42 protein-coding genes and 2 tRNA genes (2 of these 44 running past the window's edge) are annotated in these 57,671 nt (G+C 61.9%); 24 read left to right on the forward strand and 20 right to left on the reverse strand.

Annotated elements, in window-relative coordinates; all coding sequences use genetic code 11:
• Positions 1-2,656, forward strand: the 3' portion of a protein-coding gene (locus ABGT79_RS00580) for an AsmA family protein (protein ID WP_346664527.1). The gene continues 605 nt to the left of window position 1, outside the view; only the last 2,656 of its 3,261 coding nucleotides appear in the window; its start codon lies off the left edge, out of view; its stop codon occupies positions 2,654-2,656.
• Positions 2,657-2,977: 321 nt separating this feature from the next.
• Here ABGT79_RS00580 and ABGT79_RS00585 read toward each other — a convergent pair whose 3' ends face one another.
• The gene (locus tag ABGT79_RS00585) at positions 2,978-3,238 is read right to left on the reverse strand and encodes a HypC/HybG/HupF family hydrogenase formation chaperone (protein WP_346664528.1); all 261 of its coding nucleotides are present in this window, start codon (positions 3,236-3,238) and stop codon (positions 2,978-2,980) included.
• A 164-nt stretch (positions 3,239-3,402) separates the two neighbouring features.
• On the opposite strand from ABGT79_RS00585, the gene ABGT79_RS00590 reads away from it, so the two are divergent.
• From ABGT79_RS00590 to ABGT79_RS00650, 13 genes are all read left to right on the forward strand, one after another.
• Positions 3,403-4,176, forward strand: coding sequence for an ABC transporter permease (locus ABGT79_RS00590; protein WP_346664529.1), 774 nt, complete (start codon positions 3,403-3,405; stop codon positions 4,174-4,176).
• A gap of 7 nt (positions 4,177-4,183) precedes the next feature.
• On the forward strand, positions 4,184-5,005 hold the full coding sequence (locus ABGT79_RS00595; RefSeq protein ID WP_294486377.1) for an ABC transporter ATP-binding protein: 822 nt from the start codon (positions 4,184-4,186) through the stop codon (positions 5,003-5,005).
• A 10-nt stretch (positions 5,006-5,015) separates the two neighbouring features.
• Positions 5,016-5,459, forward strand: a complete 444-nt coding sequence (mlaD, locus tag ABGT79_RS00600) for an outer membrane lipid asymmetry maintenance protein MlaD (RefSeq protein ID WP_346664530.1) — start codon at positions 5,016-5,018, stop codon at positions 5,457-5,459.
• Positions 5,459-6,088 (forward strand): ABC transporter substrate-binding protein, encoded by a 630-nt coding sequence (locus tag ABGT79_RS00605; RefSeq protein WP_346664531.1) that lies wholly within the window; start codon positions 5,459-5,461, stop codon positions 6,086-6,088. Before mlaD ends, ABGT79_RS00605 begins: the two co-directional genes overlap by 1 nt.
• The gene (locus ABGT79_RS00610; protein WP_346664532.1) at positions 6,088-6,915 is read left to right on the forward strand and encodes a VacJ family lipoprotein; all 828 of its coding nucleotides are present in this window, start codon (positions 6,088-6,090) and stop codon (positions 6,913-6,915) included. Before ABGT79_RS00605 ends, ABGT79_RS00610 begins: the two co-directional genes overlap by 1 nt.
• Positions 6,916-6,928: 13 nt before the next feature.
• On the forward strand, positions 6,929-7,426 hold the full coding sequence (gene gpt, locus ABGT79_RS00615; RefSeq protein WP_346664533.1) for a xanthine phosphoribosyltransferase: 498 nt from the start codon (positions 6,929-6,931) through the stop codon (positions 7,424-7,426).
• 187 nt (positions 7,427-7,613) lie between these two features.
• Positions 7,614-11,132, forward strand: coding sequence for a pyruvate:ferredoxin (flavodoxin) oxidoreductase (gene nifJ, locus ABGT79_RS00620; RefSeq protein ID WP_346664534.1), 3,519 nt, complete (start codon positions 7,614-7,616; stop codon positions 11,130-11,132).
• 69 nt (positions 11,133-11,201) lie between these two features.
• Positions 11,202-11,288: transfer RNA gene (locus ABGT79_RS00625), tRNA-Leu, on the forward strand.
• Between the two features lie 393 nt (positions 11,289-11,681).
• Positions 11,682-12,452 (forward strand): alpha/beta hydrolase-fold protein, encoded by a 771-nt coding sequence (locus ABGT79_RS00630; RefSeq protein WP_346664535.1) that lies wholly within the window; start codon positions 11,682-11,684, stop codon positions 12,450-12,452.
• Positions 12,453-12,470: 18 nt separating this feature from the next.
• On the forward strand, positions 12,471-13,235 hold the full coding sequence (locus ABGT79_RS00635) for an alpha/beta hydrolase-fold protein (RefSeq protein WP_346664536.1): 765 nt from the start codon (positions 12,471-12,473) through the stop codon (positions 13,233-13,235).
• Between the two features lie 83 nt (positions 13,236-13,318).
• Positions 13,319-14,515 (forward strand): hypothetical protein, encoded by a 1,197-nt coding sequence (locus tag ABGT79_RS00640; protein WP_346664537.1) that lies wholly within the window; start codon positions 13,319-13,321, stop codon positions 14,513-14,515.
• A 302-nt stretch (positions 14,516-14,817) separates the two neighbouring features.
• Complete coding sequence (locus tag ABGT79_RS00645; protein WP_346664538.1) at positions 14,818-15,351, forward strand: flavodoxin family protein; 534 nt, start codon at positions 14,818-14,820, stop codon at positions 15,349-15,351.
• Positions 15,352-16,174: 823 nt separating this feature from the next.
• Positions 16,175-17,305, forward strand: a complete 1,131-nt coding sequence (locus ABGT79_RS00650) for a metallophosphoesterase (RefSeq protein WP_346664539.1) — start codon at positions 16,175-16,177, stop codon at positions 17,303-17,305.
• Between the two features lie 771 nt (positions 17,306-18,076).
• Here the strand turns inward: ABGT79_RS00650 and ABGT79_RS00655 are convergent.
• Together ABGT79_RS00655 and ABGT79_RS00660 are read right to left on the reverse strand one after the other, a co-directional pair.
• The gene (locus ABGT79_RS00655) at positions 18,077-20,365 is read right to left on the reverse strand and encodes a bifunctional (p)ppGpp synthetase/guanosine-3',5'-bis(diphosphate) 3'-pyrophosphohydrolase (protein WP_346664540.1); all 2,289 of its coding nucleotides are present in this window, start codon (positions 20,363-20,365) and stop codon (positions 18,077-18,079) included.
• A gap of 9 nt (positions 20,366-20,374) precedes the next feature.
• On the reverse strand, positions 20,375-21,943 hold the full coding sequence (locus tag ABGT79_RS00660) for a peptide-binding protein (RefSeq protein ID WP_346664541.1): 1,569 nt from the start codon (positions 21,941-21,943) through the stop codon (positions 20,375-20,377).
• Between the two features lie 307 nt (positions 21,944-22,250).
• On the opposite strand from ABGT79_RS00660, the gene ABGT79_RS00665 reads away from it, so the two are divergent.
• Together ABGT79_RS00665 and ABGT79_RS00670 are read left to right on the forward strand one after the other, a co-directional pair.
• A complete protein-coding gene (locus ABGT79_RS00665) occupies positions 22,251-25,505 on the forward strand; it encodes an SNF2-related protein (RefSeq protein WP_346664542.1) in 3,255 nt (1,084 codons plus the stop codon).
• 424 nt (positions 25,506-25,929) lie between these two features.
• Positions 25,930-26,652: an NAD-dependent protein deacylase gene (locus ABGT79_RS00670; RefSeq protein WP_346664543.1), complete on the forward strand. Its 723-nt coding sequence runs from the start codon at positions 25,930-25,932 to the stop codon at positions 26,650-26,652.
• 461 nt (positions 26,653-27,113) lie between these two features.
• Here ABGT79_RS00670 and ABGT79_RS00675 read toward each other — a convergent pair whose 3' ends face one another.
• Positions 27,114-27,467, reverse strand: a complete 354-nt coding sequence (locus ABGT79_RS00675) for a metalloregulator ArsR/SmtB family transcription factor (RefSeq protein ID WP_294486420.1) — start codon at positions 27,465-27,467, stop codon at positions 27,114-27,116.
• A gap of 256 nt (positions 27,468-27,723) precedes the next feature.
• Here ABGT79_RS00675 and ABGT79_RS00680 point away from each other — a divergent pair, with 256 nt between their 5' ends.
• The 3 genes from ABGT79_RS00680 to ABGT79_RS00690 all read left to right on the forward strand — a co-directional run bounded on the left by ABGT79_RS00680 (position 27,724) and on the right by ABGT79_RS00690 (position 31,396).
• Positions 27,724-28,701, forward strand: a complete 978-nt coding sequence (locus tag ABGT79_RS00680) for a TAXI family TRAP transporter solute-binding subunit (protein WP_346664544.1) — start codon at positions 27,724-27,726, stop codon at positions 28,699-28,701.
• 113 nt (positions 28,702-28,814) lie between these two features.
• Positions 28,815-30,908, forward strand: coding sequence for a TRAP transporter permease (locus tag ABGT79_RS00685; RefSeq protein WP_346664545.1), 2,094 nt, complete (start codon positions 28,815-28,817; stop codon positions 30,906-30,908).
• Positions 30,905-31,396, forward strand: coding sequence for a translation initiation factor IF-2 (locus ABGT79_RS00690; RefSeq protein ID WP_294486428.1), 492 nt, complete (start codon positions 30,905-30,907; stop codon positions 31,394-31,396). The genes ABGT79_RS00685 and ABGT79_RS00690 overlap by 4 nt, the downstream gene beginning before the upstream one ends.
• A 689-nt stretch (positions 31,397-32,085) precedes the next feature.
• Here the strand turns inward: ABGT79_RS00690 and ABGT79_RS00695 are convergent.
• The 6 genes from ABGT79_RS00695 to ABGT79_RS00720 form a co-directional block, all read right to left on the reverse strand.
• A complete protein-coding gene (locus ABGT79_RS00695; protein ID WP_346664546.1) occupies positions 32,086-33,768 on the reverse strand; it encodes a hypothetical protein in 1,683 nt (560 codons plus the stop codon).
• Positions 33,761-35,398, reverse strand: a complete 1,638-nt coding sequence (locus ABGT79_RS00700) for a hypothetical protein (RefSeq protein WP_346664547.1) — start codon at positions 35,396-35,398, stop codon at positions 33,761-33,763. Before ABGT79_RS00700 ends, ABGT79_RS00695 begins: the two co-directional genes overlap by 8 nt.
• A gap of 51 nt (positions 35,399-35,449) precedes the next feature.
• Entirely contained in the window at positions 35,450-35,893 is a 444-nt protein-coding gene (locus ABGT79_RS00705) for a glutaredoxin family protein (protein WP_346664548.1), read from the reverse strand.
• A 107-nt stretch (positions 35,894-36,000) separates the two neighbouring features.
• Positions 36,001-36,507 (reverse strand): peptidylprolyl isomerase, encoded by a 507-nt coding sequence (locus tag ABGT79_RS00710; protein ID WP_346664549.1) that lies wholly within the window; start codon positions 36,505-36,507, stop codon positions 36,001-36,003.
• 67 nt (positions 36,508-36,574) lie between these two features.
• Positions 36,575-37,543 carry an asparaginase gene (locus ABGT79_RS00715; RefSeq protein ID WP_346664550.1) on the reverse strand — a complete coding sequence of 323 codons (969 nt, stop codon included), beginning with the start codon at positions 37,541-37,543 and terminating at the stop codon, positions 36,575-36,577.
• Positions 37,540-38,217, reverse strand: a complete 678-nt coding sequence (locus ABGT79_RS00720) for a YigZ family protein (RefSeq protein WP_346664551.1) — start codon at positions 38,215-38,217, stop codon at positions 37,540-37,542. Before ABGT79_RS00720 ends, ABGT79_RS00715 begins: the two co-directional genes overlap by 4 nt.
• Positions 38,218-38,391: 174 nt before the next feature.
• Between ABGT79_RS00720 and ABGT79_RS00725 the strand changes: the two genes are divergently transcribed.
• The 3 genes from ABGT79_RS00725 to ABGT79_RS00735 all read left to right on the forward strand — a co-directional run bounded on the left by ABGT79_RS00725 (position 38,392) and on the right by ABGT79_RS00735 (position 41,177).
• Entirely contained in the window at positions 38,392-38,883 is a 492-nt protein-coding gene (locus ABGT79_RS00725) for a rubrerythrin family protein (protein ID WP_346664552.1), read from the forward strand.
• Positions 38,884-39,593: 710 nt separating this feature from the next.
• Entirely contained in the window at positions 39,594-40,337 is a 744-nt protein-coding gene (locus ABGT79_RS00730; protein ID WP_346664553.1) for a sulfite exporter TauE/SafE family protein, read from the forward strand.
• A gap of 96 nt (positions 40,338-40,433) precedes the next feature.
• Positions 40,434-41,177, forward strand: a complete 744-nt coding sequence (locus ABGT79_RS00735) for a sulfite exporter TauE/SafE family protein (protein ID WP_346664554.1) — start codon at positions 40,434-40,436, stop codon at positions 41,175-41,177.
• A 497-nt stretch (positions 41,178-41,674) separates the two neighbouring features.
• On the opposite strand, the gene nadB is transcribed toward ABGT79_RS00735, so the two are convergent.
• The 3 genes from nadB to nadC form a co-directional block, all read right to left on the reverse strand.
• Entirely contained in the window at positions 41,675-43,252 is a 1,578-nt protein-coding gene (gene nadB, locus ABGT79_RS00740) for an L-aspartate oxidase (protein WP_346664555.1), read from the reverse strand.
• A 192-nt stretch (positions 43,253-43,444) separates the two neighbouring features.
• Complete coding sequence (nadA, locus tag ABGT79_RS00745) at positions 43,445-44,503, reverse strand: quinolinate synthase NadA (RefSeq protein WP_346664556.1); 1,059 nt, start codon at positions 44,501-44,503, stop codon at positions 43,445-43,447.
• Between the two features lie 47 nt (positions 44,504-44,550).
• Positions 44,551-45,537 carry a carboxylating nicotinate-nucleotide diphosphorylase gene (nadC, locus tag ABGT79_RS00750; RefSeq protein ID WP_346664557.1) on the reverse strand — a complete coding sequence of 329 codons (987 nt, stop codon included), beginning with the start codon at positions 45,535-45,537 and terminating at the stop codon, positions 44,551-44,553.
• 593 nt (positions 45,538-46,130) lie between these two features.
• Here nadC and mgtE point away from each other — a divergent pair.
• On the forward strand, positions 46,131-47,561 hold the full coding sequence (mgtE, locus tag ABGT79_RS00755; RefSeq protein WP_346666639.1) for a magnesium transporter: 1,431 nt from the start codon (positions 46,131-46,133) through the stop codon (positions 47,559-47,561).
• Between the two features lie 648 nt (positions 47,562-48,209).
• Here the strand turns inward: mgtE and ABGT79_RS00760 are convergent.
• The 7 genes from ABGT79_RS00760 to ABGT79_RS00790 all read right to left on the reverse strand — a co-directional run bounded on the left by ABGT79_RS00760 (position 48,210) and on the right by ABGT79_RS00790 (position 56,604).
• The gene (locus ABGT79_RS00760; RefSeq protein WP_346664558.1) at positions 48,210-48,668 is read right to left on the reverse strand and encodes a hydrogenase maturation protease; all 459 of its coding nucleotides are present in this window, start codon (positions 48,666-48,668) and stop codon (positions 48,210-48,212) included.
• Between the two features lie 567 nt (positions 48,669-49,235).
• Positions 49,236-49,493 carry a hypothetical protein gene (locus tag ABGT79_RS00765; protein WP_346664559.1) on the reverse strand — a complete coding sequence of 86 codons (258 nt, stop codon included), beginning with the start codon at positions 49,491-49,493 and terminating at the stop codon, positions 49,236-49,238.
• A gap of 2 nt (positions 49,494-49,495) precedes the next feature.
• A complete protein-coding gene (gene argH, locus ABGT79_RS00770; protein ID WP_346664560.1) occupies positions 49,496-50,884 on the reverse strand; it encodes an argininosuccinate lyase in 1,389 nt (462 codons plus the stop codon).
• 556 nt (positions 50,885-51,440) lie between these two features.
• Positions 51,441-52,649, reverse strand: coding sequence for an argininosuccinate synthase (locus ABGT79_RS00775; protein WP_294486471.1), 1,209 nt, complete (start codon positions 52,647-52,649; stop codon positions 51,441-51,443).
• A 606-nt stretch (positions 52,650-53,255) separates the two neighbouring features.
• The gene (locus ABGT79_RS00780; RefSeq protein ID WP_346664561.1) at positions 53,256-54,227 is read right to left on the reverse strand and encodes a TAXI family TRAP transporter solute-binding subunit; all 972 of its coding nucleotides are present in this window, start codon (positions 54,225-54,227) and stop codon (positions 53,256-53,258) included.
• A gap of 62 nt (positions 54,228-54,289) precedes the next feature.
• The gene (locus ABGT79_RS00785; RefSeq protein ID WP_346664562.1) at positions 54,290-56,305 is read right to left on the reverse strand and encodes a TRAP transporter fused permease subunit; all 2,016 of its coding nucleotides are present in this window, start codon (positions 56,303-56,305) and stop codon (positions 54,290-54,292) included.
• A 223-nt stretch (positions 56,306-56,528) separates the two neighbouring features.
• A tRNA-Lys gene (locus ABGT79_RS00790) sits at positions 56,529-56,604 on the reverse strand.
• A 94-nt stretch (positions 56,605-56,698) separates the two neighbouring features.
• Between ABGT79_RS00790 and ABGT79_RS00795 the strand changes: the two genes are divergently transcribed.
• Positions 56,699-57,671, forward strand: partial view of a cytochrome c biogenesis protein CcdA gene (locus tag ABGT79_RS00795; protein ID WP_346664563.1) — the beginning only. Its footprint extends 1,076 nt past the window's final position; the window shows 973 of its 2,049 coding nt (coding positions 1-973); it begins with the start codon at positions 56,699-56,701; its stop codon lies beyond the right edge, outside the window.

The raw sequence follows: 57,671 nt of genomic DNA on the forward strand, positions 1-57,671 counted from the left end.
CGGGCTCGACGCCTCGGCGTCCGACACCCGCCTTTCCCTGTCGTCGCTTAGGCGCAATCATCGGGACATGTGGCGCGGCGACGTCGCGTTTTCCTTCAGCTTTCAGCTTGCCTCCCTCGACAGGCTCATGGGGCACGAAATCGCCGAACCCTACCGCTACTTTCCCATGCCGGAGCCGCTCAAACTCTCGCTGACGGGCGAATTTTCCGCCTCCCCGGAACAGTCGCTCTACAAGGCAAGAGGCACGGCGCAATCCTCCGCAACGCTCGTCATGAACGGCCATCCGGTGCCCATTTCCCTGTCCGTGCCCTTCGATACCCAGAATATCGCCGAGGGCATGGACGTAGCCGATGCCGACGTGCGCATGGGCGACGACAACGTCGTCATTTCCGGCCGTGTGACCGGCCTTGCCGACGGCAATCCCGTGCTGAACGGCCGGGCCGACATCCGCCACTTCAGCCTTGCCCGCTGGTTCGGCTTCGGGCAGGCCATGACCGCGGGCCTTCAGCGTGCGCTCGACGGCATCACCGGCTCCTTCGACGGCATGGAACTCAGCCTGCGCGGCGTGACGGTGTCCAAACTCAAAGCGCAGGTGCTGGGCATAGCGCTGGAAGGCTCGGGAAGCTGCCGCGACTATCTCAAGCCGGAAATTCTCATCAGCGGTCATGCCAGACAGGCCGATCTCAACAGCATTTTTCCCGAACTGCGCGGGGAATTTCCCGACATGTCGCATCTGCCGCCGCCCGTGCTTCCCCTGCACGACGATGACGACACGCCCCAGGGGCCTCCCCACGTAGGCTACGACATCCATATTTCCGCAGACAGCGCGGACATTATGAACTTCCGCGTGAGCGGAGCCGACGTGCACGTAGTGCCCGCGCCTTCCGGGCATCCCATGCTGAACATTGCGGTGGCCGGCCTCTACGGCGGCAAGGCGACCTCCAAGGTGTACCTTGACGACAAGGTGCGGGTGACGGCCGACTTCGACCGCGTCTCCATGGACGGACTCACCCGCGCGCTCGCCGGATATCCGGCCCTGACCGGTCTCATGAAAAAAGGCTCAGCGGACATTTCCTTTGTCGGCGGATCGGGCCTGACCATACTGAGCACCCTCGGCGGCACCGTGAAGGCCAGTCTGGAAAAGGGCTCGCTCAATCTGGATAAAAACGCCTCCGCCCTGCCCTTCGCCTCGCTTGCCGTGAGCGCCCAGGCCGTTGCCTCTCCCGGCAAGGATCTGAAAACGCTCCCGCCCGTCATGGACTTTCGCGGCAACTGGAACGTCGATCTTGCGTCGAAAGGCTGGTCCGTGGCCGCCGAAGCCAAACAGGCCGCGCTCTCGTTCAGCACCAGGAACGGCCTTCCCACGGCCATGCGCAGGCAGCCCGTTTCGATTCAGGCCACGCTCGACAAAAGCCTGAGCAGCCTGCTTGCCGACGATCTGAAATTCACCCTCGCAGGCAAGGGCAGCTACAGCGCAGACAGCAGAACCGTTTCCCTATCAGACGCCACGCTCCGCCATCAGGACTTCACCCTCGCGGGCAGCCTTTCTGCCTCGGACGTGCCCAGCAGGCTCTCGCTTTCGGGCAAGCTCGCCCTGTCCACGCCTTCGCTTCGCCGATGTGCGGCGCTCTTCGGCGTTTCTCTGCCCTCGCCCGCCGGGAAAAGCGTCTTCCGCAAAGCCGAGGCCGAAGCCTCCGTCACCGTCAGCTCGCAGATGCTCAGCCTCGACAAGCTGCACGGCTCCATCGACGGCACTTCCTTCAGCGGAAGCCTGCATCAGTCGCTTTCGGGAAGGCCGACCCTCACGGGCGCGCTGAACTTTCCTGTCCTCAATATCGACGACTACCGCTCCATGGAGAGCCGCGCCTCTTCCTCGTCAACGCCGCTGCCGCTCTCCTTCCTGAAAAATACCGACCTGTCTCTCTCGCTCTCGGCCGACAGGCTGCGGGCCTTTTCCACCACGCTCGCCGACGTCTCCCTGCCCGTTTCCCAGAAAAACGGCACGCTGAGCGCGCCGCTCAAGGCCGTCTTCCCCGGCGGAGGACAGGCCGAAGCCCATTTTCAGGCCGCGCTTGCCGCCGATCAGAGCGCCGCGGACCTTTCTCTCGTCACCCGCTGCCGGAACATGAACATGATGAACTTCAGCCGCGACAGAGGCCAGAAAACGCTCATCGGCGGCACCGGCACCTTCGACGCCTCCCTGCGCTCGCGGCAGAAGCACTGGGAGGACTGGAAACGCGCGCTCGGCGGCAAGCTCTCGCTTTTCGTCTCGAACGGGGCCATCGTGACGCCCGAATCCGGACACGGCGACAGAACCCGAAAAGAATCCCGCACGGACTTCAAAACCATGTCCATGACGATTTCCCTTTCCGGCGGCGTGGCCTCCTGCCGCGACTTTCTCATCAAGGGCTCTCCCATCACCATCACCGGCGGCGGCACCGCCAGCCTCGCCACAGAAACCATCGACGCCGAGGCCACGGTCACGCTGGCGGGCATCCCGGAAATGCCCCTTTCCATCACCGGCAATCTCTTCTCGCCGAAAATCACCTACAAGCTGCTCGGCGCGGTAACCGGCACGGTGGGCAATCTGGGCTCCGGCGTCATCGATCTGGTGGGCGGCGTGCTGAGCGCGCCCTTCAAGCTGTTCATGAAGTAAATCCCGGAAAAGCGCGGACTCCGACGACGCGCCTTTTTTCCAGCATGAAGACGGCACGGCGGCGGCTCTTCTCCCTTCCCTCACGCGAGCCCCCAAAAACTGCCGAGTTCAAGCGGCATGCCCTTTTCCGTAGCCCTCGGGCGGCAGCAGCGAAACGCAAAAAAAATACGCCGCCCCGCTTTTCCATCATCGGAAAAAACGGAAGCGGCGCATGCCGACGCCCGGAATCAGCCCCCGAAGCGCGGCGGCCCGCCCGGCAAAAGCTGCTGCCTGAGCTTCAAAACTGCCGCAGCGCGCCGGACACGCCACCGGCGTCAAAACTCAGAGTTGCTCAAGCTCGCGCCCCTCGTTCACACCGAGCGCCGCAATCTGACGAAAGATGTTGAGCGATTCCTCTGCTTCGGCGGCGTCGAGCGAACGCAGGGCAAAGCCCGCATGCACAATAACGTAGTCGCCGGGCCGGGGAGCCTCCGGCAGAAGAAGGGTGGAAATTTCCATATAATTTTCTCCCTGACCCACCTGAACGCGGGCCTTTCCCTCTTCCGGCACTTCCACGACTCGAACGGGAACGGCAAGACACATAGGTATTCTCCTGAAAAAACTCATATCATGAAATGACAATCCTCTCTCATACCCCCGCAGGAAAAATCATGCAAGCGTCCGGCTCCGCAACAGGCGCATGCGTTGCTAAAATTCGGGAAATCGGCTAACGTCCCTCTACTTATCCACCGGAGTAAGACAACATTATGAATGAAATCTTTGCACCCGTCCTGAATCTTCTGAACCGCCTCGGAGAGATGGCGCTGTTCCTCTTTGAAGGCTTCAGGCAGGCATACGGCTCCCGACGGCTGTTCGGCAAGATTCTCCAGCAGATATACGTCATCGGGGCGAAATCCATGTTCGTCATCCTGCTCATCGGCCTGTTCACCGGTCTGGTGCTCGGCCTGCAGGCCTTCTACGCCATGTCCATGTTCGGCGCTCAGGGCATGCTCGGCTCCCTGCTCGCCCTCACGCTCATCCGCGAAATGGCCCCCGTGCTCACCGCCGTCATGATCACCGCGAGAGCCGGTTCCGCCATGACCGCGGAAATCGGCGTCATGCGCATTTCCGATCAGATCGACGCCCTCGAAGTCATGGACATCAATCCCACGGGCTATCTCGTCACCCCGCGTCTTCTGGCCTCCCTGTTCACGTTTCCGCTGCTCACCTCCATCTTCACGGTGGTGGGCATCTTCGGCGGCTACCTGTCCGCCTGCGTGCTGCTCGGACTCAACGAAGGCCGCTACTTTTCCGGCATCGAATCCAGCGTCACCATGGACGACGTGCAGGGCTGCTTTCTCAAGGCCGTGGTCTTTGCCGTCATCGTCATCACCGTGTGCTGCTTCCAGGGCTACAACGCCCACAGAAGAAGCGACGGCAAGGGCGCGGAAGCCGTGGGCAACGCCACCACGTCCGCCGTGGTCATGAGCTGCGTGCTCATTCTCATGGCCGACTACGTTCTCACCTCCTTCCTTCTCTGAGGCGCGCATGAATCAGCAAGCCTGGGACATCACCCTTGAACATCTCGACGGCGGCTACGACGGCCGCATCGTGCTGAAGGACTTTTCCGCCGTCATTCCCGCCGGAACCATCACCACCATTCTCGGCGAATCCGGCTGCGGCAAGACCACCCTTCTGCGCCTGCTGCTGGGCCTGAACCGCCCCTATGCAGGCTCCATACGCATCGGCGGACGCGACGTGTGCAACATGTCGGAAACGCAGTTCCGCAAGATGCGCCGCCGTTTCGGCGTGCTCTTTCAGGACGGCGCACTCATCAGCTCCCTCACCCTCGCCGAAAACGTGGCCCTGCCCCTTGTGGAGCACACGAAACTGCCCAGAAAAACCCTGCGCGAAGCCGCCCTGCGCACCTTGGCTCTTGTGGGTCTGGAAAAGTTCGGCTCCTACTATCCGGGCGAGCTTTCCGGCGGCATGCGCAAGCGCGCAGGCCTCGCCCGGGCCATCGTCACGGAGCCGCCCGTGCTCTTCTGCGACGAACCCACCTCCGGCCTTGACCCCATCACGGCCGCGCAGATGGATCAGCTTCTGCTCGACATGAAGGCATGCTATCCTTCCATGACCACCGTGGTGGTCACGCACGACCTCGGCAGCGTGGAACACATTGCCGAACACGTGCTCGTGCTGCAAAACGGACGTGCGGCCTTCTCCGGCTCAAAGGAAGAACTTCACGCGTCGCAGGACCCCTATCTGCGCCGTTTTCTCGACCGCAAATTTGAAGAATCCCGCCGCATGGCGGCTCCGCCCCTGGACAGCTCCGTGCGCAAGGCGCTGGCCGAATGGCTGGACGATTAACGAGGAACCTATGTCAGCTGCAAAGAACACCGTCATTGGAATATTCGTGGTCATCGGCCTTGTCTGCGTGGCCTATCTCACCATCAAGCTCGGCCGCATGGAAGTGCTCGGCGAGAGCGGCTACACCGTAACCGCGCGTTTCTCCTCCGTGGCAGGTCTGCGCGTCGGAGCCAGCGTGGAAATCGCCGGCGTGTCCATCGGCCGGGTGTCCGCCATCCGGCTCGACACCAAGGACTACACCGCCCACGTCGATCTGCACATCAACGAAGGCGTGCCGCTCTCCGAAGACGTCATGGCCTCGGTGAAGACCAGCGGCCTCATCGGCGACAAATACATCGCCATCACGCCCGGAGGCTCGGAAACCCCGCTCGAACCCGGCAGCCTCATTACCGACACGGAACCAGCCCTTGACCTCGAAGCCCTGATCGGCAAAGTCGTTTTCGGAGGTGTATAATGCGCATCAAAATTTTCCTTCTCTCCCTGGTTCTCTGCGTGCTTGCCGCGGCGCTGCCCGCCAGCGCCGCAGACATGACCGCCCGTCAGACCGCCGAGGCCGGCGCCGACCGCATACTCGCCCTGCTCAACGATCCGGCCTTCAAGACGCCGGAAGGCAAGCCCGTCATCCGCAAGAAGGTCGAAGACGCCGTGCTTGATCTCTTCGACTTCGAGGAATTCTCCACCCGCACCGTGGGCCCCACCTGGCGGCAGTTCACGCCCGAACAAAAACAGCAGTTCAAGGACGCCTTTACCGAACTTCTGCGCAACACCTACATCGACACGCTCGATGAATACAACGGCCAGAAGATCCGCTTCACCGGCGAAATCAGCGCCGGCAACGGCAAGCGCGTGGAAGTGCAGATGGAATTTCTCGCCGATCAGAAGACCTACCCCGTGGCCTTCCGCATGCTGGAAAAGAACAACCGCTGGGTCGTGTACGACGTGCTCATCGAGGGCATCAGCATGATCAAGAACTACCGTGATCAGTTCCGCGACATCCTGACCAAGAACTCGCCGCAGGAACTCATCGAACGCGTGAAGGCCAAGGCCGAAGAACAGAAAAACAAACCCAAGGAAGCCAAGTGATGCGCACCGCAATTTTCGCCGCCCTTCTGGCCCTGGTTCTCGCCTGCGGCACAGGCTGCGCCTCCCGTCAGGAAAACGCTCCCGCCGCGTCGCAGCAAGTCGCAGTTGAAAGCGTCGCGCAGAGTGCCGACGCCGGGGAAGACTTCGGCGGCCTCGACGACTACGACGACTACAGCACCGAAGACCTCGCCGCGCAGGACGATCCGCTGGAAGGCTGGAACCGCTTCTGGTTCCATGTGAACGACTGGTTCCTCGAATACATCGTGAAGCCTCTGCACAAGGGCTACGCCTTCATCGTGCCCGAACCCATCCGCAACGGCGTCAGCAATTTTGCGCACAACGTGGCCTTCCCCGTGCGCATGCTCAACAGCCTGCTGCAGGGCGAGTTTGCCCAGGCCGGCGTGGAATTCGACCGTTCCGTGGTGAACTTCATGGTCAGCCTCGGCTTTGCCGACGTGGCCAGTCAGAGCAAGCCGCTCTACCCCTATCATCCCGAAACCGAAAATTTCGACTACACGCTCGGCGTGTGGGGCGTGCCCGACGGGCCGTACTTCATCATTCCCTTCCTCGGGCCCTCCACCGTTCGCGGAGCCGTGGGCGAAACCGGCGACGCCTTCATGAAGCCGCAGTACTACGCGCTCGACTGGGAAGTCAGCACCGCAAGCAGCGTGTATCTTGCCTTCAACGGCGCCGACGCCCTCTACAAGCCCTACGATCAGATTACCGAATCCGCTCTGGAACCCTATGTGGCCCTGCGCAACGCCTACCTCAACATGCGGAAAAACCGCCTGCAGCGCATGACCTTCTCTTCCAACACTCAGGACTAGCCAGGAGACAACCGTGGCAAAAGCAGACCGTTATCACAAAACCTTCCCCGTAACCTGGGAACAGCTCCACCGCGACGCCAAGGCTCTCTCCTGGCGCCTTCTGGAACGCGGCAAGTTCACCAAAATCGTGGCCGTCACCCGCGGCGGACTCATTCCCGCCGGCATCATCGCCCGCGAGCTCAACATCCGCCACATCGACACCGCCTGCATCATGCTCTACAACTACCGCGAGGAAGGCGATCAGGAAACCGTACTCAAGAGCGCCGATCCTTCCTTCAACTCGGAAGAGACCCTCGTCATCGACGATCTCGTGGACACCGGCCACACTGCCAAAATTCTGCGCGACATGCTGCCCAAGGCGCATTTCGCCACGCTGTACGCCAAGCCTGCGGGCATTCCCCTCGTGGACAGCTTCGTCACCGAGCTCAGTCAGGACACCTGGGTGCTGTTCCCCTGGGATTCCGAAGTGCAGTACACCAAGCCCATCATTGATCTCAAGGAAGGCGACTGAGGAGTTGTCTCCCATCGAAAAAAGGCCGGTTTTACCGGCCTTTTTTTATTTCCGCACGCCGACTTTTCCGGGAAAAGGAATTGACAGCGCGCGTCGTCTGTGCTCCCATTCCCCCGTTCGGGGGCAATAACCGTTTTTTCTTCCGACGGGCAGCCGCCCCCCGCCGCCCATAACGAAAAGAGTCATCATGTCCGCTAAACGCATGGTCACCATGGACGGCAACACGGCAGCCGCCCACGTCGCCTATATATTCACCGAAATAGCCGCCATCTATCCCATCACCCCATCCTCCCCCATGGCGGAAAAAACCGATCTCTGGTCCGCCCGCGGACGCCTCAACATGTTCGGTCAGCCCGTGCGTCTCGTGGAAATGCAGTCCGAGGCAGGGGCCGTCGCCGCCGTGCACGGCGCGCTTCAAACCGGCGCGCTCGCCACGTCCTTCACCTCGTCGCAGGGGCTTTTGCTCATGATTCCGGTGCTGCACCGCATCGCCGGCGAACACCTTCCCTGCGTGCTGCACGTGGCCACGCGCACCGTGGGCACGCACGCCATGTCCATTTTCGGCGATCATTCCGACGTCATGAACTGCCGCCAGACCGGCTTTGCCATGCTCTCCACGGCCAGCGTGCAGGAAGTCATGGACCTCGCCGCCGTGGCCCATCTTTGCGCCGTGCATTCGAGAGTGCCGTTTCTGCATTTCTTCGACGGATTCCGCACCTCTCACGAACTGTGCAAGGTGGAGGAAATCGACGACAAGGAACTCTCCGCCCTGCTCGACCGCGACGCGCTGAATGCCTTCCGCGCTCAGGCCCTGAATCCGGAACATCCGCGCATCCGCGGCACGGTGCAGAACGGCGACGTGTTCTTCCAGGTGCGGGAAGCCTCCCGCCGCTTCTACGACGCCCTGCCGGACGACGTGGAATCCTGCATGGCAAAGATCAGCGCGCTCACCGGGCGCGAGTATCATATCTTCCAGTATTACGGCGATCCTGAGGCCGAAGACGTCATCGTGGCCATGGGTTCCGTGTGCGGTACCATCGAGGAAACCGTGGACGCCCTGCGCGCCTCGGGCCGCAAGGTCGGCCTTGTGCAGGTGCGTCTGTACCGTCCCTTCTCCGCCCGTCATCTTCTCGCCGCACTCCCTGCAAATGTGCAACGCATCGCAGTGCTCGACCGCTGCGCCGAAATGGGCTCGGCGGGCGAACCGCTCTACGAAGACGTGTGCTCCGCGCTCATGGGGGCGGGGCGAGCCGCCCTCGTCGTCGGCGGCCGCTACGGCCTCTCCTCCAAGGATACCGACCCCACCCAGATCCGCGACGTCTTCGACAATCTGCGCCGCCCCGAGCCGCTGAATCATTTTTCCATCGGCATCGTGGACGACGTGACCCATCTTTCCCTGCCGCGCGGCGAAGCGCTCGACACGGACCGGGGCAACATTCTCATGAGCTGCAAGTTCTGGGGCCTCGGTTCCGACGGCACGGTGGGCGCGAACAAGAACACCGTGGACATCATCAACCGCGTCACGCCGCTCTTTGCGCAGGCCTATTTTGAATACGACGCCAAGAAATCCTACGGCCTCACGCGCTCGCACCTGCGCATCGGCAGGGGGCCGGTGCGCGCCTCCCGCGCCGTGCGTCATCCGAACATCGTGGCCTGCCACGCGCAAAGCTACGTCGGCCTCTACGACATGGCCGAAGAACTCAAGGAAGGCGGCCTCTTCCTGCTCAACTGCACCTGGAAGGAAAGCGAACTCGACGAGCGCCTGCCCGCGCGCTTCCGCAAGACGCTCGCCGAAAAAAAGGCCCGTCTCTTCATCATCGACGCCACGAAGATTGCGCACGAGCTCGGCCTCGGCCAGCACGTGAACGTCATTCTTCAGGCGGCGTTCTTCCATCTTTCCGGCATCATTCCCGAATCACAGGCCGAAGCCTGCATAGAAGAGGCCGTGCGCAAGACCTACTTCGCCAAGGGCGAAGAGGTGGTGGCGCGCAACATTGCCGCCATCCGCGCGGGATTTGAGAACGTGCGTGAAGCGCCCGTGCCCGAACGCTGGAAGACGCTCGACAACGACGAACCCGCCCCGCGCGCCGACGCGCCCGCCGTGGTGACCCGTCTGCTTGATCCGCTGAACGCCCAGAAGGGCGACGATCTGCCCGTGAGCGCCTTCCTCGGCTACGAAGACGGACAGATGGACATGGGCCTCACCGCATGGGAAAAACGCGACATCGCCGTGCATGTTCCCCGCTGGAATGCCGAAGCGTGCGTGCAGTGCAACCGCTGCTCCTTCGTGTGCCCGCATGCGGTGATTCGTCCGTACCTTCTTACCGAAGACGAAGCCGCCCGCGCGCCCGAAGGTCTGGTCAGCGCTCCGGCCCGGGGCAAGAGAGCCGAAGGCCTCCGCTACACTCTTCAGATCAGCGTGTCCGACTGCACGGGCTGCGGAAGCTGCGTTTCCTGCTGCCCCGCCGCAGGCAAGGCGCTTGCCATGACGCCGCGGGCCGAGGTGCAGGAAAACCGCAGGCTCTGGAACTACGCCCTCGGCATTGAAGACAAGCGCGTGTTTGCGCCGTTTACCGTGCGCGGCAGCCAGTTCCGGCGGCCGCTGCTGGAATTTTCGGCCGCCTGCGCAGGCTGCGGCGAAACGCCCTACGCCAAGCTCCTTACCCAGCTTTTCGGCACCCGCGTGTACTGGGCCAACGCCACCGGCTGCTCCCAGGCCTGGGGCGCAGCCATGCCCGGCATTCCCTACGCCGTCAACGCGCGCGGTCAGGGCCCGGCCTGGTCCAACTGCCTGTTCGAGAACAACGCGGAATTCAGCCTCGGCATGCTGCTCTCCGTGCGTCAGCAGCGCGAGGCCGAACGCGAACGCGTCCGCCGTCTGCTGGAACATCTCCCCGAAGGCCCCGCTGCCGATGCCGCCCGCCGCTGGATCGAACTCTTCGACAGCTACGAAGGCTCGGAGGAAGCCTCGCAAAACCTTAAAGCAGCGCTTGAACAACTGCCGCAGACCGACGAAGTGCGCGACATTCTCGCCCACGCCGATCAGCTGGTCAAAAAATACTTCTGGATGTTCGGCGGCGACGGCTGGGCCTACGACATCGGCTTCGGCGGTCTCGACCACGTGCTCGCCACGGGAGAAGACATCAACGTGCTCGTGGTGGACACGGAAGTGTATTCCAACACCGGCGGCCAGTCGTCCAAGGCTACGCCGCTCGGCGCGGTGGCGCAGTTCGCCTCCGCGGGCAAGAAGAGCGGCAAGAAGGATCTCGGCACCATGTTCATGGCCTACGGCAACATCTATGTGGCGCAGGTCTCCATGGGCGCTTCGCCCGAGCAGCTCATGAAGGCGCTCAAAGAAGCCTCGGAATATCCCGGGCCTTCCCTGGTCATCGCCTACGCGCCCTGCACGGCCCACGGCATCCGCGCGGGCATGGCTCACGCGCAGCAGGAAATGAAGCGCGCCGCCGAAAGCGGCTACTGGCCGCTCTACCGCTATCATCCCGACAGGCCCGATCCCCTCGTGCTGGACAGTCCCAGACCCGGCATGCCCTACGAAGAATTTCTGAACGGCGAAAACCGCTACGCCTCGCTCAAACGCACCTTCCCCGAGCGCGCCGACGCCCTGGCCGAAAAGGCCGCCAAAGAAGCCGCGCACCGCTACCTTCGCTACGAACGGCTCGCCGAGGCGCTCCGCCGCGGAAACTGAAAAAAATTTTTCGTTTCCGCAAAAAAAAGACTTGCCAAGCCGCGGCAAATTGTCTATCTACATTCCTGCGCCGAAGTGGTGAAATTGGTAGACACGCTAGGTTCAGGGTCTAGTTCCCGTTCGGGAGTAAGAGTTCGAGTCTCTTCTTCGGCACCAGAAGCACGCAAAGCCCGTGAGGTTATCCTCACGGGCTTTTTTGTTTTTCTCCTCCGCAGCCAAAAACAAGAATCGTGCGTCGGGCTCTTCCATCGTCTGATGGCCGGGCGCTCTTGTGCGCGCCCTTTCCCGGGAGTCTCTGTTCCGGCTTTTTCGCGCCCCGCAACGCTTCCGGCAGACGCAATTGAAATCCGCGGCCCGCTGTGCTAGAGCTTTTTTCAGGGAAATGCGGAAAAATGCGACGCCGATGCGCCGCTTCGTCCGCGCGCGGCAGCACAGCATCATGCCGCCGCCCTCTCCGCCGCATCCGCAGGCGCGGACTTCGCATTTCATGAACACGCGCCGGTCGCGCCGGCATCCGCGCTCGCTCCGCGTCCGCGGAAAGGACGCCTTATGGTCAAAACCTGGAACATCGCCATCCCCGAACTCACCGGCAGGGAAAAACGCCGGGCCTATCTCTACCTTCCCACCATGTACCGGGATCAGCCCCGCCGCCGCTTTCCCGTGCTCTACATGTTCGACGGCCACAACGTCTTCTTCGATTCCCACGCCACCCACGGCAAAAGCTGGGGCCTTTCCGAATACCTCGACTTCTTCGACGTGCCCCTCATCGTGGCCGCCGTGGAATGCAATCATCATCCCGACAACGGCCGCCTCTCCGAATATTCGCCCTACGACTTCTGCGATCCCGAATTCGGCTGCGTCACCGGCCGGGGCGACATCACCATGGAATGGCTCGTGAACACGTTCAAGCCCTCCATCGACCGGCGCTGGCGCACCATTCCCTGGCGCGAGCAGACCTTCATTGCAGGCAGCTCCATGGGCGGTCTCATGAGCCTCTACGCCGTGACCAAGTACAACGAAATCTTCTCCCGCGCAGCGGCGCTCTCCCCCCACATCTGGGCGGACAGAAAAAAACTGACCGACCTCATCCGCACGGCCCCGCTCTCGCCCGACACCGTGGTGTACATGGACTGGGGCTCGGAAGAATTCGGAGGCAACCGCCGCATGGCGCACGATCTGCGCCTCGTGGCCGACGCCATCTTCGACCGCGGCATCCATCTGACCGCGCGCGTGGTTCCCGGCGGCGAACACAGCGAGGCCAGCTGGGAAAAACAGACGCCCTTCTTCATCGACACCCTCATGTACGGCCTGGACGGCTGACGCCAACTCGGAGGACACATGCAGACAAGATACTTCAAGGAATACAGTCCCGCCCTCGGCCGCGACATGGAATGCAAGGTGTACGGTCACGCCGGCCGTCCCCTGCTCTTCGTTCCCTGTCAGGACGGCCGCTTCTTCTCGTTTGAAGACTTCCACATGTCCGACACCATGGCTCCGTGGATAGAAGACGGCAGACTCATGGTCATTGCCGTGGACACCATCGATCAGGAAACGTGGTCCAACAAGAGCGGAGATCCGTGGTGGCGCATCCGCCGTCACGAAGCGTGGATGAATCATCTCTTCAACGAAATCGTGCCCTTTGCTCAGCATCTGGCGCGCGTGGCCAACGGCTGGGACGGGCATCCCGGCCTCATTGCCTTCGGATGCAGTCTCGGCGCGCTCCACGCGGCGAACCTGTACCTGCGCCGTCCGGATCTCTTCAACGGTCTGCTGGCGCTTTCGGGCATCTACACGGCAAGTTACGGCTTCGGCTCCTACATGGACGACGTGGTGTACCGCAATTCTCCCGTGGACTACATGGCGAATTTTCCGTCCGACCACCCCTACATTCCTCTGTACAACAGCCAGCGCGCCGCCATCTGCGTTGGTCAGGGAGCATGGGAACTGCCCGAATCCACGAGGCAGCTCAAGGACATTTTTGAAAGAAAGGGTATCCATCTCTGGGTGGATATCTGGGGACACGACGTCAATCACGACTGGCCGTGGTGGTACCGGCAGGTGGAATACTTTCTGCCGTGGCTGCTCGGCGAACGCGCAGCCTGACATCTGAATTGCAGGGGGATGCCGGATCGGCGCGTCGCCGATCCGTTTCAGAAGGAAGGCGCCGAAAGGAGGATCAAGGCACCATGAAAAACTTTGTGTTCATTTCACCGAATTTTCCCACAAACTACTGGAAGTTCTGCCATCACCTCAAGGCCGACGGCCTGAACGTGCTCGGCATAGGCGATCAGCCCTATGACGAGCTTCTGCCGGAGCTCAAGGCCAGCCTCAGCGAATACTACAAGGTGAGCAGTCTGGAAAACTACGATGAAGTGTACCGGGCCATGGGCTTTTTCATCCACAAGTACGGCCGCATCGACTGGCTGGAATCGAACAACGAGTACTGGCTGGAGCGCGACGCCGCCCTCCGCACCGACTTCAACATCACGAGCGGCTTCCAGAACAAGGACATTCCCAGCATCCGCTTCAAGTCGGGCATGAAGGAATTCTACCGCCGCGCCGGCATCGCCACGGCTCCCTATCACCTCGTGGACGACAGACAGGGCTGCCTCGACTTCATCGGCCGCGTGGGGTGGCCCGTGGTGGTCAAGCCCGACAACGGCGTGGGAGCGTCCGACACGCGCAAGCTTGCCTCCGAGGCCGATCTCGACGCCTTTCTTGCGCAAAAAAAGTCCGGCGTGCCGTACATCATGGAAGAATTCATCCACGCGGAAATCAATTCCTACGACGCCATCTACAATTCCAAGGGCGAACCGATCTTCGAGACCGGCAACATCACGCCCAAGTCGCTGATGGACGTGGTGAACAACGCCGAAAACGTCATGTACTACATTCTCAAGGATCTGCCCGACGACACCCGCGCCGCCGGACGCGCCACGGCCAAAAGCTTCGGCGTGAAGAGCCGCTTCGTGCATTTTGAATTCTTCCGGCTCACGCAGGATCAGGCAGGCATGGGCAAAAAGGGCGACGTAGTGGCACTGGAAGTGAACATGCGCCCGAGCGGCGGCTACAGTCCCGACATGATGAACTTCGCGAACAGCACCGACGTGTACAAGATCTGGGCGGACATGATCGCCTTCGACCGCTCCACCCTGCCCGTGGGCGAACACTTCTACTGCGCCTTTGCCGGACGCCGCGACGGATGCGAGTTCCGCCTCTCCCGCGAGGAGCTGGAGAAGAAGTACGCCGCAAACATGAAAATGATCGGGCGCATTCCTCCGGCGCTGGCAGACGCCATGGCGGATCAGATGTTCATCGCCACCTTCTCCACCAAAGAAGACATGAACGCCTTCTACGCCGACGCCCTGGCCCCGAAAAACTAGCCGGATCTCCGGCAGGGGAGGTTGCGCAGGCGACGCCTTCGCCCTCCCTTGTCCGGAGCCGGAATCTTTTCTCCGGCCCGCCGCTTCAGCGCGGGCGCTTCAATCGTCGGCGAGCGTTTCGGGCAAGAAATAGAAAGAATCGGCTATGGACAGGGGCGGGGAAAAGGCCCACCCTGAGCGTGCCGACTCTCCGATGGTCGGAAAGCGGCATCCGTTCCGCCGCACGGCAGCGCCTGCGTACTCCACTTCGGAAACGCCGCGCGTCAAAGCGGCATTCGGCCTTCAACCGCACAGGAAACACCATGAAAGACATCGTCATCATTTCGTCGAGCCCTCGCAAGGGCGGCAACTCCGATCTGCTTTGCGACCAGTTCATGAAAGGCGCGCTCGAAGCAGGGCACAAAGTGGAAAAAATTGCGCTTCGGGAAAAGAATCTGCATCCGTGCATGGGCTGCGGAGCCTGCGAAAGCAGCCGCCGCTGCGTGCAGAAGGACGACATGGCGGCCATTCTCGACAGACTTGTCGAGGCCGACGTCATCGTCATGGCCACGCCCGTGTATTTCTACACCATGAGCGCGCAGATGAAGACGCTCATCGACAGAACCGTGCCCCGCTACACCGAAATTTCGGGCAAGGAATTCTACTTCATCGCCACCGCCGCCGACGGCAACAAAAAGGCGCTGGAACGCACCATCGACGGCTTCCGCGGCTTCACCGACTGCCTGGACGGCGTGCAGGAAAAGGGCGTGATTCTCGCGTCCGGCGTATGGAAGAAAGGCGAAGTGACCGGCAACGCCGCCATGGAAGAGGCGTTCAACATGGGACGCAACGCCTGAGAGCTTTTCCCAGCATTCCGCCGGCGCGGCGGAAGAGGATGAACCGTCCTTTTTTCCGCCGCACGGGCCGCGTACGGCCTGCTTTTTCCTGCGGCAGGCCGCCGCACGCTCTTCCCCGCACATCCGCGCTCATCGGAAACCGACCGGAGGGAGACAACAAAAGCTTCGTTCTTCCCCGCGCGGGGGCCGCGCCTGCACTCACGAAACGACATGCCATGGGAATGGAATCTTCCCGTACGCGTGAAGACACGTTCATGGGTTTTCTTGCGTGGTCCGATGGCTTTCCACCTTCCCGCGCCCGTGGGGATGCCCTCAGCGACAACAATTCGGAAAACTCCGGGGAGAAGGGATCTCCGCATGGGGTGCGCTGCCACGCTCAACGTTTGCCGCCGCTGAATAAAAGGTATTTTCCGCACACGGAGAGCGCGAAGGAACAGTGCAACGCCTGACAGAAAGAGACTGCTTGTTTCCCCTGCGCGCAGGACTGCGCCGACCGATGCGCGGAAATTGTGCCTGTGACGACCGTTCTTCCCCACGCGGGGGCCGAGCTCTGCCTGGGCTGTCCTCCCATAACGGGAAAACACAGCATTCCCGGCCGCGCTTCCGAAAGAAAGCCGTGAGCCTTCCGAAAACATGACGGAGAGCTTCTTCCGCCCGATCCCGCAGCGCGCCCATCCGTGAGCCTTCCGGAGCGGCGGACAGCTCGCCCCTCTTGACTCTTTGCGACTATCCAGCCAGAATTTATCAATAAGTCCGGCAAGTCGCCGCGATTTCCACAACAACGTCTTCCGGCCCAGGGGCCGCCCCTCATACCGTCACAACCATGCGCCTGCTTCTTCCTTCCATCACCATGGCGGTCTATGTTTTTCTGAGTCTTGTCCTTCCTCTGAAGGCGGGACTGCCCGCCAAGGCCCTGCTTGGCGTCGCGCTCATGGCCGCCGCCCTCAAATACGTCTTCTATCAGGTAGTGGGCGGAGGCTTTTTCCGGCCCGACCTGCCCGCGCCCGTCATGCTGACGGCGGAAGCGCTGTACGCCGCGCTGCTGATGCTCTTTGTGCTGGCGCTCGCCAAGGACGCGGCAGGACTTGTGCTGCGCGTCTGTCGCCTCTTCGGTGTCTCGTGGCGTCTGCCCCTCACGCCGGGATGGCGCTGCGGCCTTCTCATGCTCGTGTCTCTCTCCTGCGGCGCATGGGGCACCTGGCAGGCCGTGCGCGTGCCCGACGTGCGCACCGTGAACGTGGCCATCCCCAAACTTCCAGCAGAGCTTGAAGGTTTTACGCTGGCGCAGCTCAGCGACCTGCACATCGGCCCGGTGCAGAAAAAGGCATGGCTTGCCGAAGTGGTGCGGAGAACCAACGCGCTCTCGCCGGACGCCGTGGCCATCACCGGCGACATGATCGACGGTCTGCCGAACGCCCTGCGGGGCGAACTGACGCCCCTTGCCGACCTGCGGCCCAAATACGGCGTCTTCGGGGTTACGGGAAACCATGAATACTACTACGACGCCCGCGGCTGGATACAGGAATTTCAGAAGCTCGGCGTCGTCATGCTGAACAACGAGCATCGCGTGCTTCCCGGCGGACTGGTGCTCGGCGGCGTGCCCGACTCCACGGCCGAACGCTTCGGCGGACAAGGCCCGGACGTCGAGGCCGCATTTGTCGGCGCTCCCGACGGCGTGCGCGTACTGCTCTGTCACAAGCCGAACGGCAACGGCATTCCCGCGCCGGGCGTGGCGCTTCAGCTCTCCGGGCACACGCACGGCGGTCTCATATTCTTTCTGGCGCCGCTCATCGGAGCGTACAACGCAGGCTACGTCAACGGCCTTTATTCCACGCCGCAGGGCGGACAGATCTACGTCAACCCGGGCACGGGCCTGTGGAACGGCTTTTCCTGCCGCCTCGGCGTGCCCTCGGAAATCACCCGCTTCGTCTTTCACCGCAGGGCCGACTCCTGAGCCGGACAGCTCTCCCGCCGGCCCTGTCGGATGAAAACGCCGCAAAAGCATGCCGACCGCGATCGTGATGCGGTCCGCAGACCTCCGGCGCAGCCCTTTCGGCAAGAGCCCGTGCTCTCGTTTTGCAGAAAAGAAAACGCCCTGTGATTCCGCTTTTGCAGACAATTCATCGGCCATCCTGCCTGCGTTCAGTGCGTACGCAAGAAAACTTCAAGGAACAGTTCAATCTTTTCGCCCGCTCTGACTATCCGCGGAAAAGCTCCGGGTGAAAAGCCTGCGGACATCGGCCCTGACGCGTCACACGCGGGGATCCCCCAATAACGAAACGGCATGCCGCGCTCGGGCTTCTGACAGCACACGAGCCGCCACCTGACAAGGCCCGACGACGCACCAGGCCTCTATTCTGCCCGCACAGACAAAAAACTGGTCCGTTTGCATGTCGAGAACTGACCTTTCGGCTCTTGACCGCAGACCGCACACGAGCGGAGGGAAAAGCATGCGCGGCCTGCGGGAAACAACGGCTGCTCCTGAGGCTCTCTGAGGCGACACTGCCCACGCCCCTTTTCTCTTCTCTCCTCCAGCTCTCCGAGTTCCCCGCCCCGACGCTCTCGATGAACGACGCCGAAGCGCGGGCCCTCCGACTCCGCATTTTCAGAGCTCCCCGCTTCCTCCGCCTCTTCTTCTGCGCCCCTCAGCCCCGTCGTCCCGACCTCAGGGCACAAAAAAGGCCGGGGGACGGCCCCGGCCCGTCGTTTGCCTCAAAGCGCAGTCTCACACGTCCATGACCGACGTACCGCGACGCACTTCGAGCACATGATCGATGGCGCGCAGCTTGTCGATGGTCTGGTAGAGATGCACGGCATCGCGCACTTCCACCGTGAAGTCCATCTGGGAGCGGCCGTCCACCGTGGATTTGATCTGGAGCGCGTTGATGTTGACGTCCTGCTGCACGAACACAAGACTGATCTTGGCCAGAAGCCCCTTCTCGTTGAGACCGAGAATGCTGATTTCCGCCGGGAAAGGCTTGCTCTCCTCGTTGTTCCATGTCACGGAAATGAGGCGTTCCGATTCCAGATTCTGAAGATGCGGGCAGTTCGCCGTATGCACGATGACGCCGCGGCCGCGGCTGATGAAGCCCACCACCTGATCGCCGGGCACGGGCTTGCAGCACTTGGCAAAGTGAATGAGCGTGTCCTCGATGCCCTTGATGGTGATGCCGTCGGAAGGCTTCTTGGCTGCGCCTTCCGGCTTGGCGGCCGCGCTCTCCTGCACGAGCTCGTGCTTGGGCGTAAGCAGGGTAATCAGACGCTGCAGCACCTTGCGCGGGGTAAGACGTCCCGTGCCCACGGCCGCAAAAAGATCGTCCAGCACGTTGAGCGAGAACTCCGGCACCACGAGCTGCAACCGACCGTCCTTGGCGGCCTTGGTCACGTTGAAGTCCATCTTGCGGCCTTCCTTTTCCAAGAGCTCCTTGCCGAGGGCCACGGCGGCCACGCGCTCCTCGGTGCGCAGGTAATGCTGAATGCGGCTTCTGGCCTTGGAGGTCTTCACCATCTTGAGCCAGTCGCGATGGGGATGCCGGTTCTTGTCGGTGATGATCTCCACCATGTCGCCGTTTTTCAGCGGCGTGGCGAAGGGTTCGAGCTTGCCGTTGATCTTCGCGCCCACGCAGTGCGCGCCCACGTCGGAATGAATGAGAAAGGCGAAGTCGAGAGAGGTCGCGCCCTTGGGAAGCTGCTTCACCGCGCCCTTGGGCGTGAACACGTAAATTTCGTCGTTGAAGAGGTCCATGCGCAGCGAGCTCATGAACTCGCGGGAATCCGTCTCGTCGCGCTGGCGTTCCATGAGGTCGCGCAGCCACTGGAACTGCGGCATGTCCTGCATGGCGATGGCGTGATTGCGCTCCTTGTACATCCAGTGCGCGGCCACGCCGTGTTCGGCCATGTTGTTCATCTCTTCGGTGCGAATCTGAATTTCGATGCGCTCGCCTTCCGGCCCGATCACCGTGGTGTGCAGCGACTGGTAGCCGTTGGCCTTGGGCATGGAAATGTAGTCCTTGAAGCGGCCGGGTACGGGCTTCCAGAGCACGTGTACAAGACCGAGCATGGCGTAGCAGTCGCGCAGATCGTTCACGATGACGCGGAAGGCGATGATGTCGTGCATCTCGTCGAGGGGCGTTTTCTGCGCCATCATCTTGCGATAGATGCTGTAGGTCTGCTTGATGCGGCCGAAAACGCGTCCGTTGATGCGGTTTTCGGTCATGATGGCCTCGATCTTGGCAATGACCTTGGAAATGAGCTGACGCTCGACTATCTGGTTGTCCTTGAGCCAGGTGGTGATTTCGGCGTAGGCGTCGGGCTGGAGATAGCGGAAGCTCAAGTCCTCCAGCTTCTGCTTGAAAAGGTGCAGACCGAGTCGGTTGGCGAGCGGCGCGTAGATGTCCATGGTTTCCTGGGCGATGCGCTGCTGCTTGTAGGGCTTCTGAAACTCCAGCGTGCTCATGTTGTGCAGACGGTCGGCCAGCTTGACCACAGGAACACGGATGTCGTGCGCCATGGAAAGGATCATCTTGCGGATGTTTTCCGCCTGCGCCTCTTCCTTGGTGTCGAAGGTCATCATGTTGATCTTGGTCACGCCGTCCACGATGTCGGCCACCTGTTCGCCGAACAGTTCGTCGAGTTCGTCGATGGAGGAATCGGTGTCTTCCACAGTGTCGTGCAGCAGGCCCGCGGCCACGGTGTGCTCGTCGAAGCCCATTTTGGCCAGCGTGAGCGCCACCGAGGCTGGATGCAGAATATACGGATCGCCGGAGAGTCGAAGCTGTCCGGCGTGGGCGGCGGAAGCGTAGTCGTAGGCGCGGCGCACCATGGCCACGTCGGCGTCGGGACAGTGCTTGACGAGCTCCTCCACAATGCTGTCGACCGAAGGAATCTTCGAAGCCGGAGAGCTCACCCCCGTGACGGGAGAGACCACCATGGAAACATTTTCCTGTGGATGAACGTCTTTCTGCCGGGTCTCGCCCGCTTCCGCTGTCGTCTGAAGAATGGAAGTCTGACTCATAAGAACCTGCTATTGCTGGAGCGCTCTGGGAACCCACCACCGGTCAAAATTGTAGGTAATGCCCGCCGGAGCTGGTTGAATGCCCTGGAACCTCGCCTGAACCATGGGCAGAGAATACGGCACATAAAGAAAAAGGTACGGCTGCTCCTCGTGAAGTATTTCCTGAAATCTGTCGTAAATGGCCTTCCGCTGCTCTCTGTCGGCGAGGGCCCGGCCCTTTTCCAGAAGTCTGTCCACCTCCTCGTTGCAGAAACCCACGAAGTTGAGTCCGTGCCCCTCGGCGGCGGAAGAATGCCACACGTCGTAGATGTCCGGGTCGTCAAGAATGTTCCACGCCAGAATCAGGGCGTCGAACTTTCTCGTATCGACGAATTCCTTCAGGAAGGCGGCCCATTCCACCGTCCTGATGGAGACCTTCACGCCGACGGCCCGGAACATCTGCTGAAGAATGACGGCGACTTTGATGCGCTCGTTGTTGCCCTGGTTCACCAGTATGGTGAACTCGAAGGGCAGGCCGTCCTTTTCCAGAATTCCGTCCTTTCCCATCGTCCACCCCGCCTCGGCAAGCAGGCGGCGCGCACGCTCAGGGTCATAATCATACGCCTTGAGCGACGTGTTGTACACCCATGTTCCGGGCTTGTAGGGGCCGAACGCGGGCTCTCCCATGCCCAGGAGCGCTCCCTTGATGATTCCCTTTCTGTCGATGGCGCAGGAAAGGGCCTGCCGCACCCTCCTGTCCTTGAAGAAGGGGCTTTTCTGATTCAGTCCGAGATACGTGTAGCCGGAAGCGAGATACTTGTACTTGCGCCAGTTTTTTTCCCACCATTCGCCCTGGGTCTGACGCAGATACTGCTGCGGCGAAAGCCCCACGAAATCGAGCTTGCCTGCGCTGGCTTCGAGAAACATGGTGGTGCTGTCGGGAATGATGCGGTAGATCACCTCGTCGAGGTAGGGGCGGCCCTTGAAATAGCGGTCGTTGGCCTCAAGCACGATACGGCTGCCCGGCTCCCACGACTTGAGCTTGAACGGCCCGGCGCCAATAGGATTTCTCGCGTAGCGCGTGGAGGCGATGTTCTCGTGCTCCAGAATGTGTTTGGGCAGAATGGGATGCATCCAGGTGATGGCCGCGCGGGCGTAGGGAGCATCGTAGCGCACCTCGAAGGACAGGGGACCGGTCTGGCGGTATTCCTTCACGTTGAGGAAGTCCGCGGCGTAGGCGGTGGGCGTTTTCGGGTCCGTCATGAGCCTGTAGGTGAAGGTGACGTCGTCGGCCGTGAGCGGATGCCCGTCCTGCCAGACCAGCCCTTCCTTGAGGCGAAAGCGCATGAAAAGTCCGCCCTCAAGCACTTCCCACTCTTCGGCGGCGCATTTTATTATATTGAAATCCTTGTCGTATTCCAGCGGCGACGTGTAAAGCAGCCCCGCCACCTCGGCCGAAGCGGAATCGGACGCCAGATAGGGAATGAGGTTGGACGGCTCGCCGATGCTGCCCATGAGTATGCTGCCGCCGTACTCGGGCTGCGCCGGAAGAGAAAAATTTTCCTCGGCCGCGCCGCAGATACGGACAAAAAACGCCATGCAGAGCAAAAACGTTGCGGCAAGCCGCAGCGCGGAAGAAAAATAACCTCTCGTTTCAACGCAATATTGCGCCGAAACAGGGGAAAACAACCCGGGACAATGCGGGAAATATAACTTTTTTTTCATGAAAAAAGCCTAGCACAGTTCACTTCTCTTGAAAACTGGGATATTATCGTATAATCCTAGAAGGCAATGGTCGGTATCGCCTTTTTTTGCTCAGGATTTCCGCTTCCGTCGATTTCCCTTCCGACCGTGCCGCACAAGGGTCAGCCTTGTCCATACTTTCTGTCATTTGAGGTCTGTTGCCATGAACCGACGCGAGGAAGTCGCCGCCCGTGGGCTTGCCGAAAACTTCATTCAGAACACCATTCCCGAATATATTACGGAATATGGTCGCGCCATTGAAGCGGAAGGCAATCTCAGCAAATTCACCCTGCGCTTTGAAAACGACGTATGGACGGTGGAAAGCACCGTTCAGGGGGAAGATTTCGAGGCCTACAGCCCGGTGGTCCACATCAATCTTGCCGAACAGCGGGTCGATTCCATGTGCAACTGCATGGAAGCCTTCAACGGTCCCTGTCGTCACGTCGCCGCCACGGCCATACACTTCATCAACTCCCTGGACATCTCAGAAGGCAAGGCCGATCCCGCGCCTGCGCCCCGCGAAGACTGGCGGCAGAGCTTCCGTCACTTCTTCGGCGGCACCTTCGAGCCCGAAACGGGGCGTCATTATTTTCTGTTCCGCTTCTTCCCGGAACCGGGACGCCTGTCCGTGGAGTTCTTCCGCGCCCGTCAGAACAAGACCGGCCTTTCCTCCGTGCGTCAGGAAGTGACGCTCGATCAGATTCTGCGCAATCCCGAATGGTGCGAACATTCGCCGGAACTGCCCGTGGTCTGCCGTCAGATCGCCCAGTATCTCGACTACTACGGCCACCGCGTGGAAATCCCCGACGGGCTGCTTTCCTGGTTCTTCTGGGCCATACGCAAGGAAGACTATCTCTACTGGAAGGACACCGAAATTCCCTGCCGCATCGAAAGCTCTCCCATGGCGCTCAAGCTGCGCCCCTCGCTCGACGACGACGGTCTGCGCTTCGACGTGCTGCTCCAGCGCGAAGGCAAGAAACCGTTTTCCATCATCGACGAAGAGCCCGACGAGAGCGGCGACATTCCCGCTCCCGCGCATGAAGGAGCCACGTTCCACGGACAGATGCCCCTGTGGGTGTGCTGGAATCAGGGCTTCTATCCGGTGCAGACCTGCCTGAACCATCACGTCATTCAGGCGCTGGTTCACAAGGGCCCGGTCATTCCGCAGGAAGACATTCCCGAATTTCTCGACAGGGTGTGGACGAGCCTGCCTGCCTCGGAACTCTACGAGCAGGATGAATTCCTCAAGATCATGGAACCCGTGTTCCAGCCGGCCACGTACAATCCCAAGCTCTTCCTCGACGAAGAAGGCAGCCTGCTTACCCTCGAAGTGCAGAACATCTACGAAACCCTGCACGGCGAATTCACCCTGCCCGGACCGAACCCCGATTTCCAGACCGGCAGTTACGTCTACGAAGGCAAAACCTTCCTCGTGCGCCGCAATCAGGTGGAGGAAAACGCCCTCATCACCCAGCTTTCCGACATGCGCTTCCAGCCGAGAAGCAGCCGCCTGTGGTTCATGGAACCCGAAGAGGCCATTTCCTTCCTGCTCGATTCCTACCCCACCCTGCTGGAAAACTGGCGCGTGTACGGCGAAGCCACGCTCTCGCGCTACAAGGTGCGCGCCTCCACGCCGGTCATCAACGCGAGCGTGGAAAGCAACGAAAAGGAAAAGTGGTTCTCCCTCGACATTTCGGTGGATTACGACGGCCAGAACCTGCCGCTCGACCGCATCTGGAAGGCCTGGCTCAAGGGCAAGCGCTACGTGCAGCTCAAGGACGGCTCCTACGCCTCCCTGCCCGAATCCTGGCTCGAAAAGCTGGCCCACAAGCTCAAGGTGCTCGGCCTTGATCCGGCCAAGCCGCCCAAGCAGAAGTTCAAGCAGTACGAGGCCCCGGTGCTCGACAACCTGCTCGAAGACCTGCCCGGCGCGCTGGAGGATTCCTTCTGGAGCAAGCTGCGCGACAACATCCGCAACTTCCACGAAGTCAAGCAGATAGAAACGCCCAAGGGCCTGCAGGCCTCGCTGCGTCCCTATCAGCTTCAGGGCATCTCGTACCTCAACTTCCTCAACGAGTACGGCTTCGGCGGCATTCTCGCCGACGAAATGGGCCTCGGCAAGACCATCCAGACGCTCGCCTTCGTACAGCACATGGTCAACCACGGCTCGCAGGGCCCCAACCTCATCGTGGTGCCCACCTCCGTGCTGCCCAACTGGGACCGCGAAGCCTCCAAGTTCGTGCCCGGACTTTCGCGCGTCATCGTGTACGGCACGCGCCGCGAAGGACTGTTCCGCAAGATCGCGACGTCCGACCTCGTCATCACCACCTACGCGCTGCTGCGCCGCGACATGGAGGAACTCGAACAGCACGAGTTCAACTCCATCATTCTCGACGAAGCCCAGAACATCAAGAATCCCAACACCATTACCGCCCGCTCCGTGCGGCAGATCAACGCCAAGATGCGCCTCTGCCTCTCGGGCACGCCCATTGAAAACAACCTCTTTGAACTGTGGAGCCTGTTTGAATTCCTCATGCCGGGCTTCCTCGGCAGTCAGCACGCCTTCCAGCGCGGGGTCATCAAGCCCATCAAGGAAGGCGACGCGGAAACCCTCGAATATCTGCGTTCGCGGGTGAAGCCGTTCATTCTGCGCCGCACCAAGGCCGAAGTGGTCAAGGATCTGCCGCCCAAGGTGGAAAACGTCATGTACTGCGCCCTCGAAGAGGAACAGGCCGAACTCTACGCCTCCCTTGCGCGCAAGCTGCGTGAACAGGTGCTCGCCGACGTGGACAAGAAGGGCATGGCCAAGAGCCAGATGTCCATTCTCGACGCCCTGCTCAAGCTGCGTCAGATCTGCTGTCATCCCAAGCTGCTCAAGCTGGACATGCCCGGCTTCAACGCCAACATGCCGTCCGGCAAGTTCGAGGCCTTCAAGGACATGATCCTCGACATCGTGGAAGAAGGTCACAAGGTGCTCGTGTTCTCGCAGTTCGTGCAGATGCTGCAACAGATACGCGCCTGGCTCCAGATGACGGACATCCCCTTCTGCTACCTCGACGGCTCCAGCAAGGACCGTCTGGAACAGGTGGACCGCTTCAACAACACGCCGTCCATCCGGATCTTCCTCATTTCCCTGAAGGCCGGCGGCACGGGCCTCAACCTCACGAGCGCCGACTACGTCATCCACTACGATCCGTGGTGGAACCCCGCCGTGGAAAGCCAGGCCACCGACCGCGCCCACAGAATCGGCCAGTCGCGTCAGGTGTTCTCCTACAAGCTCATCTGTCAGAACACCGTGGAAGAAAAGATTCTGAAGCTCCAGGAAATGAAGCGCGGCGTGGCCGAAGCCGTCATTCCCGGACAGGAATCCTGGAAGTCCCTCACGAGAGAAGACCTCGAAATGCTCTTTGAAGTGTAGCGGATTCCCGCCGACCTCAAGCGGCCCCGCGCGTCTGCGCCGGGCCGCTTTTTTTTGCGTCCGCGCCCCTTGAATTTTCCCGCTCCTGACGTATCGTCCTCGCAGAAACGAACAAGGTCCGCCCTCGGAACGCCGGACTTTTCCCGGCCTTCGCGGTCGAAAAAGCGAAAGCGCCCTTCCGACGCCTGCCCCGCAGTCCCACCCGCGCAGCCGACGCCCGCACCTGCGAATTCGCCTCATGCGTCCGCGAATCCGACGCTCCGACGCCTGCCTCTGCGCCCCGCGCTCACTTGCCGAGCGTCGTGCCGGACGCACCGCCTCCGGGTCGCCTGGGCGCTGCGTGCATCCGTGCTGCGCTCCGCCTGCGGAACCTTGCCGGGATTTTCCCGGTTCTCATTCACCTGCAACCATCCGGGAGCCGCACATGACGCTTACCGAACTGCTTTCCAACGCCAAACACGCCGTCGTTCTTACCGGCGCAGGCATTTCCACCCTTTCCGGCATTCCCGACTTCCGCGGCGCAGGCGGTCTCTACACCCGCACCGACATCGACGCCAACAAGCTCTTCGACCTCGACTACTTCATGAAGGATCCGACCTACTACTACGAGCACTCGAAGGATTTTCTCTACAATCTGGAGGAAAAGGAGCCCAACATCGTTCACAAGACGCTCGCCCGTCTGGAAAAGGAAGGCATCATCCACGCCGTCATCACGCAGAACATCGACCTGCTCCACCAGAAGGCCGGATCGAAAAAGGTGCTGGAACTGCACGGCTCGCCGCTGCTGCACCACTGCCTGCGCTGCGGCAAGAGCTGGACGTTTGAAGAAATCGCCCCCCGCGTGCGCGCCGGCGAAGTGCCCGTGTGCGACAAATGCGGCGGCATCGTGAAACCGGACATCGTGTTCTTCGGCGAAGGACTGCCCGAATACGCCCTCACCGAGGCGGAACGCGAAGCCCGCGCCGCCGACCTCATGCTCGTGCTCGGCACCAGCCTCACCGTGTACCCGGCCGCGGCCGTGCCCGAAATCACCCTCCAGTCCGGCGGCAAAATCGCCATCATCAACCGCGACCCCACCCACCTCGACCGCTACGCCACCTGGATAGGCCGCGACCTGAAAAAGGAAATGGAAGAACTGAAGATTTAAATAAAGATGCGGGGCTCTGCCCCGCTCCCCGTCGGGGGAAATGATTTCCCCCGAACCCCCTCAATTCCGCCTCCACGGCTCCGCCGCTTCGGCGGCCGTCAACAACGGCGGCGCACTCGTCCCGTCATGCTCTGGAGTTCCTTCGACTGAGGGGGTGAAAAAGATGCGGGGCTCCGCCCCGTCCCCCGCCGGGGGAAATGATTTTCCCCGTGCCCCCTCAATTCCGCCTCCCGGCTTCGCCGCTTCGGCGGAAGAACGTTCCTGCCTGGAAAGGGCCCATCGAAAAATATGGCGCTTTTCCGCAGGCAAGACGACTCTGCAAAAAATTTTTTTGCGCGCTTCTGCACATTTTTCGCCGCATTTCGACACAAACACCGACGCGGAAAACGGCAACGCCTCTTTTTTGCTGTTTGGCCTTTCAGCAAAACAGTTTCAGAAACGCCGTCTTTCGACGGCCGGGCTCAGGGAGCCATCATGGCGGTCAGTCGCGCCTGCCGGGCCTGCGCCTTCTTGTCGAGCGTGGCCGACGTGGCCGTCAGAAACTGCCCCAGACAGGACAGCTTGAGCGCATAGTACACATGCAGCCCCCGCTTCTCGTCCGTCACGATCTCGGCGGCCTTCAGTACGGCCAAGTGGCGGGAAATCGTGGACATGTCCGCGCCCACAAGACGCTGCAGTTCCGCCACGCACATCGGGCCGCGCGTCAGCGCCTCGGCCATCATGAGCCGGCTCGGATGCCCGAGCGCCTTGAATATCCTGGCCTGCGCCTCAATATATGATCTGTCCGGCAGACGCCTCGACAGCAGCATGTCCATAGTTCCCCTCCCCATGCCTGTTAGTTGCGTAATTGACAAAATACACAACAAGAATCCCCAGTGTCAACGCTGCAATTCTCTGCTGCTTCTCTGCGACATCGACGCGATATTCACATTTTCGTGAATTTTTTGCCTATTGCGCTGCGCAAAAAACGATGACATCATGCGACAATCAGGCAAAAGGAACAGAAAACAGCGTCGACAACGACCTTTTTCTCGCCATTTTTGACAATGTTGAACGTTGCAGGAGGCACCCATGTTCAGAAAATTCTTTGCCGTCGCCCTTGGCGCGGCCATGCTTCTTTCCGGCGCGATGGCGGGCGACGCCCTGGCCGCCAAATTCGTCACCATCGGCACCGGCGGCATCACCGGCGTGTACTATCCCACGGGCGGAGCCATCGCCAAGATCATCAACGCCAAGAAGGACATGTACAACATCCGCGCCAGCGTGGAATCCACCGGAGCTTCCAAGTTCAACATCAACGCCATCAACAACGGCGATCTTGAATTCGGCATCGCTCAGGCCGACACTCAGTATCAGGCCTACAAGGGCGTCGGCGACTGGGAAGGCAAGCCCGTGACCAAACTGCGCTTCGTGTTCGCCCTCGCGCCCGAAGCCGTGACCTTCGTGGCCGCCGAGGATTCCGGCATCAAGAGCCTCGCCGACGTCAAGGGCAAAATCATCAACCTCGGCGATCCCGGTTCGGGCAACCGCATCAACGCCCTCCAGGTCTTCAAGGAAGTGGGCCTCGAACCCGGCAAGGACTTCCGCGGCGAAGGCCTCAAGCCCGCCGACGCGCCCCACACACTTCAGGACGGCCGCATCGACGGCTTCTTCTACACGCTGGGCCATCCCAACGGCAACATCAAGGAAGCCACGGCCGGCAAGCGCAAGTGCCGCATCGTGCCCATCACCGGCATGGACAACCTGCTCAAGGAGTGCCCCTACTACTCCAAGACCTTCATTGACATGAGTCAGTATCCCGACGCCTCCAACGCTTCCGACGGCAAGGTGGAAACCATCGGTATGCTCGCCACCTTCGTGACCTCCGCCGATACTCCCGACGACATCGTGTACGCCATCACCAAGGAAGTGGTGGAAAACCTCGACGAATTCAAGAAGCTGCATCCGGCGCTCGAATCCATCACCAGGGAAAGCCTGCTGGAAGGCCGCACCGCTCCCTTCCATCCCGGCGCAGAAAAGTACTTCAAGGAAGTCGGCCTGATCAAGTAGCAACGCCGCGTCCGCGCCCTTTGCTCCTTCTGGCGGCTGCTTTGGCGGGGGTCGGGTCTGGCCCGCCCCCGCGCGCCGTCTTTTGTTTTTCCTAACCTGCGGGACACTCTCTCATGCCTCAAAAACACATTCAGACCACTCCGGCCGGAGACAAGTACAAGGAAGATCTGGCCCACGCCGAGCACGGCATGCGCGGCGACACCATGGGCATTACGGCGAAGATCACCTTCGTCATCGCCCTTTGCTGGTCGCTCTTCCAGATGGCCAGCGCGAGCTTTCTGCTCATCGACTCCATCTTTGTGAAGGCCATTCATCTGGCCTTTGCCATCACCCTCGTTTACTTCAACATTCCCATGCTCAAGCCCTCGTCCTCCTCGCGATGGGACCTGCGCATTCTGCTGGCCATGAACAGAGTGACCGTCATGGACTACATTCTCGGCATCATGGCTGCCGTGGCCGCGCTCTACATCTTTCTGGATTACGCCGGACTCTCCTCCCGTCCCGGCGCGCCCAACGCCCGCGACATCCTCATGGGCATTCTGCTCGTGGTTCTGCTGCTCGAAGCCACCCGCCGCGTGCTCGGTCCGGCGCTGCCCATCATCTGCACAGTTTTCATTCTGTACGTGTTCACCGGGCCCTACCTGCCCGATTTTCTGGCCTTCAAGGGCGCGTCGCTCTCCCGATTCATCTCGCAGATAACCATGGACACGCAGGGCGTGTACGGCATTCCGCTTCAGGTTTCCGCCACCGTGGTCTTCCTGTTCGTGCTCTTCGGCACCATGCTCGACCGCGCAGGCGGCGGCACCTTCTTCACGCAGCTCGCCATCAGCGGTCTCGGCAGATACCGCGGCGGCGCGGCCAAGGCCGCCGTGTTCAGTTCCGCCCTCTCCGGCATGGTGTCCGGCTCCAGCATCGCCAACGTGGTCACCACCGGCACCTTCACCATTCCGCTCATGAAGCGCGTGGGCTATCCCGCCGTGAAGGCCGCCGCCATCGAAGTAGCGTCGTCGGTCAACGGTCAGCTTGCGCCGCCCGTCATGGGCGCGGCCGCCTTCATCATTGCCGAATACGTGAACGTGCCCTATATCGAAGTGGCCAAGGCGGCCGCCATTCCGGCCTTCGCCTCCTACGCCGCCCTGCTCTGGATCACCCATGTGGAAGCCTGCAAGCTCGGTCTGCGCGGGCTCTCCAAAGACGAGCTGCCCCGCACCTGGGAGGTGCTGCGCGGCGGACTGCATTTTCTCTTTCCTCTGGCCATGCTGCTCTATGAGCTCATCGCCCTGCAGCATTCCGCCGAGCTTTCCGTGTTCCGCGCCATTCTCGTGCTCGCGGTCATCATGATCTTTCAGCCCGTGTGCGTCGCCGTGGTGCGCAAGACCTCCAAGTGGCAGGCCTTCAAGGAAGGCCTCAAGCTGACCGTCTCCTCCATGGCCGCCGGAGCCAACAACATGGCCGGCGTGGCACTGGCCACGGCTTCGGCAGGCATCATCGTGGGATGCGTCTCTCTCGGTCTCGGCCAGCAGATCACCTCGTTTGTGGAAGTGCTTTCCATGGGCAACATCTTCCTGCTGCTCATCATCACCGCCGCCGCAAGCCTGCTGCTCGGCATGGGTCTTCCCACCACCGCAAACTACATCATCATGGCCTCGCTCACCGCTCCCGTGCTCGTGGAACTGGCTTCCGGCTTCAGCATTCACGGCGTGCAGCTCGCCGTGCCCCTCATGGCCGCGCATCTGTACTGCTTCTATTTCGGCATTCTCGCCGACGACACGCCCCCCGTCGGCCTTGCCGCCTACGCCGGAGCCGCCATTGCGAACGCCTCCCCCATCGCCGTGGGCATTCAGGGCTTCTTCTACGACATACGCACAGCCCTGCTGCCGCTGGTGTTCATCTTCAACCACGACATCATCCTCTGGAACATCAACAGCCTGCCCGAAGCCGTCATGATCTTCTGCATGACCTCGCTCGGCATGGTCTGCTTCTCCTCCATGATTCAGGGATGGTTCATCACGAAGACCAGCCTGCTCGACCGGCTGCTTCTTCTCGGCGCTTCGGTGGTTCTCATGTATCCCGCCCTGCTCACCGGCTTCTTCCTGCCTCAGGAACAGCGGCATTTCGGCTATCTGGCGGGCCTTGCCCTCATGACTCTCGCGTATCTGCGGCAGAAGGCGGGCGCACGCACGGCGTCCGGGGAGGCAGCGGCATGAAAAGAAGAACCGGCATCATCGCCAAGCGCTCCCTGCGCCCCAGAGCGATGAAAAAAATCGTTGACGGCAACGTGCAGCAGGAACTGCAGTGCGCACACTGCAAGACCATATTCCCCGACTACCTCGGCCGCTGCCCCGAATGCGGCAGCGACGAATGGACCGCCCTCGTGGAAGTGAACCCCTACGCCCGCGTGCCCATGGAAAGCATCATCAAAGGCTGCGCGCATCTGCTCTGGATGCTCGGCATTCTGGGCTTCTTCGTCTTCGTGTGGCAGATGGACGATCCCGATCCGGACGTGTGTCTGCTGTACCTGTACGGCGGCGTGGCCACGCTGGTGGTGTGCATACTCGTTTCCGCCGCGTTCTTCAGCCTGAGCGAGCTCATGCGCCGAACGCTGCGCATCCAGCGACGCCTCAAGGTCTTCCACGAACACTACAACGAAACCCACCCCGTCAAGCACATCTGGAAAACACACATCAACAGCTAAACATCCCCGACAGATGAATCTCCCTCACTCCCGTCCCGCGGCCAAAGCTCCGGGGCGGGAGTTTTTTCATGCGCCCCGCAGGCTTTTCCTGCCGCCGGACCCGCCCAGTCTGCACGGGCCGCACCTGCCGACTTCCCCGGTCGCCGAGGACCCGCAGGCTGCACGGACTGCCCATGTCTCCGAGTACATCCCCTTCCGATGGTCACGCAGGCCGCACCGTCTGCGCAGGCCGAATGTCTTCACAGACCGGAAGTCCGCGCCAGGCCGAGCCCTTCCGCGCGCCTAATTCCCAAAGCTTCCGCCCGAAAAGCGCCTTGAACGCCGTCCGGATGTCTTTCCGTGCAGTCTCTTCTTCCCCCGCCCAGAACATCGCCGCCGGACTTCCGCCGATGCCTCCCCCCCTGTCGCGCTCCGACCGCACAAATTCGTGGCGCGAGGCTTCATGCGTTTTTGCGCGCCAAATGCCCGCAGGCCCGGCAACAAGGCAGACGGACGACTCGGCAAACAAACGGATCGGCGTAACTCTCCCCGCGCAGGATTCTCCGCTGCCGGACGCCTTGCTTCTCCCCCGCACAAGCGTGAAAGCCCGGGAACGCGCCTGCCTTGCGCCCCCCCCTCATGAACGACGAAGGGCGACGGATGACTCCGTCGCCCTTCTGCGCCGCGCGGCAGGCCCGCCAGCGTCGGACTTACTGTTTCGGCAGATAATCCCTCAGCGCCTTGTTCCCCGGCTCCGCACTGAAGCTCAGCGGCAGCTCATCGGGGTTCAGGGAAGCCAGCGTCAGCGCCTCCATGAAATTCATGGGCTGCGCCGGAGCAATGACCATGCGCATCACGCCGGGCTTTTCAAACATGACAAGCAGCGCCTCGCCGAGCTCGCGCACGGGCCGTTCCTTTTCCTTCGCCATCTTTCCGAGCAGCATCGAAAGCTCGGCAAGTTCGCGCTCCGCCGTCGAATCGCCCCACCGGGCCGCAATTTCCACGCTCATGGGCAGCAGGCCGGAATCCCGATACGTCACGTTCACGTTCTTCAGCCTCATGCTGGTCATGAACTCGTTGAGCCCGGCCCTGTCATCGGACGTGATCGCGTTCACCAGCCCGCGAAGATCGCCCTGCAGCGCCATGTCGCCTTCCAGGGAGCCGAGGCCCTCCACCTCGTACCGAACCTTGCCGGAACACGCTTCCCGGCTCACCAGGCTGTCGCTCGACGCGTTCAGCGTGAGGCCGTCCGGAGCATAGCGGGAAATGATGTCGGCCTCCTCCATCGTTTTCGGGAACGTCATCTTCAGGCCGGAAAGATCCGTGACATAACGGCTCGCGCCCGGCTCCGTCATGGACAGTCGATAGTCGAAGCTCTTCATGGTCACGGAAAAGACCGCAGGCTCTGCGCCTTTCTCTTCGGGCGCATCCTGAACGCTCGGGGAGCCGCCTTCAAAGACCGCAGGCGCTTCTTCCGGCGTATCCTGGAAGTTCAGGGAGCCGCCTTCCATGAAAATGCGGCCGACGGGCATGTGATCCTGATAGGCCTCTCCTATGATGCGATCCATCTCCGTAAAGATCTGCTCGCCGACATCGCCGAACAGATCGTCCTCGCTGACGGCGTCAATTTTTTTGCTCACCTTGAGAAATTCCGCCACCAGCTCCGGCTCGGGCATGCGGATGTCCCGGATTTCCAGCGTGTCCAGTGAGCCGGAAACATCCTTGCCAAAGCCGCGCAGTCCGAAAAATCCCAGGCTGACGGGAGAAGTCTTTTCCCCTGCTTCGGGCGCGCGCAGGCCTTCCACAAGGGCGATTCTCTCCACGCTGAGACTGACGGGCGACATCGTTTTCTCGGAAAGTTTTATGGACACGTTGGAAGCTTCCATGCCGTCGATACGGCAGCGGTACAGTTCCTCAAAGAACGGCGCCTCTCCCTTGTGCTCCCTGTGCAGGCTCAGAAGCGTACCGAGCCGCTGATACCAGCCCATAAGACGCACTCTGTCCGCCTTCTGCTCCACGGTAGTCTCTCCCAGAGTCACCGTGTCGTCGATGCCCGCGGCGGCAATGGACTCGGCAACCACAGGAAGCGAATCGGGATTGTAGGCCGCGTCTGACTTCGTAAAGACGTACTTGCGGTTGAAGCCCTTCACTTCCACGCTGTCGATGGAGCCTTTGCGCGCGAAGCCTTCGTCGGAGAGCTCGTAGGTGACGCCCTTCAGCGTAAGCGTGTTGCCGAGCAGCGAATATTTGATCTCGCGAGCCTCGGCGGGAACCACGGCGAGCGCCTCGGCCACGGCCTTTTCCGTCTGCGTTTCCACGGCGCGCACGCCGAACCATCCGGCAATGCCCGCGCACACCACGATGACGCCGCCGATCACATATTTCTTATTCATGGTCTTTCCCTCGCAGATAATCCGTCAGCGCCCTGTCGCCCGGCTTCGAGCTGAAGGAGACGGGAAGCGCGTCGGGATTGGCGGAGGCAAGGGCAAACGCCTCCGCAGCGTTCATGGGCTTTTCCGGAGCAATGGTCATGGAAAATTCGCCGGGTCGGGAAAGCTGCTCCGCCAGCGCGCGGCAGAGTTCCCGCACGGGTCTTTCGGGAGTTTCCCCGAACATCTTCAGCATGCCGACGGAGGTTGCCAGCAGCTTTTCCGGCGTGCTGAACTTCCACGCGGACACAAATTCCACGCCCATGGGCACCAGTCCGGAATCCTTATAAACAAGATGCATGCTCCGCATGCGCAGATTCTGCATGAGCGCGTCCAGCTCTTCCGGCGACTCCTCATCGCTGAGAAGCGCCTGTTCAAGAGTCCTCATGTCGCCGGTCAGGGAGATGTCGCCGTCCAGCGTTCCGAGGCCTTCCAGCTCGTAGTGCGACCTGGCCGAGAACTCCGTGTCGCTCGTCAGACTCTCGCCGTCCGCGTTCAGCACCAGCCCGTCGGGCGCGTAGCGGGAAATCACTTTGGCTCCCGGCAGCGTGTACGGAACATTGATCTTCAGACCGGAAAGCTTCGTCGTGTTCCTGAGCGCGCCCTTGTCTGCCCAGGACAGGGCATAGTCCAGGCTCTTCAGGCCGACGGAAAGCACGGCGACCTTGCCGCCCGAATTCGGCGGATATTCGTTCCGGGCAAACGAAGCGCCCTGCAGGGCGACGCGCCCCACCGGAATCTTGTTCTCGTAATTCTTCTGCAGAACTGCGAACACCTTGCCGATCGTCTCGTCCCTGAGCGCGCCGAACTGGGCAACCTCGGAAGCGGAGTCCCGGTTCAGTCGGGAAATTTCGGCCAGCGCCGAGGGTTCGGGAAGCAGCACGTCCCTCAGTTCCAGACTCTGGAGGCCGCCGAAAAACTGATGACCGGCAAAGCGGATGCCGGAAATTCTCACGCTCGCGGGCGCCACCTTCTCCTCGCCGCGCGGGGCGCGCAGGCCGTCGGGCAGGGAAACGGAATCCACGGTCACGTTCACGGGCGCGGCGTCGGGCGCAAGAATGGTAGTCGAGATTCTGCCGACGTCGAAGCCCTCCAGACTGCATCGGAACAGTTCCTCGAAGAACGATGCCTCTCCGCGATGCTGACTGTGCTGATCGAGCAGCATGCCGAGGCGCTGACGCCAGCCGCGTATCTGCACTTCGTCTATTTTCTGCTCCACGCGCGTCTGCGCCACGTGAATGTTGTCGACAATGCCCCTTGCGGTGACGGATTCCGCCACAACGGGAAGCGTGTCGGCATGATAGGCGGGCATGTCGGGCTTCACGTACACGCACTTGCGGTTGAAGCCCTTCACTTCCACGCTTTCGATGGTGCCCTTGTGCATGATCCTGTCGTCGGGGAGCTCATATTCCACGCCCTTCAGTGCAAGGGTGTTGCTGAGAAAGGAATACCTGATCTCGGCAGCCTGCGCAGGCACGGCGGAAAGCGCCGCGAACACGGCGTCTTCGGTGTAGCTTTCGAGAATGCGCAGGCCCATGTAGCCGGAAACGCCGGCCCAGAAGATGAGGCCTCCCACGATGTACTTTTTATTCATAACGCTCCTCTGACGTTGCTGGAAATCCGCTCAGGACGCCATAGCCGCTTGTCAGTCCGCAAGGCCCAGCAGCGCCTTGACGGCCTCTTCGCGAAAACCTACCACGCTGCGGCCGTCCGGCACCACCAGCGTGGGGAACGAGCCGCGGGGATTGTGCGAACGGAGCGTGGTCATGATTTCCTTTCTGGCCGGATCTTCAAAGTCGTCCACATAGATGAGCTTGTGCTCAATGCCCCGCTGATCGAGAAAATCCTTGAGGCGAACGCAGTGACGGCAGGTATGCAGGGTGTACATCACCGGCATGCCGCAGCTGCACGGATCCACGCCGCAGCGGTAATCCTCCTCCTTGCCGCGGGGAACCCCCGTGGCCGACAAGGGGCGAACCTTTTCCGTCGATTTCTTCTTCTCCTTGCCGAAGAAGACCAGCAGACAGATGCCTATGAGAACACACGCCACGATGAGGGGCAACGCGCCTGAACCCGAAACAGCTTCCACGTAACGCTCCTGAACTCGACCCGCGGCCGCGGACCGGCTGACCGCACCTTCCGGGGCGGCAACATACAAAAAAAGCCGGCGCGAAACCGGCTCTCCGCAATGGGCGGCTATTCAAAACGACTGACGCGGGTGATGACGACCATGTCCAGAGGCACGGCCTCGTGCTCGCCCTGCGGCTTCACCTTGAGCTTGGCAATCTTGTCCACGACGTCCATGCCGTCTTCCACGCGACCGAACACGCAGTAGCCGAATCCTTCGGGAGTGTCGTCCCTGTGATCGAGCTCCTCGTTGTCCACCACGTTGATGAAGAACTGCGCCGTGGCGGAATGCGGTTCCGAAGTGCGGGCCATGGCCAGCGTGCCGCGCTTGTTGGAAAGGCCGTTGCCCGCTTCGTTGACCACGGGTTCGTGGGTGGGCTTTTCGTCCATGCGCACGCCGAGTCCGCCGCCCTGAATCATGAAATCCTTGATGACGCGGTGGAAAATGGTGTTGTTGTAGAACTCTTCGTCCACATAGCGCAGAAAGTTCGCCACGGTGGCGGGAGCCTTGTCTTCAAAAAGTTCCAGCAGAATGTCGCCGGAGGAAGTTTCCATAAGAACAAGAGGATTGCTCATTGTCGTCTCCATAGAGGTAATTTTTTCTTTTGTGACGCAAAAAAGGGGAAAAGGCAAGGCAAACGGCCTAGAGGGGGCTTTCCATGAAGGCGCGCACCTCCTGCGCGCTGCCGCAGTGGCGCAGCGCCTGCATGAGCCGCACGGTCAGGGTTTCCACGGTCTTGTCGCCTCCGGAAATCGCTCCGAGCCTCGCCGCCAGCACTCCGATGGGATACCGGGAAAGATCCACGCCGTCGAACACGCACTGCGAGGCGCACACGATGACCACGCCCCTTTCCACGGCGCGGCGTATGGCAGGCAGAAAGCTGCCCCGGCGATCGTTGGGCACGCCGCCCGCGCCGAAACCCTCGATGATGACGCCCCGATAGCCCGCGTCCACAAGCATGTCCAGAAGTCCGGGAGACGTGCCCGGCACGAGCTTGAGCACGCAGACCATGCGCTCAAGGCCGAGCACAAGCTCCAGGGGCTCCCGCGGCAGGGGGCGGCGCTCCTTCCACTGCACGCCCTGCGGCGTAATGCGCGCAAGCGGCGCGTTCACGCTGGCGTAGGCCGCAAAGCTCTCGGTGTGCATCTTCTTTGCCCTTCCGCCGTCGATGACCGCGCCGTGAAACACCACGAACACGCCGGGCTCGCCCTCGCAGGCCACGAAAAAGGCGTCCTTCAGATTGCGCGGGCCGTCGGAACCTTCCGCCTCCAGCGGAAGCTGCGCCCCCGTGATGATGACGGGCTTCGACAAATGCCTCAGCATCTGATGCAGCGCCGCCGCCGTGTAGGCCAGCGTGTCCGTGCCGTGCGTGATGACGAAACCGTCGTACTTGTCGTAGTTGTCGGCCACGGCGCGGGCCATGGTTTCCCAGTCTTCGGGCTGGAGGTTGCTGCTGTCGAGATTCATGAGCTCGCGCACGTCCGCCCGGCAGGGCAGATCCCTGCCGAGATGTCGCAGCATGGCTTCGCCGGAAAGACGCGGCACCAGCCCGTCTTCCGAAGGCTCACAGGCTATGGTGCCGCCCGTGGCCAGCATGAGAATGTTCTTCATCCGTTATCCTCTTCCAGAGGCATGAGTTCGCTTGCGCCGTCCGTCGCTTCTCTGAGCGCCTCGCGGCAGGGTTCCACAAGATCTTCGGGCATCTCCAGGGTAAAGAGTCCACGCGCGCCGAAGTCCTCCTCCACCACGCGCGCCTGAAAGCGCGGCAGCAGCCGGTAAAACCGGTCCGCGTGGGCGTAGTCCACTTCCACCATCGCCTGCGCGAGCACCTTTTTTTCCGTCACCGGCAAAAGCAAAAGCGCCTGCTTCACGCCGTTCTGATACGCGCGCGTCAGGCCGCCCGTGCCCAGCTTGATCCCCCCGAAATAGCGCGTGGTCACGGCCGCAAGCTCGCCTACGCCCCCGTACAGAAGCTGCGCAAGCATGGGACGGCCCGCCGTGCCGTGGGGTTCGCCGTCGTCGCTCTGCCCCACCTGCGCCGTGTCGCCCGGACGCCCCGCGGCGTAGGCCCAGCAGTGATGCCTCGCGTCGGGAAACTCCCGGCGCACGCTCTCCACAAAGCTGAGCGCGCGCTCCCGGCTGTCGGCCCGCGCAAGCGTGGTAATGAAGCGGCTGCGCTTGATCTCCTCTTCAAAGCGCACGCAACATGCTTCTTTTCCGCCCGGACGCGTCAAAAGCGCCGCGTCGAACAGCGGCAGATCGGGGACCTTGTAGGAGACTGCCATAAAAAACCTTTATTATCATATGGTTATAAAAAAAGACAAAAAAATAACCGCCGCCTTGCAAGAAAACACTTTACAAAGGCGGAACTCTGTCCTAAATAAGAATTGTTCCTACTAAGGAACAACACAGCAAAACAAACAAAGCAACGTCAACGTTTTTTCGCACAAGGAGTCGTTATGAGCAAGACCTATGAAAACCTGATGGAAGCGTTCGCCGGCGAATCTCAGGCCAACCGCAAGTACCTCGCCTTTGCCGCCCAGGCCGAAAAGGAAGGCTGCAAGCAGGCCGCCAAGCTGTTCCGCGCCGCCGCCGAAGCCGAAACCATCCATGCGCTTGCCCATTTCCGCAACGCCAAGGAAGTGAAGAGCACCGCCGAAAACCTTCAGGCCGCCATTGCCGGCGAAACCCATGAATGCGTGAACATGTATCCCGGCATGATCCTCGACGCCAGAAATGAAGAGGAAATGGCCGTGGCCAAGTACCTCGACATGGTCTGCAAGGTGGAAGGCGTTCACGCCGAACTCTACAAGGACGTGTCCAAGGATCCCACCACCGAGGCCGAAGACTACTACATCTGCCCCGTGTGCGGCTTCATCAGCAAGGGCAAGTTTGAAGGCAAGTGCCCCGTGTGCGGCGCTTCCGGCGACAAGTTCTACACCGTGAAGTAACTCTGCCTCACAGAGTCATTCTCAGGCCGTCGGCATTCCGGCGGCCTTTTTTTGCGCCCGGCTCCGGCGGATCGGCGTCGGACGCAGGGTATCCGACGAAGCGCCCCCCTTGAAATGCTCGAAGCATCCTTCCCCCCGGGCGGAACGGGGCGTTCGGGGCCGCCTCGACGGGGCGCCAGCCTCCCAGGCGAGCGGGACATCCGTCACTCTTCCCGGCATGCGGATGGTCTTGCGTTCTGCGCCCCTCACGAAACAAAATTTCCCCGACGCTCCCCGGTCGGAGCCGGCTTGCCCTTTCGCGTGCTCCGCGATGAAGCAACCCGGACAGAGCAGCATGTGCCTGGCGATGTTGTTTTTTACCGTGCGCCCCGCCCGCCGGAAAGAGGAACTTTTCGTCGCGCGCAGGTCGGAGCCGAAGCGAAATTTCCCCGTTGCGGCAAGACCTTTTTCCCCGCGCTATCCTGCTTCGGAAAGTTTTTTTCTCCGTCGCCGGGCAGCCGCCCCTGAACATTGTCCATTTCTCTCCCTGCGCGGCGACAAAAAAACGCCGTCGCGCGCCTCACTCTTCCGCCCCATCCCCCGATTTTTTGCACGATCCGTTCCCGCGCGCCGTCCTTTTTGCCGCCCCTTCCGCCGAACCCGCTCCTTTTTCATTTACAAACACCCCGGATAGGCATAACAATCGACGTTTACGACTTTCCGAGGCGGTCATGGACAACGACATTCTCATCATCGGCGCGGCCTGGTTCATCGGCGCGTTCATCAACGGACTCACCGGCATGGGCGGCGCGCTCATCGCTCTGCCGCTCATATCCCTGTTTGCGTCCTCCAAGGATGCCATCGTCGTCAGTATGATCTCCGGCTTTCTCGTCGGACTCATGAGCCTTCTGCTCTACTGGCGCTACATCAATATTAAAGAAGTGCTCGGCTTCTGGCTCGCGGCCCTGCCCGGCATCTTCCTCGGCGTGTGGACGCTCAAAATCGTCAACATCGCCTGGCTGGAACTTCTTCTCTGCATCCTGCTCGTCATGCACATTACCGTGCAGCTCATTCAGGACTGGCTCGGAACCTGCATGGCTCCCAGAGCCGTCATGAAATACGTCTGCGGCATCGGCGCAGGCTTCTTCAGCGGCTCGCTCGGCGTCAACGGCCCCGTCATGGCCATCTACGCCTCTCTCATGTGCCTGGAAAAAAACAGAGCCCGCGGCTTTTTCACCAGCGCCACCATCGCTTCGTTCGTGAGCCTTTCCGTGCTCGTCGGCAACGGTCTCGTCACGGACCACGTCATTCACACCGTCTCCTGGGTGGCTCCCGCCGCCGTTACTGGTTTCCTCTGCGCCTGGCCCTTTGCCAGACGCATCAGGCAGAGCACCTTTCACAACGCCCTGCTCATTCTGCTCGGCGTGGCCGCCGTCTCCCTGTTCTTTCAACTCCTGCCCTATTTCTCCAGCTGAGATCTTTGCGCGCGTACGCCGGATCCTCCGGCCGCTCAATGACGTCTCCTTTCCTGCATTCGGCTCATTCACTCCCTAAATCCATGTGAGACTTCCATGGTCAGCGATCTGTTCATCATCGGCGCAGCGTGGTTCATCGGCGCATTCATCAACGGTCTCACGGGCATGGGCGGCACGCTCATCGCCCTGCCGCTCATCACGATATTCATTTCATCCAAAAGCATCATTCTCATCAGCTTCATCGCCAGCATCATGGTCGGCCTGATGACTCTGCTGCTCTACTGGCGCTACATCGACGTCAAGGACGTGCTCGGTTTCTGGATTCCCGCCCTGCCGGGCATCGTCATCGGCGTATGGACGCTCAAAATCGTGGATGTCGAGCTTCTGGAACTTCTGCTGTGCATCATCATCGTGCTGCACATCACCGTGCAGCTCATTCAGGACTGGCTCGGCACATGCATGGCCCCAAGAGCCGCCATGAAATACATCTGCGGCTTCATTGCGGGATTCTTTGGCGGCTCCATCGGCATCAACGGTCCCATCATGGCCATGTACGCCTCGCTCATGTGTCTGGACAAAAACAAGGCCCGCGGCTTTTTCACCTCGTCCACCGTGGCTTCGCTCGTCAGTCTCGGCATCGTCATCAGCAACGGACTCATCACCGAAGACATCGTCCGCGCCTCGTCCTGGGTGGCTCCGGCCGCCGTGCTCGGCTTTCTGTGCGCCTGTCCGCTCGCCAAACGCATCCGGCAGGAAACCTTCCACAACGCTCTGCTCATTCTGCTCGGCGTGGCCGCCGTCTCGCTGTTCATGCGCGTGCTGCCCTACCTCACGCGCTGACGCTCCGCAACGGCAGTGCCGCTTCTCCCGCCCATCCCTCCATGACGCAACGGGGCGCAGCCTGCCGCAACGGCAAACTGCGCCCTTTTTTTTGCTGATCCGCTTCGGCTCTCCGTAGGCATCGCCCGAGAATCGCCCGCTCTTCCGGTCTTCTGCCGCCGGGCTTTCCCCGGTCGCTCCCGCGCTTCGGACGCAGTGCCCCCGGATTTCCCCCCCTGCATCCTGCCGCCGCGCCGTTTCCGCTCGTTCCCCGTCGCTCTCTGATCGTTCTTCAGTCGTTCCCTGGTCACGCCCCGCCCGTTTATCGCTCCCCTGTCCGTTCATCGGCCTCGCCTGCCTGTTCACCGGCGTCGTTCATTGAACATGCGCCGTCCGCTCCCCGGCCGGAGCCTCGCGCACGCCCGGCTTCCGGCAGCTCGACGCGGACGAAAAAGCCCGCGCTCTGCCGGAAGCAAAAGCGCGGGCCTGCGATTCATTCCCTGCGGAACTCTCTGCAACTAATCCTTGCGGTAGTGGCAACCCAGACTCTGCTTGTTGCGCAGTGCGGCCTGGGTAATGAGGTAGGCCGTCTGGCAGCCGTGGAACAGATGCACCAGCGACTGCGTGAGCGGAGTATGCTTGTAGAAGTCGTGCAGGTGGCTGGACAGATCGCGCAGATCGGCAAAAGCGCGGCGCAGCCTGCTTTCGGTGCGAATGATGCCCACATAGTTCCACATGATGTGGCGTATGGTGGCCCAGTCCTGTGCGATGAGCGCGGGATCGTCGTTGTGCTCGTTGCCGGGATGCTTCCAGTCGGCGATTTCGGCAAAGATACCCGTGTCGAAATGCTCGGAATCCAGACGCGCGGCGATGTCGTTGCCGGCGGAAATGCCCCAGAGCAGGGCTTCCAGCAGCGAAGTGCTGGCCAGGCGGTTGGCGCCGTGAATGCCAGTGCAGCTGCATTCGCCCACGGCGTAGAGTCTGTCGAGCGTTGTTCTGCCGCGCAGATCCACCAGAATGCCGCCGCAGAAGTAATGCGCCACGGGCACGATGGGCAGGGGCTGCGTGCGCATGTCTATGCCGATTTTCTGGCAGCTCTCGAACACCGTGGGGAAGCGGCGGGTTACGTCGCAGTCGAGGGTGGAGCAGTCGAGCAGCATATGATTCTCACCGGTGGCCAGCATTTCGCTCACGATGGCCTGAGAAACCACGTCGCGGGGCGCGAGATCGCCGCGGGGATCGTAGCGGCTCACGAAGCGCTCGCCGTTGCTGTTCACCACGTGCGCGCCCTCGCCGCGCAGGGCCTCGGTAAGCAGGGGAATCTGCTGCGCGTGATTGAACAGACCCGTGGGATGGAACTGCATGAATTCCATGTTGGCCAGACGCACGCCCGCGCGGTGCGCCATGCTGATGCCCGAACCCGTGGCCCACGGATTGTTCGTGGAATACAGATACACCTGTCCCACGCCGCCCGTGGCGAGCACGGTGTTTTCGGCGAGATGAAGTTCCACTTCCTGCGTGGCCTCGTTGAAGGCGTAGGCGCCGAGGCAGCGGTTGGTGAGCTGATAGTGGCAGGCCGTGGAGCAGGCGTGATGTTCGGTGGTCACGAGGTCCACGGCGGAGCGGCCGCCGAGCACGGTGATGTTCGGATGAGCGGCCACGGCGGCGTGAATGTGCTCGATGATGCTGCGGCCCGTGTAGTCCGCGCAGTGGGCGATGCGGGGCACGGCGTGCCCGCCTTCGAGGGTCATGTCCCACTTGCCGGAGGCGTTGCGGTCGAAGGGCACGTGGAGCTTGTCGATGAGCATGCTCTGCACGGCCTCGCCGCCGTGTTCGGCGAGAAAGCGCACGGCTTCGTCGTAGTTGTAGTCGTGACCGGCCACGAACATGTCGTGCTCAAGGGATTTCTGATCTTCCGGATCGGTGGAGAACACGATGCCGCCCTGAGCCATGATGGAATTGCCGCCGTCCAGCTCCTCGGTAGGCATGAGGAGATGCACGTCGAATCCCTTGTCGGCCATGGTGAGCGCGGCCGCGCACCCGGCGAGGCCCGAGCCTATGACAAGTACCTGAGAACGATAACGTAATGCATTCATATAGCGACGCCTGAACTGCGGCAGAACCCGCAGCAGCGATTGGATACGGAACCGTATCCGTTGGAGGGTCGTGCGTCCGACCGGAACGTCGATCTGCGGCGCGGCCGCAGGCCCCCTTTCATGCCCGGGGCGCAACGGATTCCGCCGGACCAAAAGCCCCGGAACACGTCGCGCCCTTTGCCGCAAACCGGACTAGCGGCAGACCTCAAGCATGCGTACCAGTGACTCGCGGGCCGGAGCCTTGAGGGCTTCGTCCACAAAAACTTCGCCCCTGCCTTCGTCCAGCCCTTCCAGGGTGGCCAGCAGTCTTTCGGCGGTCACCTTTTCCATATCGGCGCAGGTGGCCTGTGCGAGAGGTATGATGTTGATGCGGTCGGCGTATTTTTCCATGAGTCGGCGCACCAGATGGAATTCCGTGCCGATGCACAGGGCGGATTCCTTTCCTTCGGCGGCGGCCTTTTCGGCTTCCTTGATGAGGTAGGCGGTGGAACCTGCGCCGTCGCAGCGCTCCACCACTTCGGGAGAGCATTCGGGATGCACGAGCACGCGGCAGCCCGGGAAGTGACTGTGGAAGGCATCCACCATGTCGGGCTTCATGAGCGATTCGTGAATGGGGCAGCAGCCGGGCCAGAGCAGCAGCCGGGCCGAGCGGGCCTCATCGCTGTCGAGGTTGTCGCGGGAAAGATCGAGCAGGCACTGCTCTTTTGCGGGAATGCCGAGCGTGCGCGCGGTGTTGCGGCCGAGGTTGCGGTCGGGCAGAAAGAGCACGGCGTCGCCCTGTCTGAGGGCCCATTCCAGCATGACCTTCGCGTTGGAAGAGGTGCACACCGCACCGCCGAAGCGTCCCACCACGGCCTTCACCGCCAGCGAGGAATTCACGTACGCCAGCGGAACCACGCGTCTGCCGGAAGCCGTCAGTCTTTCGAGGGCGCGTTCCACGTCTTCGGCGCGGGCCATGCGGGCCATGGCGCAGTCGGCCTCGTGATCGGGCAGGAACACGCGCTGCCCGGGCCGGGCCAGCAGACAGGCGGATTCCGCCATGAAGTACACCCCGCAGAACACGATGTTGCGGGCTTCGATGTCGGGAATGCGGCGGGCCAGCTCCAGCGAGTCGCCCACGATGTCCACGTGACGGACCACCTCGTCGGACTGATAATGGTGTCCGAGAATGACGAGATCGTCGCCGAAACGCTTCCTGAGCTCTTCGATGCGGGAATCGGTCGAGCCCGGAACGTATGCCTTGTTATCCATAAAAACCTCATGACCGTGTTCCGGAGCGATTCCGGCACGGTGCAGAATCAGCGGTTGCCGCGCTCCATCTTCATGCTGAAGTCAGCCGAAGGCGCGGAATGGGTGATGCGGCCCACGGAAATGAAATCCGCCGGGCGCTCGCGGCAGGAGAGCGCCAGTTCCCGAATGGTGTCCAGCGTTACGCCGCCGCTTATCTCGGCCTCAATGTCGCGCGGAATCAGGGGAAGCACTTCGGCAAGCTGCTGCGGCCCCATGTTGTCGAGCAGAATGCGCTCCGGGCGGCAGGCCACCGCTTCGCGCACTTCGGCCTCGTTGCGGCACTCCACCTCGATGGGCGGACAGGGATTGTAGCGGTTGCGCAGCGCTTCCACGGCTCCCGTGATGGAGCCTGCCGCGTCGATGTGATTGTCCTTGATCATCAGCATGTCGGCAAGGTTCATGCGATGGTTGCAGCCTCCCGCCATGCGGACCGCGTATTTTTCCAGATACCGGTGTCCGGGCAGGGTTTTGCGCGTGTCGAGCAGGCGCACGCCCGTGCCTTCGAGCTTTTCCACGTAGGCGCGGGTGAGATCGGCCACGCCGGAAAGATGCGTCATCAGGTTGAGGATCACGCGCTCGGCCTTGAGCAGCTGAATGGTGTTGCCGTGCAGGCGCGCCACCACGGTGCCGTTTTCCACGAGACTGCCTTCCTCGACCTCGGCGCTCCACGACGCGGGATCCATGCCGATGACGGAAAGCACCAGACTGATGAGCGGCAATCCCACCACAAGAGTGCGCTGCTTGGCCACGATGTAGGCCCGCGCCTCTTCTTCCGGCGGAAAGATGCCGAGACTCGTCAGATCGGGACCGTCTTCCTCAAGCGCCAGACAGATGAGATCGGCGGCAAAGGCGCAGGCCGTCTCGGAAAGCGCCGCCGCGGTGTCGGCGGGAATGACGAAGGGAGGATCCACATGAAGCGCAGCAAAGCCCTGTCCGCTCATATTGGAGCTTGCTCCTGCGGCCCGGGCATGATATTCAATAGCGTCTTTGGACATGTCCGCCTCTTTATTTCTTCCTCTGCGGGACTGTGTCCCGAAGGAGAGTTTCTCCACAAAATGGTGTGAAGTAACAGGCTAGGCGACCTCTCTCGATTCGTCAAGTGTGTTTGGGGAGAATACAGGATATGAGTAAAAAAACACAATCACAAGCAGAAAACGAACGTCTCTCCCCCATTGTTCCGGTCTCCACTCCCCCGCAATCTTCCGAAAGCGCATCCTCTGCCATGAAAACCGACGCATCGAGCGTCGAACATGCGACGCCCGACGCCCCTGCATCCGAAACGCGTCCCGCGACCAATGCTCCGGCAGCCCCGCAGGCCGGGGGCGACGCGTCTTGCGCACAGGCCGAAGATTCCCGAACTGTTGCCGCAGAGAACGCGGCTTCCGGCTCCGACGAGGCCGACAAGAACGCCGAGTCAGCCACGCCTGCGGAAGCCGCCGACGCCCGGGCAAAAGCCCCTTCCTCCGACGCGGCTTCAAGCTTCTCTGCCGCTCCGGCCGCTCCTGCGCCTGACGTTTCTCCGACCGCCGCACCCGCCCCCCACGCCTCGCCGCTTCAGAGCGATGCGAAGCCCGCCGAATCCGCAGACATTTCCGCTGCCGAGGCGCAAAGTGCCACTCCCGCCGCATCCGCCCCGGCCGGCGACGCCGCAAACAGGGCGTCTGAATCGTCCGAAGACGAGGAAGACCTCTCGCAATACGAAACCAGCGCGAAGGAAGCCGGTCTCGAAGCCTGCGGAAGCGACATCGACAGCGACGACTTCGTGCATCCCGCCGACCGCGCGGAACACCTGGAACAGCTGCCCCTGAACAAGCAGCTTTGCGTGCTCACGCACCTTTCCACCGAGGAGGCGGCCGAAGCGCTCGCCGAACTCGACGAGGAAGTGGCCGGCGACGTTCTGGAAAACATGGACGCCGACGACGCGGCCCGGCTCATTGCGGAAATGGATCCCGACGACGCCGTGGACATTCTCGACGAGGTGGAAGAAGGGCACCGCGACATACTGCTGAGCAACCTGCCCGCCGACGACGCCGAAGAGCTGCGCATGCTGCTGAGCTTCGACCCCGACACCGCGGCGGGCGTGATGAACACGGACATCATCATGGTGTCGTCGAGCTCCACGGTGGATGAGGCCATCATGCTCATCCGCAGCGAGCTGGAAGAAAAAGAAATGCCCTACTACGTGTACGTGGTGGACAGTCAGGAAACGCTTGAAGGCGTGATTTCCCTGCGCGATCTCATGCTGGCGCGGCCCGGCACGCTGCTCACGAACATGGTGAACAAGCAGGACGTCATTTCCGTGCAGTACGACACCGACAAGGCGGAAGTGGCGCGTCTGCTCGGTCACTACAACTTTCTGTGCCTGCCCGTGGTGGACCGGGAGGAACACCTCATGGGCGTGGTCACGCACGACGACGTGCTCGACATCATTCAGGACGAGGCGAGTTCCGACATGCTGGGCATGGTGGGCGCCGGTCAGGACGAAAACGTGGATACGCCCTGGACGCGTTCGGTGCGCATCCGCCTGCCGTGGCTCGTCATCAACATGTGCACGTCGTCGCTGTCGGCGTTCATCGTGTCGCTGTTCGAGGGTTCCATCGCGCAGATGGCCCTGCTCGCCGTGCTCATGCCCATGGTGGCCAATCAGGCGGGCAACACGGGGCAGCAGGCGCTTGCCGTCATGATCCGCCAGCTCGCCACGGAAAGTTTCGACGCCCGCCGTTCCTGGGGCGCGGTGTTCCGCGAGAGCAAAATCGGCCTCGGCACAGGCATCTTCATGGCGCTGCTGGCCTATGTGGGCGTCATGTTTCTGAGTCACAACAGCATGCTTGCCACGGTCATGGGCATTGCGCTTCTGCTCGACATGCTGCTCGGAGCCATTGCGGGCGGCGCCATTCCGCTCATTCTGCGCGCCCTCGGCCGCGATCCGGCGCAGGCGTCCAGCATTTTCCTCACCGCCCTTACCGACTCCGGCGGCTTCTTCATCTTCCTCGGACTGGCCACGACGTTTCTTTTGTAGTCCCGGGTTCCGAGCCTGAAACAGAACCGGTCTTTCTTGCGAAGGCCGGTTTTGTTTTGTGAAAAGGCCCGCGAAGCGCCCGCAAAAAATAAAAAGAACAAGCCCGGACGCCCGCCGGACAACGCAAGCCCGCCCGTCGGAAGAACTGTTCCGCCCGCACTGGCGGCAAGCCGCAGCAGACTCCGAGCTCTGCCACGGTGTCATTCTCGCCGCCCTTCCCCAGCGCGTAAAACGCCGCGCCAATCCCCCGGTCGCCTCGGCAGGCTCCCCAGCCCCGGGTGTCCCGACCGCTCTCCCCGATTGCTTTGCCCAGGCCCCGCTCTCCGCCGCCCCGGCAAAAACGCCGCGAGCTCCGGCCCTGCGGACAACCACGTGACGCAGCATCGTTCCTTCGGCCTCGCGCCAGTTGTCTGCACAGCTTCGCCGGAACGAAACAACGCTCCCCCGCGCATTCAGGCGTCGCCTCGCCCGCATCCCACGCAGCGCCCTCCGGCATGATGCCGCCACCGCTCTCCCGGCCGCAGGCGACGACTGCGCAATCCTGGCGACCTCAAAACCGGACTCCCATGCCTCGGGACCATGCCGCCTCGCCCCGTCCCGCACCCGGCATGAGGGGGCCCGGTCATCGCTCCCGCACATCCTTTTCTCTCACGCCCCGATCATCTCTCGCAGGCGGGTTCGGATCATGACAAGATATTCGGGCATGGCGGCCAGCACGGGCGGCGAAAGCTCCATGCTCCAGTTTCCCCATTCAAGAGGCTCCATGCCCGCCACGCGAAGCTCGGGTTTCCTGCCTCGGAGCGCGGCAAGGTCGAGGGCGTCCAGAAGGTCGCCTTCGTGCAGACTCAGGCTGCTGCCGCGCATCCGCGCAAAACGCTCCTCGGAAAGCCAGTAGAGACTTCCGGGCTCGCCGCCCGCAGACACGGCGTCCAGAGCGACCACGCGCTCGTAGCCCTCCAGCAGGGAAAAGCAGTCCGACAGCGAGGTGCCGAGCTCCAGCAGTTCCGCCCCCTCGACGCCTTCTTCCGCCAGACGCCGCAGCGCATAAACGCCGAGGCCGTCGTCCCCCTTCAGAATATTTCCCATGCCGATCACCAGAATGCCCATGCTCGCTCCTTTTTCGCGCATGATGCTCCGCCGTGCCGACACGCGCCATGATAACCTCCCTTCCGACGTGCGCTCCGCCCCGCCCGCCGAAAAAAAAACGGAAACCATTTCCCCGGCGTCTTTGCTCAGTCACGCGGCGCAAGACCCGCCTTTCAGTTTTTTGACGCCCCACATCCGGCGCAGGCAAGGCCGCCGCACGATCTTTTCTCACGCTCCGCCGTGTTTTCGCCCGCTGCCAGGCATCAAAGGGAAGCCCCCGCATCCAACAATCGTTCGCCGCCCGGCTCTTCCCCCGGTTCCGCGTTCTCCAGCGCGCCGCCCTCTGCTGAATCTCCGGCCCGGCTCCCGGGTCAGAGCTATGCCCTGCCCCTTCCGTCGCCCTTCGCATTGTCCCGGCTCGACACGCACTTCGCCCCGGCTCGGCTCAGCTCCCCTGCCGACTTCGTCGCCGCGGCAGCCCTTCCTCCGGCCCTCGTTCTCCGCCCCGCCCGCCGACAAAAAAAGCGCCGCTCCGGCATCGGAAAACTCCGATCAGGAACGGCGCTCCCTGTTGACGGTAACGCTCCGCTAGTAGAAGAATCTCTCCCCTTCCCGCGTGATCTCGATGTCCTGCGAGATGGGATCGATGATGCGGCAGTAGCCGTAGTTCAGCCATTCATCCAGCGTGTTGAGCAGATCCTCGCGGGAAAAGCCCTCGCGCTCGGACTGTTCCAGAATCCTCGGGAAAAATCCCGGGGGCAGCGGCCTCGGCGCGGAATGCACGGCTTTTTTCAGCCAGTCCCGCGTTTGCTCCGGCGTGGCGGGAACGCGCTTTCTGCGGGGCATGACTACTTGTCGCCCTCGTCGAGCCAGCGCTTGATGTTCTCAAGCTGACGGGCCACGGACTGCGGTCCCGTGCCGCCGGGAACATTGCGACGCGCCACCGCGGTGTCGTAGTCGAGCGCGGTGTAGACGTCTTCGCCGATGAGATCGCTCAGCGAACGGAACTGATCGAGCGTGAGATTTTCCAGGCCCACGCCGAGTTCTTCGGCCATGGCCACCGCGCGGCCGGAAACGTGATGCGCTTCACGGAAGGGCATGCCCCTGGTCACGAGGTAGTCGGCAAGTTCGGTGGCGTTCAAGAAGCCCGCGGAGAGGGCCTTGCGCATGCGCTCGGGATGGAACGTGATGCCTTCCAGCATGTCGGCCATGAGGGAGAGCGAATGACGCACGGTCTTGTCGGTGTCGATGAAGGGAATCTTGTCTTCCTGCAGATCGCGGTTGTACGTGAGCGGAATGCCCTTCATGATGGTCATGAGATTGAAAAGATTGCCGTACACGCGGCCGGTCTTGCCGCGCATGATTTCCGCCACGTCGGGATTCTTCTTCTGGGGCATGATGGAAGAACCCGTGGAATGCTTGTCGGAAAGCGTGATGTAGCCGAAAAGCGGATTCGCCCACCAGATGATTTCCTCGCAGAAGCGGGAAAGGTGCGCCATGCACACGCTGCCACAGAACAGGGCTTCGAGGGCGAAGTCGCGGTCGGCCACGGCGTCCATGCTGTTGTCGAAGATGCCGTACATGCCGAGCTCGTCGGCCACCATGGCGGGATTGAGCGGATACGTGGTTCCGGCCAGCGCGGCCGCGCCGAGCGGACTTACGCGCACGCGGCGTTCGCAGTCGGCCATGCGTTCGGCGTCGCGCTTGAGCATCCAGGCGTAGGCCAGAAGATGCTGGGCCAGACTCACGGGCTGAGCGGGCTGCATGTGGGTGCATCCGGGCAGCAGCACGGCGCGGTTTTCTTCGGCGCGGCGCACGAACATGCGGATGAGCGCCCGGGTGAGACGCATCCATTCGCGCATCTTGTCGGACACGAAAAGGCGGAAGTCGAGACACACCTGATCGTTGCGGCTGCGGCCGGTATGCAGCTTCTTGCCCACTTCGCCCACGATCTGGGTCAGGCGGGTTTCGATGTTCATGTGCACGTCTTCGAGTTCCTGCTTCCAGGGGAAGGAGCCTTCCTCGATTTCGCGCTTCACCTGATCCAGGCCCCCGATGAGCGTTGCGGCCTCTTCGCGGGTGATGACGCCCTGCTCGCCCAGCATGTGGGCATGGGCTTTGGAACCGGCGATATCCTGCGCGTAGAGCGCGCTGTCGAACGAAATGGATTCCGTGTAGGCTTCCACGGCAAGGCTGGTGCTTTCTTTGAAGCGGCCGCCCCAAGGCTTGTCGGACATGGTAACTCCAGAATGGTTAACGCCGCAGTCGCGGCTTGGGATACGCGAGGCCTCCCGCAGCGCGGGAAAACGCGCAAACGCCGCAGGACGCGGCGCTTTTGGAAACATCGCCCTTCTGCGCCCGCGCCGCGCGCAAAGGCGCAGGTTCGGGCAGGACTCCGACGTCGGGCGACGCGTCGGACGAAACACGAAGAACTCCGGCAACACGCGCGGCTGATGCAAAGCGCGAGCTTTCGCCGCAAGGCGGCAGCCCCGGTGCGGACTCTTTTCGGCGCGCCTTCTCTGCTCTCTGAAAGAGAGCGCGAAGCAGGCACAGGGGCCCTCGCGCAGGCTTCCACCCCGAAGCTCGAAACCTGCGTCGAAAACCGGCCCGCCGGGAAGCTTCTGCGGGGAACGACACGTTGCGCCGGCCTGGCGCGCCCGCGCGAGATTCGCCTTACGTCATCGTTTCCCCTTCCCGCAGATGAGTCACAGTGCGAACGGGGAGCGCGGAAGCCGGACGGGCCGCCGGATCTTCGGAAAAAGGCCGGAGGAACATCCCCCGGCCCGTGTCATGCTACTTGAGGAAGCGGCTCACGCGGTCGGCATAGCCGCGGATGCGCAGGCCCTGCAGACGGATGAAGCCGGCGGCGTCCTTGTGATCGTAGGTGGCGCACTCCTCGAAGGTGGCGAGGTCCTGGCAGTAGAGGCTGTGGGGAGAATAACGACCCACGGGCCAGGCGGTGCCCTTGTAGAGCTTGAGGCGCACTTCGCCGGTCACGCCGCGCTGCATCTGATCGATGAGGGCCTGCATGGCTTCGCGTTCGGGCGAGAACCAGAAGCCGTTGTACACGGCGGCGGCGTAGCGGGGAATGATGGTTTCGCGGGTGGCGAGTGCTTCGCGGTCGAGGCAGATGCCTTCAAGGTCCTGATGGGCCACGTGCAGCACGGTGCCGCCGGGGGTTTCATACACGCCGCGGCTCTTCATGCCCACGAAGCGGTTTTCCACCATGTCGAGGCGGCCGATGCCGTGCTTGCCCGCGATCTTGTTCAGGGTCATGATCATCTCGCGGGGGGTGAGGCGTTCGCCGTTCAGGGTGACGGCGTCGCCCTTCTCAAAGCCGATGGTGATGTATTCCGGTTCGTTGGGAGCCTGCTCCACGGGCACGGCCATCACATAGCTGTTCGGGCCGGGTTCTTCCCACGGATCTTCGAGTTCGCTGCCTTCAAAGGAGCAGTGCAGCATGTTGCGGTCCATGCTGTAGTGCTTGTTGGAAGCGTTCACCGGAATGCCGTGCTTTTCGGCAAAGGCGGTGAGGGCGGTGCGGCTCATGAGATCCCATTCGCGCCAGGGGGCGATCACCTGCAGGTCGGGAGCGAGGGCGTTGATGGAGAGCTCGAAGCGCACCTGATCGTTGCCCTTGCCGGTGGCGCCGTGGGCGATGGCGAAGGCGCCTTCCTTGCGGGCGATTTCCACGAGGCGCTTGGAAATGAGCGGACGGGCGATGGAGGTGCCCATGAGGTAGCGGCCTTCATAGGTGGCGCCGGAACGAAGCATGGGATAGATGTAGTCGCTTGCGAACTCGTCGCGCAGATCCTCGATGTAGGCCTTGGTGGCGCCGGTCTTGAGGGCCTTGGGTTCCACGCCGTCAAGATCGTCTTCCTGACCGAGGTCGGCGGTGACGGTGATGACTTCATAGCCGCGCTCGACGATGAGCCACTTCAGGATGACGGAGGTGTCGAGACCGCCGGAGTACGCAAGAATAACTTTATTGTTCTTAGCCATGGCAAAACCTCACGGGCGCTCGCGCCCATGTTTTGACGGTTAACCCGCCTGAGCGGAAAATCATGCCGGAAACCCGGCTTTCTGGCGTTCAGAAACCATGTTCCCTGCGGGCAGGAAGCATGGAAAAAAGACCCGCGCCGCGCGCAGCCGAACGCGGGAGAAACCTTCTTGTAGAAAGATTCTCACGCTTTGTAAAGTCCCGGAACGGGGCGCGTCAAAGCCGCTTTTGGGGCGGCGGATCCGCGCGGGGCCGGGCCGTTCTGCGGCGAGCAGGAAAAAAGGACGGCGAAGGACGGCGCCGGACGAACTGCGGACCGGAGCAACCCGGGAACGGTCCGGCATCGACGCCGGAAAAGGCCCCGGACGTGCGGAGCCTGTGTCGCCGTTCCCTCGATGGCTCCGATGCCGCGAGGCCGCGGAAATCCGCCGCCGAATCTCCCCGGCGCGCCCTTGCGCCCAGTGCAGACGTTGAACGCCCTCCCCCGGGCCCCGCCGCAACGCACGGCGAAAGGCTCCCGAGCGCGCGGGACAAAAAGTCCGGCCGGATCCCTCCTCCTGCAACGGAATCCGGCCGGGCGTCATCCGTGAAGACGACGCAAATGCGGACTACTTGAGCACGCCGACTTCCTTGTAGTACTTCGCCGCGCCGGGATGCAGCGGAATACCGGCAAGGTCGGTCACCGCGCCCTCAAGGGAAATGTCCTTCATCACGGAATGGGATTTCTTCACGATGTCCTGATTTTCCCAGAAGCACTTGGTGAGATCATAGATCACGTCGTCGGGAATCGAGGCGTCGGTGATGAGCACCATCTTGACGGCCGTGGTCTGCACGGGCTGATCCTGATCGGGATACGTGCCCGCGGGAATCTGGAACCGGGCGTACCAGGGGTAATCCTTGGAGAGGTTGGCGAAGGTGGCGTCGTCGATGTTCACGAGGCGGCCGTCGGCGGTGGCGCACATTTCGGAGACGCCGGCGTTGGGCAGACCGGCCATGATCCAGGTGCCATCGAGCTGCTTGTTGCGCATGAGGTCGCCGGCTTCAGCGGGGCCGACGTACTGGGCCTTGATGTCGCCGGGATACTTGAGGCCGGCGGCGGCGAAGTGGACCTGCGTTTCGCCGATGGTGGTGCCGCCCGCCACGCCGGGAGCGAAGACCTTGCCCTTGAAGTCCTGAAGCCTGGACACATTGCTGTCGGCGCGGGCGATGACCTGATTGGGATTGTAGTAGAGACCGGCAATGATGCGCACGTCGGGGTAGGCGTGCCCCTTGAACTTGTCGAGGCCCTTCATGGCCTGATAGGTGATGCTGGTGATGGCGAAGGAGACCTGGGCATCCTTCATGCTGAGCAGCTGAAGGTTCTGCACGCCGCCCTTGGAGGACTGCACGCTGGCCTTCACGTAGGGCAGCCTGGTGCTCCACAGATTGCCGAGGGCCGCGCCTATGGGATAGAGCGTGCTGGTGGTGGCGGCGGTGGGAATGCTGATGGTCACGGGCGCGCGGTCGGCGGCCCGGGCTTCCACGGTTCCGAAGACCATGGAAACGGCGGCCAGCAGGGAAAGAAGGACTTTACCGTACATAATCACTCCTGAACCTGTTGAAGTTGTCCTCCTTCCGCCGGGGAAGAAGGGATGAATGCTTTTCAGTCCGCCTGCGCGGGCGGAACGGCGTCTGCGCGGGGGCGGGACGAGGAACGCCTGTTGAGGGCGGCGGCCGCAAGAATGACGGCGATGCCGATGGCGTCGGTGGAGAGGCCGGGATCGATGGTGAGCACTGCGCCTGCGATGAACATGAGGCTCTGGAGCAGGGAACAGGGGCCGAAGAGCCAGCGTTCGAGGCCCACGGCGAGGGCGCAGACGCCGAAGCTTGCGGTGATGAAGGCCCACACGGTGGCGAGTCCGGGATTGGAGGAGCTGTAGAGCAGCAGCGGATTGTTGAGGAAGAAGAACGGCAGGATGAAGCCGGAGAGTCCCAGCCGCACGGCGATGAGGGAGGTTTTGGTTTCGTTGGAGTTGGCGATGCCTGCGGCCACGTAGGACGACATGGCCACCGGCGGCGTGATGTTGGAGAGGCAGGCGTAGAAGAGGCAGAACATGTGGGCGGACATGGGCTGCACGCCGACGCCGGTAAGCACGGGCACGGCCACGGCCGCAACGATGACGTAGGCCGCAACGCCGGGCACGCCCATGCCGAGGATGGTGCTCATGACCATGACGAACACGCCGCCGAGATAGAGCTGCCCTTCTCCCACGTACTTGAGCACCTGAAAGCCGAAGGTGAGACCGAGGCCGGTGAGGGACACGGAACCGATGATGATGCCGATGATGACGCACGAGACGCCCACGCCCACGGCGCCCTTTGCGCCTTCTTCGAGGGCCTGCAGAATGCGCTTCGGGCCCATGCGGGTTTCCCTGGAGAACCAGGAGGCGACCACGGTGGCCGCAATGGCCATGGCGGCGGCAAAGAGCGGCGTGTAGCCCATGAACATGACGACCATGAGCACCACGAGAGGAATGATGAGGTGGCCGCGCTTTTTGATGACCACGAGGGCGTCGGGGATGTATTCCTTGGAAAGGCCCTTGAGGCCCAGCTTTCTGGCCTCGAAGTGAACGGCCATGATGAGGGCGAGATAATAGAGGAAGGCGGGAATGGCCGCGGCGAGCATGACCTTGGTGTAGCTCACGCCGAGAAATTCCGCCATGATGAAGCCCACCGCGCCCATGATGGGGGGCGCAAACTGGCCGCCGGTGCTGGCCACGGCCTCCACGGCTCCGGCGAATTCGGCCTTGTAGCCGGTCTTCTTCATCAGCGGAATGGTGATGGCGCCGGTGGTGGCCACGTTGGCGAGGGCGCTGCCGTTGATCATGCCCATGAGGGCGCTTGCGATGACCGAGACCTTGGCCGGGCCGCCGGCGGTGCGTCCGACTAGGGTGAGGGCCAGGTCGTTGATGAATTCGCTGAATCCGCTGATGCGCAGAAACGCGCCGAAGAGCACGAAGAGGAACACGTAGGTGGCCGACACGCCGACGCCCACGCCGAGCAGACCCTGACTGCCCCAGAACATGTGATCCATGACGCGCGTGAGGGAGAAGCCCACGTGGCCGAACGCGCCGGGCAGATACTTGCCGAGGAAGGTGTAGGCCAGAAACACGAGGGCGAGCGCGGCGAGGTTGGGCACCACGCGGCGGGCGCATTCAAAGGCCACGAGCACGCCTATGCCCGCCACCACGTAGTCCTGCGTGGTGAACCAGCCGCCGCCCATGGCGATGGCGTCATAATGAAGGATGAGATAGCCGAAGGCGTACAGGCTCGCGCACACGCACACGAGATCCCACAGCGTAGGCAGCGCTCTGGTTCTCTTTTCGCGGCGCAGCGCCGGATACATGAACGAGGCGAGCACCAGCAGAAAGATGATGTGGAACGCGCGCAGCTTCATGGCGTCCATGGTGGCGAACACGGACGCATAAAGCTGAAACAGCGAGAACGCCACGCAAATGACCGCCACCACTTTTCCGAACGCGCCGCGGAACTGCCGCGTTCTGGATTCGCTGTCCTTTTCCTCCACCAGCGCCTGCGCCCTGGCCTGTTCCTCCGCGCTTGCGACGACGTCTCCTGCGTCCGTCGTCACCACGGAGCTCTGATCCAAACTTTTGTCCATCAGCATATCACCCGGGGAAATGTTTAGCACGCGCCGCCCGGCATCGCGGACAGCGCGCCCTTGTTGTCTAACGACCGCGAGGGCGCGCTGTCAAGCAATGTCGGCGCGAAAAGACGCGCGGCGCAAGGTCTGCCGCCGTTTTTTTTGAAGACGCAACTTTTTTTCGGAAGAGGCAACAACAAAAAAGCCCCCGGCATGAACATGCAGGGGGCTGATTCGTCACTGGTGGGTCACCGGAGACTCGAACTCCGAACCAATTGATTAAGAGTCAACTGCTCTACCAATTGAGCTAGTGACCCAGTGCTCTTAGCGCAGAAAGAGTCATAGACCCAAGGGCATCCTTCGTCAAGAAAAATTTTGCCTTTTTCTGCAAAAAAGTTTAGCTTGCCTCCCATGAAAAGGCTGTTGCGAATGTTTTCCGTGGTGTGGCTGATTGCGGCCCTGCTTCCCCTGCTCTCTGCCGGAGGCTCTGCCCTTGCGGCCGTCGAACCGCCCTACCGCTTTCTGACCGAATGGGCCAAGCTCTCCGCCGTGGACGGCAGACAGCTCTCCCCTCCTCTGGATAAGAACACGTCCATGGCCGTGCTGTGGCTTCTGCCCTCCCAGGGCTACCACACCTACGCCCACGAAGCCGGAGACGAAGGCATTCCCCTCACCGTGACGGTGCTTGCCGACGGCGAACCGCTTTCCGAGGGCAAGGTGCAGATTCACTACACTGCGGGCACGGAAGTTTCGCTGCCGGACGGCGGCAAAAGCCGTCAGCTCTTCAACGCCGCGCCGGTGTTTCTCGTGTTCCGGGAAAGCGAACCGCGCGCCGTCACGCTGGACATTTCCCTGCTCGCCTGTTCCGATCAGCACTGCCAGCCCGTGCACACGCGCATTCTTCTGCCCACCGCGCCGCCGGAACTGGCCAACGCGGCGCAGCAGTCGTGGTTTGAAACATTTCTTGCGAGCAAGGCCTGCTGCGGAGAAAATTCCGTGCCGCCCGAAGTGCCCGCCGTGGCCGAGCCGCCGGAAAACAACGCCTCCCTGAGGCACGCCAACCTTCTGCCCGACGCTCCCACTTCGGTGTTCAAGCGCCGTTCCGAGCGCATTCTTGCGCCCGCGGTCACGGCTCCCGCCGCCGTGCCCGTGCCCGGAGCCCGGGCCGCCGCGCAGGGCTACGACTTTGCGCCCCAGCACCTTGAAGGCAGCTTCCAGATCGACGGCTGGTTCCGCGCCGTGGGCCTGGGCCTGCTCGCCGGACTCATTCTGAACTTCATGCCCTGCGTGCTTCCCGTGCTCACCATGAAGTTTTCCATTCTGCTCGACGCGGAAGAGGACTTTGAAAAAAGACGACGCAGCATCCGCGAGCACACGCTGTTCT

This window comes from uncultured Mailhella sp. (genome assembly GCF_963931295.1).
Lineage (GTDB): Bacteria > Desulfobacterota > Desulfovibrionia > Desulfovibrionales > Desulfovibrionaceae > Mailhella.

Coding starts and splice junctions, on each gene's coding strand:
- ABGT79_RS00665 (WP_346664542.1), top strand. CDS start 22,251: ATGAACCGACGCGAGGAAGTCGCCGCCCGTGGGCTTGCCGAAAACTTC.
- ABGT79_RS00720 (WP_346664551.1), bottom strand. CDS start 38,217: ATGGCAGTCTCCTACAAGGTCCCCGATCTGCCGCTGTTCGACGCGGCG.
- ABGT79_RS00765 (WP_346664559.1), bottom strand. CDS start 49,493: ATGCCCCGCAGAAAGCGCGTTCCCGCCACGCCGGAGCAAACGCGGGAC.
- ABGT79_RS00680 (WP_346664544.1), top strand. CDS start 27,724: ATGTTCAGAAAATTCTTTGCCGTCGCCCTTGGCGCGGCCATGCTTCTT.
- ABGT79_RS00635 (WP_346664536.1), top strand. CDS start 12,471: ATGCAGACAAGATACTTCAAGGAATACAGTCCCGCCCTCGGCCGCGAC.
- ABGT79_RS00655 (WP_346664540.1), bottom strand. CDS start 20,365: ATGAGTCAGACTTCCATTCTTCAGACGACAGCGGAAGCGGGCGAGACC.
- ABGT79_RS00650 (WP_346664539.1), top strand. CDS start 16,175: ATGCGCCTGCTTCTTCCTTCCATCACCATGGCGGTCTATGTTTTTCTG.
- ABGT79_RS00730 (WP_346664553.1), top strand. CDS start 39,594: ATGGACAACGACATTCTCATCATCGGCGCGGCCTGGTTCATCGGCGCG.
- nifJ (WP_346664534.1), top strand. CDS start 7,614: ATGTCCGCTAAACGCATGGTCACCATGGACGGCAACACGGCAGCCGCC.
- ABGT79_RS00695 (WP_346664546.1), bottom strand. CDS start 33,768: ATGAATAAGAAATATGTGATCGGCGGCGTCATCGTGGTGTGCGCGGGC.
- ABGT79_RS00685 (WP_346664545.1), top strand. CDS start 28,815: ATGCCTCAAAAACACATTCAGACCACTCCGGCCGGAGACAAGTACAAG.
- ABGT79_RS00775 (WP_294486471.1), bottom strand. CDS start 52,649: ATGGCTAAGAACAATAAAGTTATTCTTGCGTACTCCGGCGGTCTCGAC.
- nadC (WP_346664557.1), bottom strand. CDS start 45,537: ATGTCCAAAGACGCTATTGAATATCATGCCCGGGCCGCAGGAGCAAGC.
- ABGT79_RS00645 (WP_346664538.1), top strand. CDS start 14,818: ATGAAAGACATCGTCATCATTTCGTCGAGCCCTCGCAAGGGCGGCAAC.
- ABGT79_RS00700 (WP_346664547.1), bottom strand. CDS start 35,398: ATGAATAAAAAGTACATCGTGGGAGGCCTCATCTTCTGGGCCGGCGTT.
- ABGT79_RS00660 (WP_346664541.1), bottom strand. CDS start 21,943: ATGGCGTTTTTTGTCCGTATCTGCGGCGCGGCCGAGGAAAATTTTTCT.
- ABGT79_RS00610 (WP_346664532.1), top strand. CDS start 6,088: ATGCGCACCGCAATTTTCGCCGCCCTTCTGGCCCTGGTTCTCGCCTGC.
- ABGT79_RS00640 (WP_346664537.1), top strand. CDS start 13,319: ATGAAAAACTTTGTGTTCATTTCACCGAATTTTCCCACAAACTACTGG.
- nadB (WP_346664555.1), bottom strand. CDS start 43,252: ATGAATGCATTACGTTATCGTTCTCAGGTACTTGTCATAGGCTCGGGC.
- mlaD (WP_346664530.1), top strand. CDS start 5,016: ATGTCAGCTGCAAAGAACACCGTCATTGGAATATTCGTGGTCATCGGC.
- ABGT79_RS00760 (WP_346664558.1), bottom strand. CDS start 48,668: ATGGGCATTCTGGTGATCGGCATGGGAAATATTCTGAAGGGGGACGAC.
- argH (WP_346664560.1), bottom strand. CDS start 50,884: ATGTCCGACAAGCCTTGGGGCGGCCGCTTCAAAGAAAGCACCAGCCTT.
- ABGT79_RS00590 (WP_346664529.1), top strand. CDS start 3,403: ATGAATGAAATCTTTGCACCCGTCCTGAATCTTCTGAACCGCCTCGGA.
- ABGT79_RS00735 (WP_346664554.1), top strand. CDS start 40,434: ATGGTCAGCGATCTGTTCATCATCGGCGCAGCGTGGTTCATCGGCGCA.
- ABGT79_RS00690 (WP_294486428.1), top strand. CDS start 30,905: ATGAAAAGAAGAACCGGCATCATCGCCAAGCGCTCCCTGCGCCCCAGA.
- ABGT79_RS00595 (WP_294486377.1), top strand. CDS start 4,184: ATGAATCAGCAAGCCTGGGACATCACCCTTGAACATCTCGACGGCGGC.
- ABGT79_RS00780 (WP_346664561.1), bottom strand. CDS start 54,227: ATGTACGGTAAAGTCCTTCTTTCCCTGCTGGCCGCCGTTTCCATGGTC.
- ABGT79_RS00585 (WP_346664528.1), bottom strand. CDS start 3,238: ATGTGTCTTGCCGTTCCCGTTCGAGTCGTGGAAGTGCCGGAAGAGGGA.
- ABGT79_RS00675 (WP_294486420.1), bottom strand. CDS start 27,467: ATGGACATGCTGCTGTCGAGGCGTCTGCCGGACAGATCATATATTGAG.
- ABGT79_RS00710 (WP_346664549.1), bottom strand. CDS start 36,507: ATGAGCAATCCTCTTGTTCTTATGGAAACTTCCTCCGGCGACATTCTG.
- nadA (WP_346664556.1), bottom strand. CDS start 44,503: ATGGATAACAAGGCATACGTTCCGGGCTCGACCGATTCCCGCATCGAA.
- ABGT79_RS00725 (WP_346664552.1), top strand. CDS start 38,392: ATGAGCAAGACCTATGAAAACCTGATGGAAGCGTTCGCCGGCGAATCT.
- ABGT79_RS00715 (WP_346664550.1), bottom strand. CDS start 37,543: ATGAAGAACATTCTCATGCTGGCCACGGGCGGCACCATAGCCTGTGAG.
- ABGT79_RS00785 (WP_346664562.1), bottom strand. CDS start 56,305: ATGGACAAAAGTTTGGATCAGAGCTCCGTGGTGACGACGGACGCAGGA.
- ABGT79_RS00605 (WP_346664531.1), top strand. CDS start 5,459: ATGCGCATCAAAATTTTCCTTCTCTCCCTGGTTCTCTGCGTGCTTGCC.
- ABGT79_RS00670 (WP_346664543.1), top strand. CDS start 25,930: ATGACGCTTACCGAACTGCTTTCCAACGCCAAACACGCCGTCGTTCTT.
- ABGT79_RS00630 (WP_346664535.1), top strand. CDS start 11,682: ATGGTCAAAACCTGGAACATCGCCATCCCCGAACTCACCGGCAGGGAA.